Source organism: Streptomyces rhizoryzae, assembly GCF_023155275.1.
Classification (GTDB): Bacteria; Actinomycetota; Actinomycetes; order Streptomycetales; family Streptomycetaceae; genus Streptomyces; species Streptomyces rhizoryzae.
In genome coordinates this window covers 1-55,529 of record NZ_JALMUV010000023.1, presented here as the reverse complement: position 1 = coordinate 55,529, position 55,529 = coordinate 1, and the positions used below count along the sequence as shown (strand labels likewise).

The 55,529-nt window shown below is 74.9% G+C and carries 51 protein-coding genes and 2 pseudogenes; 30 read left to right on the top strand and 23 right to left on the bottom strand.

From position 1 onward, the window contains the following. Positions 1-82: 82 nt before the first annotated feature. The 4 genes from MUU72_RS19450 to MUU72_RS19435 all read left to right on the top strand — a co-directional run bounded on the left by MUU72_RS19450 (position 83) and on the right by MUU72_RS19435 (position 5,418). Positions 83-1,219 carry a DUF4185 domain-containing protein gene (locus MUU72_RS19450; protein WP_248014584.1) on the top strand — a complete coding sequence of 379 codons (1,137 nt, stop codon included), beginning with the start codon at positions 83-85 and terminating at the stop codon, positions 1,217-1,219. Between the two features lie 483 nt (positions 1,220-1,702). Next, positions 1,703-2,413 carry an alpha/beta fold hydrolase gene (locus MUU72_RS19445; protein WP_248014583.1) on the top strand — a complete coding sequence of 237 codons (711 nt, stop codon included), beginning with the start codon at positions 1,703-1,705 and terminating at the stop codon, positions 2,411-2,413. A gap of 322 nt (positions 2,414-2,735) precedes the next feature. Next, a complete protein-coding gene (locus tag MUU72_RS19440) occupies positions 2,736-4,757 on the top strand; it encodes a heavy metal translocating P-type ATPase (RefSeq protein WP_248014582.1) in 2,022 nt (673 codons plus the stop codon). Between the two features lie 40 nt (positions 4,758-4,797). Continuing rightward, positions 4,798-5,418 (top strand): class I SAM-dependent methyltransferase, encoded by a 621-nt coding sequence (locus MUU72_RS19435; protein ID WP_248014581.1) that lies wholly within the window; start codon positions 4,798-4,800, stop codon positions 5,416-5,418. A gap of 46 nt (positions 5,419-5,464) precedes the next feature. Here the strand turns inward: MUU72_RS19435 and MUU72_RS19430 are convergent, their stop codons facing one another. The 5 genes from MUU72_RS19430 to MUU72_RS19410 all read right to left on the bottom strand — a co-directional run bounded on the left by MUU72_RS19430 (position 5,465) and on the right by MUU72_RS19410 (position 12,575). Then, on the bottom strand, positions 5,465-6,649 hold the full coding sequence (locus MUU72_RS19430) for an aromatic ring-hydroxylating oxygenase subunit alpha (protein WP_248014580.1): 1,185 nt from the start codon (positions 6,647-6,649) through the stop codon (positions 5,465-5,467). Continuing rightward, on the bottom strand, positions 6,646-7,821 hold the full coding sequence (gene solA, locus MUU72_RS19425) for an N-methyl-L-tryptophan oxidase (RefSeq protein ID WP_248014579.1): 1,176 nt from the start codon (positions 7,819-7,821) through the stop codon (positions 6,646-6,648). Before solA ends, MUU72_RS19430 begins: the two co-directional genes overlap by 4 nt. 80 nt (positions 7,822-7,901) lie before the next feature. Further along, a complete protein-coding gene (locus tag MUU72_RS19420; RefSeq protein ID WP_248014578.1) occupies positions 7,902-10,415 on the bottom strand; it encodes a GcvT family protein in 2,514 nt (837 codons plus the stop codon). Further along, the gene (locus tag MUU72_RS19415; RefSeq protein WP_248014577.1) at positions 10,412-11,497 is read right to left on the bottom strand and encodes an S-(hydroxymethyl)mycothiol dehydrogenase; all 1,086 of its coding nucleotides are present in this window, start codon (positions 11,495-11,497) and stop codon (positions 10,412-10,414) included. The genes MUU72_RS19420 and MUU72_RS19415 overlap by 4 nt, the downstream gene beginning before the upstream one ends. 223 nt (positions 11,498-11,720) lie before the next feature. Then, positions 11,721-12,575, bottom strand: coding sequence for an IclR family transcriptional regulator (locus MUU72_RS19410; protein WP_248014576.1), 855 nt, complete (start codon positions 12,573-12,575; stop codon positions 11,721-11,723). Between the two features lie 169 nt (positions 12,576-12,744). On the opposite strand from MUU72_RS19410, the gene MUU72_RS19405 reads away from it, so the two are divergent. Further along, positions 12,745-13,065 (top strand): bifunctional 3-phenylpropionate/cinnamic acid dioxygenase ferredoxin subunit, encoded by a 321-nt coding sequence (locus MUU72_RS19405; protein ID WP_248014575.1) that lies wholly within the window; start codon positions 12,745-12,747, stop codon positions 13,063-13,065. Next, positions 13,062-13,751 (top strand): annotated as a pseudogene (locus MUU72_RS19400) (NAD(P)/FAD-dependent oxidoreductase); the annotation flags it as partial. The gene MUU72_RS19405 and the pseudogene MUU72_RS19400, both read left to right, overlap by 4 nt. Positions 13,752-13,867: 116 nt before the next feature. On the opposite strand, the gene MUU72_RS35335 reads toward MUU72_RS19400, so the two are convergent. Further along, positions 13,868-14,245, bottom strand: coding sequence for a PH domain-containing protein (locus tag MUU72_RS35335; RefSeq protein ID WP_282504308.1), 378 nt, complete (start codon positions 14,243-14,245; stop codon positions 13,868-13,870). 248 nt (positions 14,246-14,493) lie between these two features. Here MUU72_RS35335 and MUU72_RS19385 point away from each other — a divergent pair, with 248 nt between their 5' ends. After that, entirely contained in the window at positions 14,494-15,015 is a 522-nt protein-coding gene (locus MUU72_RS19385; protein WP_248014644.1) for a P-loop nucleotide/nucleoside kinase family protein, read from the top strand. Between the two features lie 90 nt (positions 15,016-15,105). Beyond that, entirely contained in the window at positions 15,106-15,516 is a 411-nt protein-coding gene (locus MUU72_RS19380; RefSeq protein ID WP_248014573.1) for a RidA family protein, read from the top strand. Positions 15,517-15,745: 229 nt separating this feature from the next. Here the strand turns inward: MUU72_RS19380 and MUU72_RS19375 are convergent, their stop codons facing one another. From MUU72_RS19375 to MUU72_RS19355, 5 genes are all read right to left on the bottom strand, one after another. Further along, positions 15,746-15,922 (bottom strand): hypothetical protein, encoded by a 177-nt coding sequence (locus MUU72_RS19375; protein ID WP_248014572.1) that lies wholly within the window; start codon positions 15,920-15,922, stop codon positions 15,746-15,748. 276 nt (positions 15,923-16,198) lie between these two features. Next, the gene (locus MUU72_RS35330) at positions 16,199-18,643 is read right to left on the bottom strand and encodes an ATP-binding cassette domain-containing protein (RefSeq protein WP_282504307.1); all 2,445 of its coding nucleotides are present in this window, start codon (positions 18,641-18,643) and stop codon (positions 16,199-16,201) included. 324 nt (positions 18,644-18,967) lie between these two features. Beyond that, the gene (locus MUU72_RS19365) at positions 18,968-19,486 is read right to left on the bottom strand and encodes a sigma-70 region 4 domain-containing protein (RefSeq protein ID WP_248014571.1); all 519 of its coding nucleotides are present in this window, start codon (positions 19,484-19,486) and stop codon (positions 18,968-18,970) included. Then, positions 19,483-20,730, bottom strand: a complete 1,248-nt coding sequence (locus MUU72_RS19360; protein ID WP_248014570.1) for a helix-turn-helix domain-containing protein — start codon at positions 20,728-20,730, stop codon at positions 19,483-19,485. The genes MUU72_RS19365 and MUU72_RS19360 overlap by 4 nt, the downstream gene beginning before the upstream one ends. A 234-nt stretch (positions 20,731-20,964) precedes the next feature. Further along, positions 20,965-21,144, bottom strand: a complete 180-nt coding sequence (locus MUU72_RS19355) for a hypothetical protein (protein WP_248014569.1) — start codon at positions 21,142-21,144, stop codon at positions 20,965-20,967. A gap of 427 nt (positions 21,145-21,571) precedes the next feature. On the opposite strand from MUU72_RS19355, the gene MUU72_RS19350 reads away from it, so the two are divergent. Further along, positions 21,572-22,018, top strand: a complete 447-nt coding sequence (locus tag MUU72_RS19350) for a phosphatase domain-containing protein (protein ID WP_248014568.1) — start codon at positions 21,572-21,574, stop codon at positions 22,016-22,018. Next, positions 22,015-22,443 (top strand): DUF4345 domain-containing protein, encoded by a 429-nt coding sequence (locus MUU72_RS19345; RefSeq protein WP_308403838.1) that lies wholly within the window; start codon positions 22,015-22,017, stop codon positions 22,441-22,443. Before MUU72_RS19350 ends, MUU72_RS19345 begins: the two co-directional genes overlap by 4 nt. A 281-nt stretch (positions 22,444-22,724) precedes the next feature. Here the strand turns inward: MUU72_RS19345 and MUU72_RS19340 are convergent, their stop codons facing one another. The 3 genes from MUU72_RS19340 to MUU72_RS19330 form a co-directional block, all read right to left on the bottom strand. Beyond that, a complete protein-coding gene (locus MUU72_RS19340) occupies positions 22,725-22,952 on the bottom strand; it encodes a hypothetical protein (protein WP_248014641.1) in 228 nt (75 codons plus the stop codon). Positions 22,953-23,008: 56 nt separating this feature from the next. Further along, on the bottom strand, positions 23,009-23,725 hold the full coding sequence (locus MUU72_RS19335; protein ID WP_282504316.1) for an HNH endonuclease family protein: 717 nt from the start codon (positions 23,723-23,725) through the stop codon (positions 23,009-23,011). Positions 23,726-23,864: 139 nt separating this feature from the next. Then, entirely contained in the window at positions 23,865-24,215 is a 351-nt protein-coding gene (locus MUU72_RS19330; protein WP_248014566.1) for a hypothetical protein, read from the bottom strand. Between the two features lie 207 nt (positions 24,216-24,422). Between MUU72_RS19330 and MUU72_RS19325 the strand changes: the two genes are divergently transcribed. Together MUU72_RS19325 and MUU72_RS19320 are read left to right on the top strand one after the other, a co-directional pair. Continuing rightward, positions 24,423-24,929, top strand: coding sequence for a GNAT family N-acetyltransferase (locus MUU72_RS19325; RefSeq protein WP_248014565.1), 507 nt, complete (start codon positions 24,423-24,425; stop codon positions 24,927-24,929). Between the two features lie 178 nt (positions 24,930-25,107). Next, positions 25,108-25,698, top strand: coding sequence for a nucleotide triphosphate diphosphatase NUDT15 (locus tag MUU72_RS19320; RefSeq protein WP_308403837.1), 591 nt, complete (start codon positions 25,108-25,110; stop codon positions 25,696-25,698). A gap of 34 nt (positions 25,699-25,732) precedes the next feature. On the opposite strand, the gene pdxR is transcribed toward MUU72_RS19320, so the two are convergent. Continuing rightward, on the bottom strand, positions 25,733-27,214 hold the full coding sequence (gene pdxR, locus MUU72_RS19315; protein ID WP_248014564.1) for a MocR-like pyridoxine biosynthesis transcription factor PdxR: 1,482 nt from the start codon (positions 27,212-27,214) through the stop codon (positions 25,733-25,735). Positions 27,215-27,369: 155 nt separating this feature from the next. Here pdxR and MUU72_RS19310 point away from each other — a divergent pair, with 155 nt between their 5' ends. Then, positions 27,370-27,795, top strand: coding sequence for a carboxymuconolactone decarboxylase family protein (locus MUU72_RS19310; protein ID WP_248014639.1), 426 nt, complete (start codon positions 27,370-27,372; stop codon positions 27,793-27,795). 198 nt (positions 27,796-27,993) lie between these two features. After that, positions 27,994-28,713 carry an MBL fold metallo-hydrolase gene (locus MUU72_RS19305; protein ID WP_248014563.1) on the top strand — a complete coding sequence of 240 codons (720 nt, stop codon included), beginning with the start codon at positions 27,994-27,996 and terminating at the stop codon, positions 28,711-28,713. Here MUU72_RS19305 and MUU72_RS19300 read toward each other — a convergent pair. After that, positions 28,706-29,482 (bottom strand): maleylpyruvate isomerase family mycothiol-dependent enzyme, encoded by a 777-nt coding sequence (locus MUU72_RS19300; RefSeq protein ID WP_248014562.1) that lies wholly within the window; start codon positions 29,480-29,482, stop codon positions 28,706-28,708. The genes MUU72_RS19305 and MUU72_RS19300 overlap by 8 nt on opposite strands. On the opposite strand from MUU72_RS19300, the gene MUU72_RS19295 reads away from it, so the two are divergent. From MUU72_RS19295 to rodA, 5 genes are all read left to right on the top strand, one after another. Further along, on the top strand, positions 29,481-30,140 hold the full coding sequence (locus tag MUU72_RS19295; RefSeq protein WP_248014561.1) for a C39 family peptidase: 660 nt from the start codon (positions 29,481-29,483) through the stop codon (positions 30,138-30,140). The genes MUU72_RS19300 and MUU72_RS19295 overlap by 2 nt on opposite strands. 30 nt (positions 30,141-30,170) lie before the next feature. Further along, entirely contained in the window at positions 30,171-31,076 is a 906-nt protein-coding gene (locus tag MUU72_RS19290; protein WP_248014560.1) for a class I SAM-dependent methyltransferase, read from the top strand. Between the two features lie 200 nt (positions 31,077-31,276). Beyond that, positions 31,277-32,926 carry an APC family permease gene (locus MUU72_RS19285; RefSeq protein WP_248014559.1) on the top strand — a complete coding sequence of 550 codons (1,650 nt, stop codon included), beginning with the start codon at positions 31,277-31,279 and terminating at the stop codon, positions 32,924-32,926. A gap of 308 nt (positions 32,927-33,234) precedes the next feature. After that, complete coding sequence (locus tag MUU72_RS19280; RefSeq protein ID WP_248014638.1) at positions 33,235-33,999, top strand: class I SAM-dependent methyltransferase; 765 nt, start codon at positions 33,235-33,237, stop codon at positions 33,997-33,999. Positions 34,000-34,072: 73 nt separating this feature from the next. After that, on the top strand, positions 34,073-35,269 hold the full coding sequence (gene rodA, locus MUU72_RS19275) for a rod shape-determining protein RodA (protein ID WP_248014558.1): 1,197 nt from the start codon (positions 34,073-34,075) through the stop codon (positions 35,267-35,269). 10 nt (positions 35,270-35,279) lie between these two features. Here the strand turns inward: rodA and MUU72_RS19270 are convergent, their stop codons facing one another. Then, positions 35,280-35,723, bottom strand: a complete 444-nt coding sequence (locus MUU72_RS19270; protein WP_248014557.1) for a hypothetical protein — start codon at positions 35,721-35,723, stop codon at positions 35,280-35,282. Positions 35,724-36,052: 329 nt separating this feature from the next. On the opposite strand from MUU72_RS19270, the gene MUU72_RS19265 reads away from it, so the two are divergent. Continuing rightward, entirely contained in the window at positions 36,053-36,880 is an 828-nt protein-coding gene (locus MUU72_RS19265; protein ID WP_248014556.1) for an alpha/beta fold hydrolase, read from the top strand. A gap of 16 nt (positions 36,881-36,896) precedes the next feature. Here the strand turns inward: MUU72_RS19265 and MUU72_RS19260 are convergent, their stop codons facing one another. Then, positions 36,897-37,499: a TetR/AcrR family transcriptional regulator gene (locus MUU72_RS19260; RefSeq protein WP_248014555.1), complete on the bottom strand. Its 603-nt coding sequence runs from the start codon at positions 37,497-37,499 to the stop codon at positions 36,897-36,899. 163 nt (positions 37,500-37,662) lie between these two features. On the opposite strand from MUU72_RS19260, the gene MUU72_RS19255 reads away from it, so the two are divergent. From MUU72_RS19255 to MUU72_RS19240, 4 genes are all read left to right on the top strand, one after another. Continuing rightward, the gene (locus MUU72_RS19255; protein WP_248014554.1) at positions 37,663-38,862 is read left to right on the top strand and encodes an FAD-dependent oxidoreductase; all 1,200 of its coding nucleotides are present in this window, start codon (positions 37,663-37,665) and stop codon (positions 38,860-38,862) included. Positions 38,863-39,004: 142 nt separating this feature from the next. Then, on the top strand, positions 39,005-39,457 hold the full coding sequence (locus MUU72_RS19250; RefSeq protein WP_248014553.1) for a hypothetical protein: 453 nt from the start codon (positions 39,005-39,007) through the stop codon (positions 39,455-39,457). A 57-nt stretch (positions 39,458-39,514) separates the two neighbouring features. Further along, positions 39,515-43,876, top strand: coding sequence for a type VII secretion protein EccCb (gene eccCb / locus MUU72_RS19245; RefSeq protein WP_248014552.1), 4,362 nt, complete (start codon positions 39,515-39,517; stop codon positions 43,874-43,876). Positions 43,877-44,107: 231 nt separating this feature from the next. After that, positions 44,108-44,869, top strand: coding sequence for a GNAT family N-acetyltransferase (locus MUU72_RS19240; protein ID WP_248014551.1), 762 nt, complete (start codon positions 44,108-44,110; stop codon positions 44,867-44,869). On the opposite strand, the gene MUU72_RS19235 is transcribed toward MUU72_RS19240, so the two are convergent. Both MUU72_RS19235 and gad read right to left on the bottom strand, forming a co-directional pair. Next, complete coding sequence (locus MUU72_RS19235) at positions 44,856-45,596, bottom strand: DUF4389 domain-containing protein (RefSeq protein ID WP_248014550.1); 741 nt, start codon at positions 45,594-45,596, stop codon at positions 44,856-44,858. The two genes, MUU72_RS19240 and MUU72_RS19235, sit on opposite strands and share 14 nt — an antisense overlap. A gap of 128 nt (positions 45,597-45,724) precedes the next feature. Next, positions 45,725-47,173 carry a glutamate decarboxylase gene (gene gad, locus MUU72_RS19230; RefSeq protein ID WP_248014549.1) on the bottom strand — a complete coding sequence of 483 codons (1,449 nt, stop codon included), beginning with the start codon at positions 47,171-47,173 and terminating at the stop codon, positions 45,725-45,727. Between the two features lie 321 nt (positions 47,174-47,494). On the opposite strand from gad, the gene MUU72_RS19225 reads away from it, so the two are divergent. The 4 genes and pseudogenes from MUU72_RS19225 (at position 47,495) to MUU72_RS19210 (ending at position 50,380) form a co-directional block, all read left to right on the top strand. Further along, on the top strand, positions 47,495-47,722 hold the full coding sequence (locus tag MUU72_RS19225) for a hypothetical protein (protein ID WP_248014548.1): 228 nt from the start codon (positions 47,495-47,497) through the stop codon (positions 47,720-47,722). Between the two features lie 121 nt (positions 47,723-47,843). Further along, complete coding sequence (locus MUU72_RS19220) at positions 47,844-48,671, top strand: DUF6309 family protein (protein ID WP_248014547.1); 828 nt, start codon at positions 47,844-47,846, stop codon at positions 48,669-48,671. An 18-nt stretch (positions 48,672-48,689) separates the two neighbouring features. Then, positions 48,690-49,166: pseudogene (locus tag MUU72_RS19215) on the top strand (aminotransferase class III-fold pyridoxal phosphate-dependent enzyme); the annotation flags it as partial. Positions 49,167-49,339: 173 nt separating this feature from the next. After that, positions 49,340-50,380 carry an alcohol dehydrogenase catalytic domain-containing protein gene (locus tag MUU72_RS19210; RefSeq protein WP_248014546.1) on the top strand — a complete coding sequence of 347 codons (1,041 nt, stop codon included), beginning with the start codon at positions 49,340-49,342 and terminating at the stop codon, positions 50,378-50,380. Positions 50,381-50,421: 41 nt separating this feature from the next. Here the strand turns inward: MUU72_RS19210 and MUU72_RS19205 are convergent, their stop codons facing one another. Together MUU72_RS19205 and MUU72_RS19200 are read right to left on the bottom strand one after the other, a co-directional pair. Next, on the bottom strand, positions 50,422-51,432 hold the full coding sequence (locus tag MUU72_RS19205; RefSeq protein WP_248014545.1) for a hypothetical protein: 1,011 nt from the start codon (positions 51,430-51,432) through the stop codon (positions 50,422-50,424). Positions 51,433-51,675: 243 nt separating this feature from the next. After that, complete coding sequence (locus tag MUU72_RS19200; protein ID WP_248014544.1) at positions 51,676-52,635, bottom strand: helix-turn-helix domain-containing protein; 960 nt, start codon at positions 52,633-52,635, stop codon at positions 51,676-51,678. 70 nt (positions 52,636-52,705) lie between these two features. On the opposite strand from MUU72_RS19200, the gene MUU72_RS35325 reads away from it, so the two are divergent. Continuing rightward, positions 52,706-53,104 carry a cupin domain-containing protein gene (locus MUU72_RS35325; protein ID WP_282504303.1) on the top strand — a complete coding sequence of 133 codons (399 nt, stop codon included), beginning with the start codon at positions 52,706-52,708 and terminating at the stop codon, positions 53,102-53,104. A gap of 266 nt (positions 53,105-53,370) precedes the next feature. Beyond that, the gene (locus tag MUU72_RS19190) at positions 53,371-54,615 is read left to right on the top strand and encodes a cytochrome P450 (protein WP_248014543.1); all 1,245 of its coding nucleotides are present in this window, start codon (positions 53,371-53,373) and stop codon (positions 54,613-54,615) included. A 363-nt stretch (positions 54,616-54,978) separates the two neighbouring features. Here MUU72_RS19190 and MUU72_RS19185 read toward each other — a convergent pair whose 3' ends face one another. Next, positions 54,979-55,491 carry a GNAT family N-acetyltransferase gene (locus tag MUU72_RS19185; RefSeq protein ID WP_248014635.1) on the bottom strand — a complete coding sequence of 171 codons (513 nt, stop codon included), beginning with the start codon at positions 55,489-55,491 and terminating at the stop codon, positions 54,979-54,981. Positions 55,492-55,529 lie beyond the last annotated feature (38 nt).

Below are 55,529 nucleotides of genomic sequence, written 5' to 3'. Positions count from 1 at the left end.
GTGCTCGGGTGCCCCGCCCTGGCTACCGGCACCGAGGGCGTCACCTCGTACCACTGGGTCGGCTCGGAAAGGCATCGACACAATGACACGTCCAGCGGACGAGCAGGACTCGTCGGCCGGCGGGCACACCCGCCGCAAGCTCCTCACCATGGGTATCGGCGCCGCCGTAGGGGCGGGAGTCATCGGTTCGACCGCGGGGATCGCGAGGGCAGGCGGGCCGAACGACCCGTCCAGCCCGACGATCGCGTACAAGGTGAAGAACCTGAGCGGCCCGGCCGAGACCGGCCCGTTCGCCTCGCCGTGGACCGATCTCGGCATCCCCGTGCGGTGTCCGAACGGCACCATGCTGTTCGTCGGCGGCGACACCTTCAACGGCGACCACGTACCGCGGCCCGGCGAACCCGCCGACGACTGGCGTGCCCCGGTCGGGCTGCGCTCCAGCAGCGCGGACCTGGGCAACCTGCGCATCGACGGCAGCGTCGGCGGGGGCCACGCCAACAGCCTGGTCGACGAACCGCACACGCCGGTCGGCGAGAAGGCGACCACGGCGATCCCCTCGGACGTGTTCGTCGTCGACGGCGTGATGTACATGCACCTCATGCGCGGTGTCATCTACGACACGCACCACACGGACTTCTGGCGGTCCACCGACAACGGCGAGACCTGGGAATACCTGTGCCAGTGGCCGGGCGACCTGCACGGCGGCCAGTTCCAGCAGAAGACCTACGCGGTGGCCGACGACGGCTACTGCTACGTCCTGTCCTCGGTCTTCAACCGCGAGGTGGAGTCGGGGATGCTGCTGCACCGGGTGCGGAAGGACAGCCTCGGCAATCCGGACGCCTACGAGCCGTGGGGCTACGCCGACGGTGGCTGGCGGTGGGGCGCGCCTCCGACAACCGTCTTCGGCACCCGCAAGTGGGGCGAGATCTGCTTCCGGGCCATGGACGGCAAGTACGTGCTCACCTGGTTGAACATGAACCCGCTGTCGGTCCGGGCGATGGTCTTCCCGCTCCCGACGTCGGACCTGACCAGGACGCTGGAGCAGACCATGATCGTGCCTGGCGCACCGGGCCAGGAGGTGGGCAACCTCGTCGCCAGTCCGTACGGCGGCTTCGTCGTCCCCGGTTCGACGTTCGGCAACTTCCACATCGTCGTCAGCCAGTGGTACGACCCCTGGAACTACCGCTTCATGCAGTACAAGGTCCATATGCTGTCGTGATCCGGCAGCCGCTGCCTCCCGTACCGGCGCGGTCCGAGAACTGCGCCGGCACGGCCGCACCCTGACACGACCCGAGCAGCCCCCGCACGCAGTGCTCGATGCACTCGACACCGCTCCCGAGCCGGCCACCGAGGGCGGCCCAAGACGGAGGAGCGAACGTCTGAGAGGGCACTCAGCGCCCCTGCCCGGGCCAGTGGCTGGGACAGCCGGCCGAAGCGCACTCGTACCACCACATGACGCCCTTCACGAGTCCGGTACCGTCCCGCCGTCGTCCTCGTGCGGGTCGAGCGCGTCCGGGACGCACGCGTCCGAGGTGTCGATATGCGCCATCCACACGCGGCCTCCTGTCGAAACGCGGCAGGACCAACTCCCTGGCTCACACCCCGCATCCTCACCTCGGTTGCCTAGCGCCCGTACGGAAATCCGTCCGCGACAGCGCCGGTTGACGGCGCTGCTCGCGAGTGGGGAAACACGGAGGCGGCAATGGCGAACGTCGTGCTGGTGCACGGGGCTTGGAGTGACGGGTCGGTCTGGCAGGCGGTGATTGCCACCCTCCAGGACGAGGGGCACCGTGTGCTGGCCATCCAGCTGCCACTGACCTCGCTGGAAGAGGACATCGCCTGGACACGGCGGCAGATCGCGACATTCGACGGGCCGGTGACGCTGGTCGGGCATTCCTACGGCGGCATGGTGATATCCGGGGCCGCACATCACAACGCCCGGGTCACCGCGCTGGTGTTCGTCGCGGCCTACGCCCCCGACGAGTCCGAGACGCTCCGGATGCTGAGCGGCCGCGGCACGGCGACCCGCGGCCGCGACGCGATCCGGTTCAGCAACGACGGCTGGTCGACCCTCGACCCCGACCTCTTCAGGGATGCGCTCGGAGCCGATGTTCCGGCGACGACCACCCGGGTCCTGGCCGCACTCCAGAAGCCGACGCACAGCGCGTGCTTCTCGACCCCCTCAGGGCGCGGTGCCTGGCGTGACCTGCCCTGCGCCTACGTCCTCTCCACGGACGACCAGATCCTCGACCCCGGGCTCCAGCGGTGGTTCGCCGAACGGACGAATGCCACGGTCACCGCCCTGCGCTCCAGCCACCTCTCACCGGTCTCCCATCCCCAAGAGGTGGCCGCCGCCATCAGCGGATGCTGCACAGCGAACGTTGCCCCCCGGGCTCAACCGCGCCAAGGCTGACAAGAGCCCCCTCGCGTGGATGCGTCGGCCGAGGGCACACCACATGCACCCGCCCTGCGCCCGCACCTACACGTACCGGACGCGGTGCGGCCGATGCAGACCATGTCGACCACGTCGTTGCGCGAGTCGCCGCTCCAGGTCACGCTCCATTTCTGGCCCACCTGGACGTCGGCCACCCATTGCCAGGAGTCGTCCCAGTTGTACATGTGCACGACGTCGCCGGCTGCCGGGCAGTGGTCGTAATAGATGAAGAATTGTTCATCCGTTCCTGTATGGTGGGTGCGTCGCTGCCCGTCCCCCGCCCGTGGAGGGTCGTTCCGTCATGCCTGCTGCCACCACCGCGCGCCCCTCGCCCCCGGCCGCCGCCACGCCCCGGGCCACCGCGCGGCGCACCCGGGTGTTCGCGCTGACCGAGGCGCGCTGGGCGGCCTGTGCCACGCTCGCCTTCCTGGTGGCGCTGGCGCTCCAGCTCACCGGTGCGCCGGCCTGGGCGTGGGGCCCGCCGTACGCGGTGGCGTCCGCGGCGGGCGGCTGGGAGCCGGCCCGGGCCGGGCTCCAGGCGCTCCGGGAACGCACCCTCGACGTGGACCTGCTGATGATCGTGGCGGCCCTCGGGGCGGCGGCGATCGGGCAGGTCATGGACGGCGCGCTGCTGATCGTCATCTTCGCCACCTCCGGCGCCCTGGAGGCGCTGGCCACCGCCCGCACCCAGGACTCGGTGCGCGGCCTGCTCGACCTCGCACCCGCCACCGCCACCCGGCTGACCGCGGACGGCGGTGAGGAGACGGTGGCCACCGCCGCGCTGTCGGTCGGCGACACGATCCTGGTCCGCCCCGGTGAACGGATCGGTGCCGACGGCCGGGTGGTGGCCGGGACCGGCGAGGTCGACCAGGCCACCATCACCGGCGAACCACTGCCGGTGGCCAAGGAGCCCGGTGACGAGGTGTTCGCCGGCACCCTCAACGGCCTGGGCGCGCTGCGGGTCGCCGTCGAACGGGACCCCGCGGACTCCGTGCTGGCCCGGATCGTGGCCATGGTCGCCGAGGCGTCCGAGACCAAGGCGCCCACCCAGCTGTTCATCGAGAAGGTCGAACAGCGGTACTCGGTCGGCGTGGTGGCCGTCACGCTGGCGGTGTTCGGGGGGCCGCTGCTGCTGGGCGCGGACCTGACCGGGGCGCTGCTGCGGGCCATGACCTTCATGATCGTCGCCTCGCCGTGCGCGGTGGTGCTGGCCACCATGCCGCCGCTGCTGTCGGCCATCGCCAACGCCGGGCGGCACGGCGTACTGGTCAAGTCGGCCGTGGTGATGGAGCGGCTCGGCCAGGTGGACGCGGCCGCGCTCGACAAGACCGGGACGCTGACCGAGGGCACGCCCCGGGTGACCGCGGTCCGGCCGCTGCCCGGCACCGGGCTCTCCGAGGACGCACTGCTGACCCTGGCGGCCGCCGCCGAGCACCCCAGTGAGCACCCGCTGGCCCGTGCCGTCGTCGGCGCCGCCCGGGCCCGCGACGGCGCGCTGCCCGCCGCCGAGGACTTCGCCGCCACCCCCGGCACCGGCGTACGGGCCCGCGTCGGCGGCGCCCTGATCGAGGTCGGCGCCCCGGCCCGCCTGCTGCCGGCGTCCCGGTCGGCGCAGCCCGCTGCGGACACCCCCGGCGCGGCGCCCCGATGCGCCGACGTGCACGCCGTGGTCGCCGAGTTGGAGGAGACCGGCCACACCGCCGTAGTGGTACGGCGGGACGGCGCCCCGGTCGGCGTCCTCGGCATCGCGGACCGGCTGCGCCCGGACGCGGCACCGGCGGTGGCCGCGCTGCGCGCCCTGACCGGCCGGGCGCCCGCGCTGCTCACCGGTGACAACCCGCGCGCCGCCGCCCGGCTGGCCGCCGAGGCCGGTATCACCGAGGTCCGGGCCGGGCTGCTCCCGCAGGACAAGGTCGCCGCCGTCCGGGAGCAGGAGGCGGCCGGGCGGCGGGTGCTGGTCGTCGGGGACGGGGTGAACGACGCCCCGGCACTGGCCGCCGCGCACACCGGCCTGGCGATGGGCCGGGCCGGCTCCGACCTGGCGCTGGAGACCGCCGACGCGGTGATCGTCCGGGACGAACTCGCCACCGTCCCGGCCGTCGTGCGCCTCTCCCGCGCCGCCCGCAGGCTGGTCGTGCAGAACCTCGTGATCGCCTCGGTGTGCATCTCCGGCCTGGTGGTGTGGGACCTGGTCGGCCAACTCCCGCTGCCGCTCGGCGTCCTGGGCCACGAGGGCTCCACGGTGATCGTGGGCCTCAACGGGCTGCGGCTGCTGCGCGAGGCCGCCTGGCGCCGGGCCGCCGGGCCGGACCGGACCCCGTAGCCCGATCCCGTGGCCGGGCCGCCGGTGCCATGATGGGCCGGTGCCGTTCAACCACAACGATCACTACCACGCCCTGCTGCTGCGCGAGCTGCCGGCGGACTGCCGGCGCGCCCTCGATGTCGGCTGCGGCACCGGGGCGTTCGCCCGCGCGGTGGCGTCCCGGGGCATCGAGGTGGACGCGATCGACACCGACGGCGAGGTCATCGCCGCCGCACGGCGCCCGGCCGACCGGCCGGCACCCGCCGCGGAACCCCGCTTCCGGCAGCTGGACATCGCGCGGGTGTCCCTGCCGCCCGGCAGCTACGACTACATCTCCTGCCTGGCCAGCCTCCACCACGTCCCGTTCGAGACGGTGCGCAAGCTGCGCGAGGCACTGACCGACGGCGGGGTGCTGGTGGTCCTGGGCTGCTACCGCGAGACCACACCCGCGGACTTCCTCGTCGGCCTGGCGGCCGCGCCGGTGAACGCCGCCTACCGGAGCGCGGCGTTCGTCCGGGAACGGCTCACCGGCGCCGGCGAGGGGCCCCCGCCCGCGCCGGTCGCCGACCCGGTCATGCCGCTGGCCGCCATCAGGAAGCGCGCCGCGGCCGAACTCCCCCGGTGCCGGGTCCGCCGGCTCCTCTTCTGGCGCTACCTCCTGGTCTACCGCAACGGCGGCTGAGACCGGCGCCCGCGGCCCCGGCCGAGCCCCACATCGGGGCCGCGGATCACCGTTCCGCTCCGCAGGCCGGTTCGGCGTCCGGTTCGGCGTCCGCCAGCTGTGCGGTGACCCAGGTGTGGAAGGCGCCGAGGTGGTGTTCGCTGGGGACCAGGACGCCGCCGTCGCGGTAGGCGCGGGAGTCCATGGCCGGCTGGGTGCGTTCGCAGGCGTCGAAGTCCTGGGTGTTGACGCGGTGGAAGAGCTCGACGGACTTGGCGGTGTCGGCGCCCGAGGCGACGACCTCGGGGAGGTACAGCCAGTCGCACTCGACCCGGGTGCGGTCGGCGGCGAGCGGGAACATCCGGTGCACGATGACGTGGTCGGGGACGAGGTTGAGGAAGACCTGCGGGCGGATGGTGACCGCGTAGTAGCGGCGGTCCTGGCTGTCGTCGATCCCGGGCAGCCGGCCGAAGCCGGCGCTGCCGTCCACGGTGAAGCCCGCCGCCTCGTCGGCGAAGGCGGCGCCGTGGCCGACGTAGTACTGGGCCGCGAAGCCCTCCGCGAACTCCGGGAGCACATCGGTGAGTTCGGGGTGGATGGTGGCGCAGTGGTAGCACTCCATGAAGTTCTCGACGATCAGCTTCCAGTTGGCCCGTACGTCGTAGCCGATGCGGCGGCCGACGGCCAGGGTCTCGGTGCGGTAGCGGTCCAGCGCGGCGGCGTCGCCCAGCCGCTCGACGGCCGCGCCGACCACGGTGTCCTCGAAGGACGGCGGGTCCGGCGCCAGGCAGACCCAGGCGTAACCGAGCCATTCCCGCAACGGGACGGTGACCAGGCCGCGTTCGGCGCGGTCCAGGCCGGGCACGCTCCGGAGGTTGGGGGCGGCGACCAGCCGGCCGTCGAGGTCGTAGGTCCAGGCGTGGTACGGGCACTGGAGGCCGCGGCGGACCGCACCGGACTCCTCGGTGCACAGCTGGGCGCCGCGGTGCCGGCAGACGTTGAGGAAGGCGCGGAGCCGGCCGCCGCGGTTGCGGGTGATCAGGACGCTCTCCCGGCCGATGCGGACGGTGCGGAAGGCGCCGGGCCGGGGCAGATCGGCGCCGCGGACCGCGCAGATCCACAACCGTTCGAAGATCAGCTCCTGTTCGCGCCGGAAGATGTCCGGGTCGGTGTAGCTGCGGCCGGGGAGGGTGCGGATCAGGCCGGTGCCGGCCGGGGCGGGCGGCGGGTGCCCGGCGGGGGTGGTGGTCATGGCTGCTCTCCTCGGACGGCCGCGGCGGCGGGGCGGCGGGGGTCGAACAGGTCGATGGGGTGCGCGGTGGTGCCGGTGAGCGCGAGGTCGGCGAGGATCTCGCCGACGACGGGGACGAACTTGAAGCCGTGGCCGGAGAACCCGCAGGCGACGGTGGTGGTGTCCGGGTGCGCCGGGTGGCGGGTGATCACGAAGTGCTCGTCGGGGGTGTTGGCGTACATGCAGGTGGCGGCCTTCAGGAAGCGGCCGGGGAGGGTGGGCAGGCGCGGGGCGAGCTGGTCGGCCATGGCGCGCACCTCGTGGTCGTGGACGGTGCGGTCGATGGTGTCGGGGGTGCAGGCGGTGCCCTTGCGGAAGAAGGCGACCTTCGCACCGCCGCGGGGGCCGTCGAGGGCGGGGAAGCCGTAGATCTGGACGCCCCGGTCGTCCTCCCAGATGTAGATCGGGTGGCGGTCGGCGAGGTAGGGGGTGGTGCCGCCGTCCGGGGCGAACCAGAACATCACGTGCCGTTCGATGCTGACCGGGACGCCGAGATCGGTGAGGAGCCGCGGCGCCCAGGCACCGGGGCAGATCACCAACTGGCCCGCGGTGTAGGTGTTCTCGTGGGTGTGGACGCGGACGCCGGTGCCGCCGGGCAGCTCCTCCCAGCGGGTGGCGGGCTCCTCGAAGTGCAGGTCGGCGCCGCCCTTGACGGCGAGCTGGACGTGCGCGGCGACGGTGTTCTCGGGGCGGACCAGGCCGGCCCGCGCCTCGTGGAGGGCGACCTCGTCGTCGGCGGGGGTGAGGGTGGGGAAGCGGCGGCGGATCTCCCGGGCGTCGAGCATCTCGTGCGGGAGGTCCCACTGGCGGGCGGAGGCCAGGCTGCCGCGGACGGTGCGGCTGTCCGGGCGACCGATCATCACGCCGCCGCAGAGCGTGGCGATGCTGCGGCCGGTGTCGCGCTCCAGCTTGTCGTAGAGCTCGTACGCGCGCAGCAGCAGCGGGACGTAGGCGGGGTCCTCGAAGTAGGACTGGCGGGTGATGCGGGAGCCGCCGTGGCTGGAGCCGCGGTGGTGGACGGGCCCGTACTTCTCCAGTCCCAGGACCCGGGCGCCGCGGGCGGCGAGGTGGTGGGCGGCGGCGCTGCCCATCCCGCCGAGGCCGAGGACGATGACGTCGTAGGTGGGGGCCATGCTTCGCGCTCCTTCGTCGTACGGGTGGGTGCGGCGGGTCCGGACCGGGCCTCCCCGGCAGACGGGACTTTGCGGACCCCCTAGCGGCGGATGCGGGTCATCCCCGGGTCCAGGAGGGGTTCCTCGGCGACGGTGGCGGGGAGCGGGTGGCCGAAGTACTCGATGTGCACGGCGGTGCCGGGGACCGCGGCGGCGGCCGGCAGCCAGGCGTAGGCGATGCAGCGGCCGACGGTGTAGCCGTAGGCGGCGGAGGTGACGTAACCGGCCGGGGCGCCGTCGACGAGGACCGGTTCGCTGCCGAGGACCTGATGGGCGGGGTCGTCGAGGGTGAGGCAGGTGAGCTTGCGGGCGAGGGTCGCCGGGTCGAGGCCGCGCAGGGCGGCGCGGCCGGTGAAGTCGCCCTTGCCGGGGCGGACGGCGAAGCCGAGGCCGGCTTCGTAGGGGTGGTGTTCGGTGGTCATGTCCAGGCCCCAGGAGCGGTAGCCCTTCTCCAGGCGGAGGCTGGTGAAGGCGCTGCGGCCGGCGGCGACCGCGCCGTGCTCCCGGCCGGCCTCCCAGAGCGTGTCCCAGAGGCGGAGCCCGAGGTCGGCGGTGGTGTAGAGCTCCCAGCCCAGTTCGCCGACGTAGCTCAGGCGCAGGGCGGTGACCGGGACGTGGCCGACGTACGTCTGCTTGGCCCGGAAGTAGCCGAACCCCTCGTGCGAGAAGTCGTCGCGGGTCAGCGGCTGGACGAGGTCGCGGGCCAGCGGGCCCCACACGCCGATGCAGCAGGTGCCGGAGGTGGTGTCCCGGACGCTGACGTCCTCGGGGGCGTGCCGCAGCAGCCAGTCGAGGTCGGCGGGGCTGTTGGCGCCGATCTGGAAGCGGTCGGGGGCGAGCCGGGCCACGGTGAGGTCGGAGCGGATCCCGCCGGCCTGGTCCAGGAGCAGGGTGTAGGTCACCGTACCGGGCTTCTTGCGCAGTTGATTGGTCGTCATGCGCTGGAGGAAGTCCAGCGCGCCGGGGCCGGTGACCTCCAGGCGGCGCAGCGGAGTCATGTCGTAGAGGGCGACCCGTTCGCGGGTGGCGGCGGCCTCGGCGGCGGCGATCGGGGACCAGTGGCGGGCGGACCAGGCGTCCCGCTCGGGGAGCCGGATGTCCTCGGCGAGCGGGGCGTTGGCCTCGTACCAGTGGGGGCGTTCCCAGCCGCCGGCCTCCAGGAAGTACGCGCCGAGCTCCTGCTGGCGCGGGTAGAAGGGGCTGGTGCGCAGCGGGCGGGGCTGCTCCATGGGCTGGAGGGGGTGGATGACGTCGTAGACCTCGATGAAGTTCTGGGCGCCGCGCTGCTCGGTGTACGCGGGTGAGCGCTGGGCGTCCTCGAAGCGGGTGAGGTCGCAGGCGTGCACGTCGGTGCGGGGGCGGCCGTCGGTCATCCACTCGGCGACGGCGCGGGCGACGCCGGCGGAGTGGGTGACCCAGACCGCTTCGGCGAGCCAGAAGCCGCGCAGGGTGCGGGACTCGCCGAGGACCGGCATGCCGTCGGGGGTGAAGGAGAAGACGCCGTTGAAGCCGTCGGCGATCCTGGAGCGGCCGAGGGCCGGCAGCAGTGCGGCGCTGTCCCGCCAGCTGGGGGCGAAGTCCTCGGGGGTGAAGGGCAGCGAGGACGGCATGGCGGGGGCGTCGTCGTAGGCGGGGACGGTGAACGGGTCGACGGGCAGCGGGCGGTGGGCGTAGGAGCCGATGCCGAGCCGGCCGCCGGTGGCGTCGAGGTGTTCGCGGAAGTAGAGGTCGCGGTCCTGGAAGCGGAGGACGGGGCGGGCGGCCTCGTGGCCGGGGCTGCCCTCCTCCAGGGAGGGCAGGAGGCCACCGTCGGGGCTGTGGGGGGCGGCGAGTTCGGGCAGCGGCTCGGTGGTCGCGTACTGGTGGGCCAGCGGCAGCAGCGGCACGTCCACGCCGGCCAGGGCGCCGATCACCGGCCCCCAGAAGCCCGCGGCCGAGACGACGTGGTCGGCGGGGAAGGTGCCGCGGTCGGTGGTGACCCCGGTGACCCGGCCGCCGGCGCGCTCGATGCCGGTGACGGTGTGCCGCTCCAGGAAGCGGGCGCCGCGGCGGCCGGCCCGGGCCATCTGGGCGCGGCAGGCGGGTACCGCGCGGGCCAGCCCGTCGTCGGGGGTGTGGAAGCCGCCCAGGATCCGGGTCTCGTCGAGCAGCGGCCAGAGTTTCCGGCACTGCTGGGGGTCGAGCAGCCGGCCGCGGACGCCCCAGGAGGCGGCGAGGCCGGCCTTGCGGTGCAGATCGGCCCAGCGGGCCTCGGTGGTGGCGACCTCCAGGCCGCCGACCGGCAGGAAGCAGGGCGCGCCGTCGGTCCGCAGGGCGCTGAACTTCCGGACGGTGTACGCGGCGAACTCGGTCAGGGTCTTGGACGGGTTGGTCTGGAAGACCAGGCCGGGGGCGTGCGAGGTGGAGCCGCCGGGGGCCGGCAGCGGGCCCTGGTCGAGGACGGTGACCCGGCGCCAGCCGCGGGCGGTGAGTTCGTCGGCGAGCGAGCAGCCGACGATGCCGGCGCCGATGATGACCACGCGGGCCTCGCGCGGGTCGGGCAGCGGGGCGTTCACAGGACCACCACCGAGCGCAGGACCGTGCCGCCGCGCATCCGCTCGAAGGCCGCCTCGACCTCGTCCAGCGCGATGGTCTCGGAGACGAAGCCGCCGAGGTCGAGTCGCCGGCTGAGGTAGCGGTCGATCAGGACGGGGAAGTCGCGGCTGGGCAGGCAGTCGCCGTACCAGGACGGCTTCAGGGCGCCGCCGCGGGAGAAGAGGTCGGTCAGCGCCAGTTCGACGGTCGTGCCCGGTTCGGGGACGCCGGCCTGGACGAGGGTGCCGGCGAGGTCGCGCATGGAGAAGCCCTGGCGGTAGGTCTCGGGGCGGCCGACCGCGTCGATGACGACGTCCGCGCCGTGGCCGCCGGTCAGTTCCCGGACGGCCGCGACGGGGTCGGTGCGGCGGGAGTTGACGGTGTGGGTGGCGCCGAAGCGGATGGCGCCGTCGAGGGGGCGCTCGTCGATGTCGACGGCGATGATCCGGCGGGCGCCGGCGAACGCGGCGCCCGCGACGGCGGCGCTGCCGACCCCGCCGCAGCCGATGACGGCGACGGTGTCGCCGCTGCCGACCGCCCCGGTGTGCACGGCCGCGCCGTAACCGGCCATCACCCCGCAGCCGAGCAGCCCGGCCGCCTCCGGCCGGGCCGAGGGATCGACCTTGACCGCCTGGCCGGCGGCGACCAGCGTCTTCTCGGCGAACGCCCCGATGCCGAGGGCGGGGGTGAGCGGGGTGCCGTCCAGGAGGGTCATCGGCTGGGTGGCGGTGCGCGAGTCGAAGCAGTACCAGGGGCGGCCGCGGCGGCAGGAGCGGCAGTCGCCGCAGGGGGCGCGCCAGGCGAGGACCACGTAGTCGCCGGGGGCCAGGCCGGTGACGTCCGCGCCGACCGCCTCGACGGTCCCGGCCGCCTCGTGGCCGAGCAGGAAGGGGAACGCGTCGCTCACCGCGCCCTCGCGGTAGTGCAGATCGGTGCGGCAGACACCGCACGCCTGGAGGGCGACGAGCACTTCCCCGGGGCCGGGATCCGGGACCACGATCGGCTGCGGACCGACGGGTGCGCCCTTCTTCGCCGCGACGACGGCATGGACTTCGTGTGGCATGCCCTACCCCTCAGTGTTGCGCAGTGCACGACTGGTTGCGCGATGAGGGACATACTGGGAACGGCGCCTCGGCAGCGTCAAGAGGTGCGCGCCGGCCGCCGTGACCGACCGGCGACATCCGCGGGCGCACGGCCGCGCACGGCCCGCGCACCCGGCGGCGGGGCCGGATCCGAGACCCGGGACCCGCCGCGGACGCGCGCGCCGGCCGGCCGGCGCGCCCTCCTCAACAGGCGTACCCCATCCGCCGGGAGAGCTCCTCCCCGGCGGCCACGGTGCGCTCGACCACCTCCGGCAGCCGCTCCTCGTCCAGCCGGTACGCGGGCACCGACACGCTGATCGCACCGATCACCGAGCCGTCGTGCGCCCGCACCGGCGCGGCGACCGCGCGCAGCCCCAGCTCCAGTTCCTCCACCGCGACCGCGAAGCCCCGCTCGACGACCTCGGCGAGCTGGTCGCGGAGTTCGCCCGGCGAGGTGACGGTCCGTTCGGTCAGCCGGGGCAGCTTGCGGGCCAGCACGGCTTCCCGGACCGGCCGCGGCTGGTAGGCGAGCAGCGCCTTGCCGCTGGAGGTGGCGTGCAGCGGCGTCCGGCGGCCGAGCCAGTTCTGCGCGGTGACCGACGCGGGGCCGCGGGCCTGCATGATGTTGACCGCGGCATCGCTCTCCAGCACCGCGATGTTGACCGTCTCGCCCAGTTCGTCGGCGAGCGTCCGGCAGACCGCCGCGCCCTCCTGGGAGATGTCCAGCCGTACGGCCGCGGCCCCGGCCAGCCGCAACACCCCCGCGCCGAGGTAGTACTTGCCGCGCTCCTGCTCCTGGGCGACCAGCCCGCGGTGCTCCAGCACGCCCAGCAGCCGGAACGCCGTCGACTTGTGCACCCCCAGCTCGTCGGCGATCTCGGTCACCCCGGCCTCGCCGAGCCTGGCCAGGATCTCCAGTACGGTGACCGCCCGGTCCACCGACTGCACCGCGCTCGCGGCCCCTCTCGGCGGTCTCCCGCCGGTGCCGGGCACCCTCCGGTCCGCTCCGTTCGCCGGCTGTTTCCGCGCGGGCGCCTGTGCCTTGGCGGTATCCGTCATGGTCCGTTGTCACCACCCAGCTCGCTGCCACCGTCCAGCGGCCCGATCGGGCCGTCGTCCCCGGGGACCGCTTGACGCGTCCGGCCCCCGGCTGGATTCTGTTGCGCATAACGCTCAGTCGTGCGGATTGCGAAACTCAAGAGTACCCAACAGTAACCGTGGGGGCCCAGTGATTCCCGTCTGCCAGCTCGCTGATCTGCCCGCCGGCGAGGCCGTGCGCCTCGACACCACCCCTCCGATCGCGGTCTTCAACGCCGACGGAGAGCTGTACGCCATCGACGACACCTGCACCCATCAGGACGCCGCGCTCTCCGACGGCTGGCTGGAGGGGTGTCTGGTGGAATGCCCGCTGCACGCCGCTTCATTCGATCTCCGCACCGGCGCCCCGACCTGCCTGCCCGCGCGCCGCCCCGTCCGCACTCACCCCGTGACGGTCCAGGACGGCACGGTCTACGTCCACCTCACCGCCGGGGAAGGCACCGCCGCATGAAGGCGGTCACCGTCGTCGGAGCCTCCCTGGCCGGGCTGTACGCCGCCCGGGCCCTGCGCGCGCAGGGGTTCGACGGCCGCCTCACGGTCGTCGGCGACGAGACCCGCCTCCCCTACGACCGCCCGCCGCTGTCCAAGGAGTTCCTCACCGCCCCGGCTCCCGAGGACGCCGGGGCCGCCGAGGACGCCGGGGCCGCCGAGGACCGGCTCGCCCTCACCGACCCCGGGGAACTGGCCGCGCTCGACGCCGACTGGCTGCTCGGCACCCGCGCCACGGCCCTCGACCCCCGGCACCGCACCGTCCGCCTGGACACCGGGCGCACCCTCACCACCGACGGCGTCGTGCTCGCCACCGGCGCCGCCCCGCGCCGCCTCCCGGGCCCCGCACCGGCCGGCTCGTACACCCTGCGCACGCTGGACGACGCCCGGGCGCTGCGCGCGGAGCTGACCGGCGGCCCGGGCCGGGTCGTGGTGATCGGCGGCGGCTTCCTCGGCGCCGAGGCCGCCTCCTCGTGCGCGGCGCTCGGCCACCGGGTCACCGTCGTCGAGGCCGCACCCGTCCCGCTCGCCCGCCAACTCGGCCCGGATATGGCCGCGTTGTGCGCCGGGCTGCCCGCCGACCACGGCGTCACCCTGCTCACCGGCACCGGCGTCCGCGGAGTGCGCGCCACCAGAGGCCGGGTCACCGCCGCGAACTGGCCCGCACCACCCACCCCTCCCCCGCCACCTGACCCCGGGCAACCACCCCGCCGCCACCCACGATCAACGGCCAAGGGCCGCCCGCGGGACGCGAGTTCAGAGTGTCAGCGGATGCCGCCGACCTGCCCCGGGCCCCGGCCCTCCTCGGCCGCCGCCAGTCCGGCCCGCGCCCGGATCACCGCCTCCACCGCGTCCGGATCGTCCGGGGTGAGGAAGGGCCGGACGTAGCGGCCCAGGTCGAGGACGAGCGCGGTGGACTTGCGCATCCGCCGCGGGTCCAGGCTCGCCCAGTACCGCGGGTGCCCGGTGCCCCAGATCCGCCCCTGCCCGGTCAGCGCCCCCATCTCCACCCGCCGCACCGCCCGGATCGCGGTGTACGGGATGGTCTTGGTGCCCCAGGGGAAGTAGTAGCCGCGGATCCGCACCGCGTCCGGGGTGCAGCTGATCCAGCGGTCCCGGTAGCAAGGGGTCGTGGTCGCCATGAGCTGCCGTCCTCTCCGCGCAGGTTCCGGCCGGCCGGAACCGGTACGGCGAGCATACGGAGGCCGCGGGCGCCGGGCGCGGCCAGGGGCCGTGCGGGCGGGGACGGCGGGCGCCGGGCGCTCGGGAAAACGACGGGCAACGGTGCGGCACCGGCACCATAATCGGGGCCATGACCGCGCACCCCGACGCTGCCCCCTCTCCCCGGGGCATCACCCCGCAAGGCCCCTGGCTGACACCCGGAGTTGTGATGATCACCGGCATCCAGGCCGCCGGCAAGTCCACCGTGGCGCAGGCGCTCGCCGAGCGGCTGCCCCGGGCCGTGCACCTGCGCGGCGACGGCTTCCGGCGGAACATCGTCCGCGGCCGGGTCGGGATGACCCCGGACCCGGCCCCGGAGGCCGTCGCCCAACTCCGGCTGCGGCACCGGCTGACCGCCGTCTGCGCCGACGCGTACGCCCGCGCCGGGTTCACCGTCATCGTCCAGGACATCCTGCTCGGCGAGCACCTGGTCCGGATGACCACCGACCTGGCCACCCGGCCGCTCGCCGTGGTGGTCCTGCGGCCCGACCAGGAGACCGTCGCCGCCCGCGAGGCCGGCCGGTCCAAGACCGCGTACGGCCCGGACTGGAGCGTGGCGGACCTGGACGCCCTGCTACAGGCGGAGACGCCCCGCGACCTCGGCCTGTGGCTGGACACCTCGCGGCAGACCGTCGCCGAGACGGTGGACACGATCCTGGACCGGGCGTGGACGGAGGGGGCGGTGGCCTGAGCTTGCCCTTCCCCCTCGCGCCGGGTCGGACGGCCGCGCGGTGGGACATATTGCGGTGCGCATCCGGCGAAGGTTGGCCAGACTCGCGGCATGACAGCGAAGATCAGCCGCATCAACCCCGATCAGTTGCACAACACGCCGGGCTACCACCACATCACCGTCGTGGAGACCGGCCGAACGGCCTATCTGGCGGGGCAGTGCCCCCTCGACCAGGACGGCTCTCTCGTCGGCGCGGGATCCCTCGACGCACAGGTCGATCAGGTCGTCGCGAACGCACTCGCCGCCCTCGCGGCGGTGGATGCCCAGCCGCAGCACGTGGTGCGTTCGGTGATCTACGTGCGGAGCGACGACAGGAAGGACCTGGGTCTCGCCTGGCACCGGCTTACCGTTTCCCCCCTCGGTCCGGCCTTCACGTCCGCCAGTACGCTCCTGGGGGTCGCCCAACTGGGCTTCACCGGGCAGCTGATCGAGGTGGACCTCACCGTCGCGCTGCCCGACTGAGCGGTCCGCACGCCCGGAGCGGCCTCTCGAACGGCTTCGCTCCCACGGCCATGCGGGCGGCAGACCCACCGGGCGGGACCTGGACGACCGGTCGGCTCCGGGAACACCCGCCGGGCACCCCGCCGGCTGTGCGGAAGCAACGACCTGTCCGGCCCGTACGGCCGTGCCGCGGGAGCGGACGGTGGCCGCGGGCGGCCTGGGGGTGGTGCCGCCCGCGGCCACCGGAACGTCAGCGCATGGCCACGACGTTGGTGGCCTTGGCGCCGTGCACGTCGAAGATGACCTGCTGACCGACGTCGGTGGTCTGCGTCTCCATGCCCGAGAAGGGGAGCTTGGCCCCGTGCTCATCGGCGATGATGCCCACGCAGTCGCTCTTGTTGAACAGCACGATGGTTCCCTGTGGCATCGGTTCCTCCGGACGGACGGATCTCCGCGGCGGGCGGCTCCCGCCGACTGCGCCGGGTGGGTAACCTATTACGGAACGTGCACCCCGGGGGAAGGGTCCAACGGCCTGTCGGCCACGGGTTGACCGAAAGTCAGCTCCTGTGCCGTTTCGCGTTCGCTACCTTGCAAAGGCCGTACGCGGCCACCCCATCGTCACGGACCGCCCCAACCCCCCGGCGGCCAGGCCGGGTTGGGGCCCGGATCGCGTCCGTGCGGTCCGGGCCCGGCCTCCTCCCGCTCAGCCGCTGGCGGCCCCGCACAGCTCGTCCTGGTGCCGGCGCAGGGCCTCCGCCGCGCACGCGGACAGCGTCAGCCGGGGCAGCGTCCCGGCGTCGAACCAGTGCAGCAGCACCCCGTCGGTGAGCGGCAGCGCCGCCGCGTCACCGTTCCAGCGCCCGAGGAACACCTGGAGGCACCCCCGCCCGGTGCCGTCCGCCCCGGTCCGCGGCAGCAGGGCGAACGGCGCCAGCTCCGGCACCGCCAGCCCGGCCCGCTCGCGCAGTTCCCGGGTGAGCGCCGCGTGCCCGGTCTCGCCCGGGGCGGTGGGGCCGCCCGGCAGCGACCAGGTGCCGGGGTCGTCGCACTCCCGGCGCGCGTCGCGCAGGTGCAGGAGGTACTGCCCGCGGTCGTTGACCAGCAGCGCCGCGGCGCCGGTCACCACGGGCCCGGTTGCGGCGCCCGCGCCGCCGGGGTCCGGGGGGACCGGCTCGGTACCGGCCGTTCCCGCCGGACCCGCCGCATCCGCCGCGTCCGGCCGGTGCGCCTCCCGGGTGTGCTGGTAGGCCCACAGGTCCCGGAACAGGCCGGGGCGGGCGACCAGTTCGGAGAACGTGCCGTGCTGGACGACCCGGCCCTTGTCCAGGACCAGGATGCGGTCGGCCACCGCCACGTTCGTCAGCCGGTGGGTGATCAGGACCACCGCCCGGGTGGCCGCGACCTCCCGCAGACCGGCGAAGATCCGGTGCTCGCCGAGCGGGTCGAGCGCGGAGGTCGGTTCGTCCAGCACCAGCAGCCCGGCCGGCCGGTGGAACGCCCGGGTCAGGGCGATCCGCTGCCACTGCCCGCCGGACAGTTCCTGGCCGCCGAGCCAGTCGCGGGCCAGCACCGTGTCGAGTCCGGACCGGAGTTCGGCGACCACCTCGTCGGCGCCGGACCGCGCACAGGCGTCGCGGATGTCGGCGTCGCCGCCCTCGGTGGGCCGGCCCAGGGTGATGTTCTCCCGGGCGGTCAGCGGCCAGCGCGCGTAGTCCTGCGGCACCAGGGCCACCTGCGCCCACATGGCCTGCGGATCGAGGTCGCCGGTGGGGACGCCGTCCCAGGTGACCTCCCCGGTGGTGGGCAGGTACAGCCCGCTCAGCAGCTTCGCCAGCGTGGACTTCCCGCTGCCGTTGTAGCCGACCAGCGCGACGACCTCGCCGCGCCGCAGGGTGAACGAGACGCCCCGCAGCGCGTCCCGGTCCGCCTCCTCGTACCGGAAGACCAGGTCCGTCACGCGGATCTCGCGCGGGGCCGCCGGGACGAGGGTGCCGCGCCGCATCCGGAACCCGCCGGCCTCCTCCAGGAACTGCGACCAGTCGTCCATGTAGAGGCCGGTGCGCATGATCCGGGCGCCCCCGGCGACCAGGCCGCGCAGCGCCGTCCCGGCCGCTTGCAGCGCGAAGACCGCGGTACCGGCGTGCCCGACGCTCATCCGGCCGGTGGCCAGCAGCCACACCACCGCGGCCCAGACCACCGCCGAGGCCAGTCCGCCGCAGACCGCGCCCAGGACGGACATCCGCGCCCCGGTGTTCGCCGCCTGCCGGTCGGCGCGGTTGATCCGCTCGGTGATCTGCCGGTAGCGCCCGGCCAGGAAGCCGGCCATCGTGCCGGCCCGGATCTGGTCGGCGGCGTACCGGTCGCAGACGTGCCAGCGCAGGACCGACAGCAGCCGGTAGTCGCCGCCGGCCCGCAACCGGGCCAGATAGCGCACCCGGGCGGCGCCGATCTGGGCCACCGCCTGCGGCACGCTGGCCAGCGCCAGCAGCGGCAGCAGGGCCGGGTGCAGCGCCGTCAGCACGCCCGCGCCGGCCACCAGCGAGGCGGCCGAAGCGATCAGGTCCTGCCCCTCCCCCACCAGGTCCTGGACGATCTCCGCCCCCCGGTCGGCCGCCTCCTTGCGGTGGGTGAACCCCGGCGCGTCGTACGCGGCCAGCTCCACCTCGGTGACCGCCCGCAGCAGCCGGAGTTCGGCCTCCCGGGACATCTGCGGCCCCAGCCGGGACGACAGCCACACCACCACGATCCCGAGCAGCGCCCGCACCCCGGCGGCGGCCGCCAGCAGGGCCACCGACGGCCAGGCCCCGAGCAGCCGGCCGTAGAGGTCCCCGCCGGACAGCAGCGCGGTGATCGTCCCGCTCACCGCGAGCAGGCCCAGCGCCTGCATCGCGCCCGAGGCGGCCTGGCAGACCAGCAGCCCCAGGGCCGCCCACGGGTCGATCCGCCAGGCCAGCGCCACCGACCGCCGCACCAGGCGCGGCAGCCGCCGGGCCATGTCGACCAGCCGGATCTGCCGTCCGGCCCGCTCCCGGCTGCCGGTCGGGTCGACGTACTGCAACTCCTCCGCACCGGCCGGCACCGGCTCCGCCGCCGGCCCGGGTTTCCCCTTCCGGGCCCGGCGCTCGCCCGCAACACGCCTGAGTTTCATGGCACTCGCTCCCCTTCCACGGTCGTCGCCCGCCGTCCGCGGCGGTCCGGCCGCACCCGGGCCGCGCCGGCCCGCCGGTGTCAACCGCACGCCGCACCGGGACCGGCCGTCGCGGTGCCGTTCGAACGGCACCGCGACACGGTCCACCACGCACAGCGCTCCGCCGCCGAGGCGGGCAATGGGTACAGGTGCCCTACAAAACGGCCCGCCCCCGCCCCCGTAACGGGTGACGCGGGGGCAGGTCCTGGACAGACGTTCCCCTGCGCGCCGCAGGCCGTGGCGCGTCTGCCCGCCGGGCGCCGACGGCCACTCGAACAGCGCGGGTCACTCGGCCGGGGTATTGCGGGCGGTCCCGGCGGCCCGGCCCGGCAGCGCGGTTCCCCCCGCCCCCGGCCGGGCCCGGTGCCGCCCCGCGGCCAGCGCGTACCGGACCCGGCTGGCCTCCTCGCCCATCACCTCCGCGGTCTCCGCCACCGAGTGGCCGAGCACGTCGTGCAGTACGAACGCGTCGTATTCCAGGGCGGGTTGGCGTAACGCCTCCGGCCGGCGGCGGGCCGCCAGGTCGCCGGCGCCGGGGCGCGGGCCACCGCCGCGCTGCCGGATGCGGGCGCTGACCAGCGCCCAGGCACAGGCGGCCGGATTGGGCCGGCGGACCAGGTCGGCCCAGTGGACGGCGACCTCGCCCATCGCCTCGCCCAGGACCCGGGAGGCGTCCGGCTCCGGCAGGTGGGCCAGCGCGTAGCCGAAGTAGCGCTCGCAGTACAGGGCGCAGAACGCCTCGAAGGCGGGCGGCAGGGTGATGGCCGGCCTGCGGGCGGGCGTACGGGCGGGAGCCGGGCTCATCCGAACGCCTCGGCGCGCGGGGTCCGCCGCTCGGGCACCAACCCGCAGGTGGCCCGGGCGAGTTGGGTGAGCCGGGCGTGGTCCCAGAGCGGACGGATGTCGTCCGGGCGGCCGTGCAGCACCCCGACGACGGCACCGACGGTCTCCCAGTCCGGCACCAGGGAGCCGTGCAGCAGCCCGGTGAACTCCCGCTCGGTCAGGGCGTGTCCGCTGGAGCGGCAGATCTGCTCGGGGGCCGGGCAGGCCGCCGAGAGGTACAGCCCGCGCAGGGCGGCGTGCAGGCTCCCGGCCCGGGCCGGGCGGCGGCCGTGGGCGGCGTCCCACAGCGGGCGGACCGCCTCCGGGTCGCCGCCGCAGGCGTGCACCATCCGCCGGGTGACCTTCCAGGAGGGGCTGCGTTCACCGGAGAGGATCCGGGAGATGTAGGAGGCGCTCACCCGGGCCTCGGCCGCCAGCCCGCGGAGCGTCTTGTGGCCGGCGCGCTGGAGGTGGGAGAGCGCCGCGGCGAGTGCGGTGCCGGGGTCCTGGCCCGGTGGTCCGCTCTCCGTTCCGGCCCGGCCGCCGGTCTCGTCCCCGCGGCCGCCCCGGCCCCCGCCGGCGTCGGCCGCACCCTCCGGGTGCCCGCGGCGCGGCGGGGCGGTGCGGCCCGCACCGGCCCGGCGCCGTTCGCCGTCCGTGCGGGCGGCGCGCGGGAAGGGGTCCGGCCGGCCCGGGCCGGCCGGCTGCTCGGGGCGGGCGGCCGGCAGCGGCGGAGCGGGCCGGGGCATCGCCCCCGGAGCGAGGGCGGGCCCCGCCGGCCGCCGCTCCTGCCGCTGGGTCATCTTCCGGATGATGCGGTCCTCGGTGTAGTCCCGGCCGAGCTTGTCCACGCTGATGTGCAGGGCGGCGGCGATGGCCGGCCCCTTGAGGCCGCGGTCGCGGGCCTGCCGCACCACGGCGAGGGTGGCGCACTCCAGGTCGCCGCTGAGCTCGACGACCTGGCGGAGTCCGGCGAGCGCGTCGCCGGCGCGTATGTGGGTGCGCAGCACGTCCAGCCGGCCGGCCATGTCATCGACGACCCGGAGCGCGTCCTCGTCGTGGGCCTTGGTCTCCGGGGTCCGCTGCGAACTGCGGAGTTTGCGGACGGCCCGGCCGCAGGCTTCGCTGCAGTACATCCGGCGCCGCCCGGGGCCGGTCCCGCTCGCGACCTCGTTGGGGCAGCCGGGCCGGGGGCAGGGTACCGGGCCGGGGTCCTTGGGAGTCATCAGTCGTCATCCTTCCGGGGGTATATGCCACCGTGAACTCGCCGCAGAAATGGGCGATTTGCGGTTGCCGGGGGCGGCGCCCTCCGGGCCGCGGGGCGGCGGGGGCGGCCCCGGCACCGTGCCGGGTGGCCCGCGGCGGCGCCGGACGGCAATCCGGCGCCGCGGCGGGCCCGGGCCCCGCGCCCTCTGCCGGCCGGGCCCGGTACGGCCCGGCCGGGCGCGCCCGACGCGGCGTCAGACGGCGCGTCGGCGCTGGTGGCGGGGGCGGGGACGACAGACCGCGGCCAGCAGGGCCAGCGCCGCGGCGGCCGCCCAGCGGCCCTCGGCGCCCTGCACCAGGACGTTCCCCAGGTACGGGATCGCCAGGAACGCGACCGGCGGGGCGGCGAACCGGACGTCGCACCGGAAGCCCATCCGGGCCCCGCTCCGGGCGTCCGCCCGGTCGTTGACCGGCAAGTCACGGCGGGCCCCGGTTTCAACCGGGCCCCCGCGAGGGATGTTAGCTTCGTACCGCTTCAACTGGGCCTCCTCGGAGTGCCGGTGAAGTGATCGGTCGGGGGACAGCTGTCCCTCCACGATCGAGTGGGATGCGAATGAGCGGCCCTGGCACTTGGTTCCTACGCCTCGCCAGGGCCCTCTCGTGTCCCGGGACGGTACATCGTCACGGAAGCGACCACCAACGCTACCGTCGGTTAATGGCACGATTGCGATTGCCGTTGCCTTCCCAGTTGCGAATCCCGCGCATGCCGCCGCCTCCGTCCACTTCCCCGGCCCGCCCACCGGCCGCCCCGCACCCCCGGCTTCCGGCCCAACTCCCCACCGGCCGCACTAGGGTGAACGGATGACCGACACCTGGCGCCCCACCGCACCCGGGGTCCTGCGGCTGCCCTCCGGCCGCCTGGTCCGGGGCCGCGGTCTGCGCCACCCGCTGCCCGACGGCCCGGCACCCCACTACGGGGTCTACCTCCTGGGCAAGCCGCCGCCCGACGTCGCCTGGGAGGCGCGGTGGGTGCGCTGGCCGGACTTCCGGCTGCCGAGCGAGCCCGGGCAGGCGCGCACCGTGCTGCGCGAGGCGTGGCACCGCGCCGCGGCCGAACGCGTCGAGCTGGCCTGCGGCGGCGGCCGCGGCCGGACCGGTACGGCACTGGCCTGCCTGGCCGTCCTGGACGGCGTGGCGGCCGACCGGGCGGTGGATTTCGTCCGCCGGAACTACGACCGGCACGCGGTGGAGACCCCCTGGCAGAAGCGGTACGTCCGCCGCTTCGGAACGGCGAGGACGGTGCGGTGAGCGGCAGGGCGACGGCACTCAGGTGGCTGGCGCCGGCCATGGGCGCCGCCTGCGCCGCGATCGGCGCCTACCACTTCGCGCTCGGCATCGTGTCGGTGCCGGGCGAGGGCGCGGCCGGCGCCACCGTGGACAGCCGGGAGCGCTTCTACAACGCGATCTTCCTCGGCTACGGGCTCGCCTGGATCTGGGCGGCCCGCCGGACACCGATCCCCGCGGCGGCGGTGCGCGCGCTGACCGCGGTGTTCCTGCTCGGCGGGCTCGGCCGGGTACTGTCCGGGCTGGTCCACGACTGGCCGCACTGGTTCCAGATTCCGCTGGCGGTGCTCGAACTCGCCCTGCCGCCGGTGTACTTCTGGCTGGCGGACGCCGACGAGAAGGCGGCCCGGCCGGCGGCGGCGGGGGCACCGGCGGCGGCGCCCGACTGAGGGCGCTTCGCGGCTGCGAAGAGGGCGGGCCGGTGGGGCGGCGCACCGGGGGCGCGGCCGGTCGGCCGCGCCCCCGCCGCTCACCGGAGCGCTCCGGGCCGGGTCAGCCCCGGACGCCGTTCACCCACTTCTCAGGCGTCGCTGCCGTCCGCCGGGTCCTTGACGCACGTCGGCGCGTCGGCCGGGAGGGTCTTGGTGTCGAGCTGCTTGAGCAGCTTCGGCAGCTTGCTGTAGTCGCCGGCGCTCGCCGGGTCGTCGCAGCCCCAGCCGATCTCCCGGACTCAGCCGGTCGGGCCGGGTACCCGGGCGGCGCCACCGGCCCGTACCGCGTCGAGCACGGCCCGGTGCAGCGCGTCGAGGCCGCCCGGCGGGATGCGCGCCGGACTGCCTTCGAGGAGGTAGCGGTCCTCCGCGCCGGTGTACTGGACGCTGACACCGGCCGTGCCGTCGCCCCGGTCGGTGGTGATGACGGTCAGCTCGCCGGTGATGACACCGACCTCGACCGTCATCGCCCCACCGGGGCCGGCGGTGACCCGGCCGGTGCGCGTGCCGGAGTGCGGGGTGGTCACGAGGCGCAGGTGTCCAGCATCTCGGAGAGCTTGGCCTTCTCGGGTGCGGTGACGTTCAGGTGGTAGAGGTGCTTGACGTCGGTCCAGGCCCGGGCGTAGGTGCACCAGTAGGCGTGCCGGGGCGGGGACCACTGGTCCGGGGACTGGTCGCCCTTCTGCCGGTTGCTCGCGGCCGAGACCGCGATGAGCTGGGAGTGCTCCAGATCGTTGGCGAACGCCCGGCGCTCGGGCGTGGTCCACTCATCGGCGCCGGAGCGCCAGGCGTTGGCCAGCGGCACGATGTGGTCGATGTCGAGCTGACCGGAGACGTGGAACACCTTGGCGTCGTACTCGCTGAACCACGTCCCGGAGACGGCCCGGCATTTCTCGTCCTGCTCGACGCCGTCCCCGTCCCGGGCGAGGACGACCTCGCGGGTGTCGCACTCGCCGTGCTGCTTGATCCAGTGCGGGAACTTGGCGCGGCTGTAGCCGTTCATGGAATGCGGCGCCGCGACGTGCAGCCCGGCGAGTTCGGTACGAGCGACTTCGGCGGACGGCGGCTCCGGGAGCCGCAGCGGAACGGCGTCGTCCACCGTCCCGACGGGCCCGCTCCCGGACACCGGCACCGGCTCCGGTGCGGGGGCGGCTGCGGCGGTGGTGGAGGCGAAGGGCAGAACGGCGGCGGCGATCAGGGCTGTTGTCGTGGCGGCGCGACGCCACCATGCGCGAATCAACACCCGTGGAGCATCACCCGACGAAACGATTCCGCATCCCTGCGTTCACTCCATGGAGGGCACTTCCCGACGTTCCGCCCGCACGATGGGCGACGGGCGGCTATGGCCGGCCTCGGACCCGGCCCCGGCCCCGGCGCGTTCACAACCAGCGTCGGGCCGCCTCGACGCTGTCCCCGCCGCTGGTGTTGAACGCGATGGCGGCCTGCGGCGCATGGCGGCGGATCAGGTTCAGGAGCAGCTCGAACAGCGGAAGCAAGGGTTCGGCCTTGCGGATCCCGCCACCGACGACCACGACGTCCCACGGGTGCCCGGCCAGCGACTCGACGAGGGTGGCCTCGGCCGCTTCGTCGAACACGACCAGCGTCATGGCCGCGTCGATGCCGTGCTCGCCGAACCGGGCCAACTCCGCGTCGAGAGCGGCGCGGAGCGCCGGACCGCCGTCACCGGGTATCGCGTGCGGGTCGTAACCCACCACAAGTACGGAAGGCATACGGGCAACCTACCGGTCCCGGCCCGAGCGTGTGCGCCGAAGAGGGTGGCGAGCGCGTCCCGGCGCGAACGCCCCCACCCGCCGCCCGCCGTCGTCCGTTCGCCGCCGGTGCGGTGTACTGCCGTCCGCCAGCCGCGTTTCCCCTGCTGCCGACTGCTTTCGCCGGTCTGCCCGCTGCCGTCGTCCGCCGCCTGCCAGACTGTCCCGGTGATCATCAGACGTGCGGCGCACCAGGACTTGCCGGGCTTCCTCCGCCTCGCCGGGCAGGTCGAGCAGTGGTTCGGGCCGATGGTCGGGGAGCCCGGCTTCCGGGACGCGGTGGCGGGGCACATCAAGCGCGCCGAGGCGCTGGTCGCCGCCTCGGACACGCCCCCGGCGGCGCCTGACCTCCTCGGCGGCCTGCTGTTCGGGCCGCACCCCGCCGGCTCGCCGGGACCGGCCCGCCACCGGGTCAACTGGCTGGTGGTGGCGGAGGGATGCCGGGGCCGGGGCGTGGGCCGGGCGCTGCTGGCGGACGCGGTCCGGCGGTTCGTGACCCGGCCGGGCACCCTGGAGGTGGTGACCTTCGGGAGCGACCACCCGGGGGCCGACGCCAGCGGGGCGCGCCGCTTCTACGAGGCCCTCGGCTTCACCCCCGCCGAGGCCGCCCCGCCGGGCCCGGAGGGCGGGTCGCGCCAGAGGTACCGGAAGGTCTGCCGGCCGGACGCGGCCTGAACCGCCCGGACGGCGCGGCCCGGACGCACGCGGGGACGGCGGGCGCGGGAGCCGCCGAGGCCCGGTGCCCGGCCGCCCCGGGCGGAGTGCGATGTGCGGGAGGGGGTCGCCGCCGGGTATGGGCGAAGGTGGGGGACAGCGGTGCCGGCCCGGAGCCGGCCGGGACAGGTCAGACGGAGTGGAGAGGGCGCAGGAGATGGGCGAGGCGACGGACATGGCGGGCGGCATCCGGCCGGATGCGGTACCGGGCGCGGCGGCGGGCACGCTGCCGGGGGCGACCGGCGGGCAGGTGACGAGCCGTCAGCGCGGGGACCGGCCGCCGCACCCCCAGGCCGTGTTCGGGGTCGGCGTCCTCGTGCTGGACGCGGACGGCCGGGTGCTGCTCGGCCGGCACCGCGCGGGGACGTGGGAGCTGCCCGGCGGCAAGGTCGATCCGGGGGAGAGCGTGCGCGCCGCGGCGGCCCGGGAGCTGCGCGAGGAGACCGGGCTGGTCACCGAGCCGGACGAGGTGCGGGTCTTCGCGATGCTGCACGACGAGCTGCGCGGGCTGAACCGCATCACGATGGCGGCCCTGGTCACCCGCCACCGGGGGACGCCGTACGTGGCGGAACCACAGCACGTCGACCGTTGGGAATGGCACTCCCCCGGTGCGCTGCCCGGCCCGCTGTTCACCCCGTCCGCGCAGGTCCTCGCGGTGTGGCGCCCGGAGCTGCCGATCAGCGCACCCGCGGCCCACCGACTGGACGTGCTGTGCGTGGGGAGGACGTGAGGGACGGGTGGCGGGACGCCGGGTGAAGGAGCGGCTACGCGGCTGACGAGACGTCAGGTTCTTGTGGTGTGCGGGCTCCCGTCCCGTCCCCTTCTTCCGGCGCCGGTGGCAGGGCCAGGCACAGGGCCTCCAGCGCTCCGGTGAAGGCGTGCTCGGGCGGGGTGCCGTAGCCCAGGACCAACCCGTCGCGGGCGGGTACGGGGCTGCCGGGGTGGCGGTACGGGGACAGGCCGTTGACGGCCAGGCCGAGGCGGGCGGCGGCGCGGAGGGTCTGCGGTTCGGTGCCGGGCGGCAGGTCGAGGACGGCGTGCAGCCCGGCGGCGATACCGGAGACGGTGACGTGCGGGGCGTGCGCGGCGAGGGTGGCCACCAGCTGGTCGCGGCGGCGCCGGTAGATCCGGCGGGTGCGGCGCAGGTGGCGGTCGTAGGAGCCGGTGGCGAGGAAGTCGGCGAAGGTGAGCTGGTCGATCGCGCCGACCCACAGTTCGCGGGTGCCCTTGGCGGCGCCCAGGGCGTCGGCGAGGTGGTCGGGGACCGCCATCCAGCCGAGGCGGAGGGCGGGCGAGAGGCTCTTGCTGAGGGAGCCGAGGTAGACCACGCGGTCGGGGTCGAGGCCCTGGAGGGCGCCGACCGGTTCCCGGTCGTAGCGGAACTCGCCGTCGTAGTCGTCCTCCAGGACCAGTCCGCCGGTGGTGCGCGCCCAGTCGATGACGGCGGCGCGGCGCTCGGCGTGCAGCGGGCCGCCGGTGGGGAACTGGTGGGCCGGGGTGAGCAGGACGGCGCCCGCGCCGGTGCCGGGCAGTGCGGCGACGTCGGCGCCGTGCGCGTCCACCCGGAGCGGGACGAGGGCGCGGCCGCCGGCGGCGAGCAGCGAGCGGTGGAAGTCCAGGCCGTAGGACTCGACGGCGATGGGGCCGGGCAGCACCGTGGCGAGCAGGGACAGTGCCTGGGCGACTCCGGTGACGATGATGATCCGGTGGGGGGCGGTGCGGACGCCGCGGGCGCGGGCGAGGTACTCGGCGAGCTGGGTGCGCAGTTCGGTCCGGCCGCGCGGATCGCCCACACCGAAGGCGTCGTTGGGGGCGGTGGCCAGGGCGCGGCGGGTGGCGGCCAGCCAGGCGGTGCGGGGGAAGGCGGCCGCGTCCGGGGAGGTGGGCAGCAGGTCGTGGACCGGACGGCGGGGCGGCGGGGTGGTGCGGTGGGTGCGCTGCCGCGGGAGGGGGGTGCCGCGCCGGGCGACCCGGGTACCGGAGCCCTGACGGGCGGTCAGCCAGCCTTCGGCGACCAGTTCCCCGTAGGCGGCCCCCGCGGTGTTGGGGGCGATCCCGAGGTCCCTGGCGAGGCTGCGGTACGGGGGCAGCCGGGTGCCGGGGGTCAGCCGGCCGCTGCTGATGGCCTCGCGCAGGGCGCGCATCAGCCGGTCGCGCTTGGAGCCGGGGCCGGTCAGCTCCAGATGGAGGTCGGCCCCCGGCGCCGGCTCGCCGCCGACCGGTGAATTGACCCAACGATCCGTCATGGAAATGCACCATACCGTGGGGCTAATCACGGCCTAGTGTTCCTGGCATGACAGCGATAAAGACACCTGAGGCAGTTGAAGCGAACGAGGCGGCGGGGGCGGCCGGTTCCCCCGGGTCGGCCGGGAGCGGCGGGCCGGTGCGCATCCCGCAGCGGATGGACTTCCCGCGCGTCGCCCCCAAGGTCTTCCGGGCCGTACTCGCCCTGGACACCGCGGCCCGCGAGGGTCTGGACCCGCTCCTCCTCGAACTCGTCCAGATCCGGGCCTCGCAGGTCAACGGGTGTGCGTACTGCGTCGATTACCACCTCGGTGACGCCCGCGCGGCGGGCGAGCGCACGGAGCGCCTGGACCAGCTCGCCACCTGGGAGGAGTCCAGCCTCTACACCGCGAAGGAGCGCGCGGCGCTGGCCCTCGCCGAGGCGGTCACCCGGCTCCCGGAGGGCGTGCCGGACGCCGTGTACGACGAGGCCGCGCGGCACTTCGGGGAGCAGGAGCTGGCCCAGCTGATCGCGCTGATCTTCACCGTGAACACCTGGAACCGGATGAACGTCACCACCCGCCGGACGCCCGGCGCCCGCTGACCACCCCCGCCGGGCACCCGGTCCCGCCGAGCAGAACGGAGCATCGCCGTGGCCACCGGCACCGCACCGGCGGGCCGGCGGCCGCGCTGGGCACGGTCGCGGTGGCGGCGTACGGCGGGCGGCGGGCCGGGGGGCGGAAGCCGCGGGCCCTGCCGGAAACCGCTGCGGACGCCCGGCCCGCCCGGTGACCATGGGGCCATGCAGACGACCTCAGCACCTCCTGTGGTGCACCGCCTCGACCTCGGTTACTTCATCCGGCCCGCCGCCGAGACCGGCGGCCCGGAGCCCCGGGTGGAGCCGGCCCTCGGCTATCTGGTGGAGCACGAGCGGGGGCTGCTCCTCTTCGACACCGGCATCGGCGCCGCCGACCCGGAGACCGAGGCCCACTACCGGCCCCGGCGCCGCCCGCTGCCGGCCGCACTGGCCGCCGCCGGTGCCGCCCCGGGCGACATCTCCCTCGTCGTCAACTGCCATCTGCACTTCGACCACTGCGGCGGCAACCCGCTGTTCGCCGGCACCCCGGTCGTCGTCCAGGACGTGGAGCTGGCCACCGCGCGCCGCGGCGGCTACACCGTCGACGCCCTCGTGGACTTCCCCGGGGCGGTCTACGAGGAGCTGTCCGGCGAGGCCGAGATCTGGCCGGGGGTGCTGGTCGTCCCGACGCCCGGCCACACCGACGGCCACCAGTCGCTGGTCGTCCGGCGCGGCGACGGCGGCACGGTCGTGCTGGCCGGCCAGGCCCACGACACCGCCTCCGCCTACGCGGCCGACGGCCTGGCCCGCCGGGCCGCCCGCGACGGCGCCGCCCCGCCGCTCCCGGCCTACCGCGGCTGGCTCGACCGGCTCGCCGCCCTCGACCCCCGCCGGGTGTACTTCGCCCACGACGCGTCGGTCTGGGAACCGCCCGCGCTCAGCTGACCCCGGCGGCGCTGCCGCCCCAGCCGGGCACCGGCGGCAGCGGCCACGGGGGCGGCACCGGCAGGCCGCGGCCACCCGCCGCCACCGGGGCGCCGGGCGCGCGGCCGGTCAGCCAGCCCAGCAGGGCGTGCCCGGGTCCGGCCGCCACCCGCCCGGCCCCCGGGGTGACGGTCCAGGCCCGGCCGAGGTCCACCGCCTCGATCCGGGCCAGCGGGAACTCCCGTACGGCCAGCGTCGGTACGGTGCTCTCCAGCGCCCGGAGCACATACCCGGCGGGCCGGTCCGCCGTTCCGTACCCGGCGTCCAGGTCGACGTGGTGGGTCTCCAGCTCCCGCAGGCAGCGGAACAGCGTGAACCACGCCGGGTGCGCCCACCCCGCCAGCGCGGTGACCCGGGTGGACCACGCCCCGGCGGGCAGGGCGCGGGCCTGCGCGGTCATCCGCCGCAGCGCCGTCCGCACGTCCCCCGCCAGCTCCGCCGCCGGCCGCGCCGCCCCCTCGGCCACCGCCCGGGCCGACTCCGCCGCTCCGGCCCGGGGCCCGGGCTGAACTCCCGTACGGGCCAGGCCCAGCAGCCAGGTGTACGCGTCGAGACCGCGCGCCACATGGGCCAGGACGTGGCCGCGGGTCCAGCCGGGGAGCCGGGAGGGGGCGCGCACCCCGGAGTCGGTGAGGCCGTCGGCGGTCGCGCCGAACCGTGCGCCGGACCGCGCGATCTCCGCGAGGAGCGCGGGCACGTCCCCGGCGGCGCCGTTACCCTGCACCCCCATGACCTCCGACTCCCCCGCCGCACCCGCCGCCCCTGCCGCCTCCACCGTCATCCACCCCGTCCCCTACCACGCCCAGTGGGCCTCGCCCGATCTCGTACCGGCGATCCTCGACGGGAGCCTGCCGGCCGCCGAGGACCCGCGCTGGCCCGAGTACGGCGCCGACGACCCCGAAGAGTACGCCTGGTGGTCCTGGCGCCTGTGCGGGGTGGCGTGCCTGCGGATGGCGCTCGGCCACTGGCGGGGCGCCGCACCCACCGCCATGGAGCTGGCCGCGGAGTGCCTGGCGGCCGGTGCCTACGTACGCCACGCCGACGGGCTGCACGGCCTGGTCTACGCCCCGTTCGCCTCCTACGTGGAGCGCCGCTGGGGCCTGGCCGCCCGGTCCCGGCCCGACCTCCCCCGGACCGAACTGCCCGCCCTGCTGCACGAGGGGCAGCTGGTGCTGCTCTCCGTCCACCCGTCCATCCGGGACGCCGACCCCGCCCCGCCGCACCGGGGCGGCCACCTGGTCCTGGCCGTCGGCGTCACCCCCGGCCACGTCGTGGTCCACAATCCCTCCGGACTGCCCGGCCACTCCCAGGAGTTCGCCCCCGTCCCGTGGGCGAAGCTGGACCGGGTCTACGCGGGCCGCGGCGTCGTCCTGGGCCCCGGGAACTGACCAACTGGCCACTTCTCCCCCGTCGTCGCGGTGGACACCAGCGACCGGCTGCCGGCCGAGCTGACCGCGGCGCACACCCGGGCCGGCGGCGCCCCGGACGCGGTCCGCCCGCTGCGCCGGGACCTGCGCCACGCCCTCCCCGAGGCGGCCCCCGCGGGATCGGTGAGCGCCATCGCGTGCCTGGGCGACACGCTGCCCCACCTGCCCGCCGAGGCGGACGTCACGCGCCTGCCGCACGAGGTGGCCCGCGCGCTGCGCCCCGGCGGCCACTTCGTCGCCACCTACCGCGACCTCACCCCGGAACTCCGCGGCGCCGACCGCTTCCTCCCCGTCCGGAGCACCGACGACCGGGGGCTGACCTGCTTCCTGGAGTACACCGACGAGGACACCGTGCAGGTCCACGACCTGCTGCACACCCGGACGGAGACGGTCTGGGAGCTGCGCGCCGGCAGCTGTCCGAAGCTGCGCATCGCGGCGCCGTGGCTGGCCGAGCGGTGCGCGGACGCCGGGCTCTGGAGGTCCGGCAGGACCGGACCGGGCCGCGGGGCCTGCGCGTCCTGCACGCCGTCCGGCCCTGACCCGGCCGGGCCGCCGCCGCTACCCCGACGGGTGATGGCCAACTCCCGTCGCGCCACGGGAAGATGGTGCGCACGCCGAGTGGCGGGCGGTCCACGGGAGGGCGGGCGGGGTATGCGGGAGAGCGGCAGCGCGGGCGGGCGGCAGCGGCGCGTCCCGTACGGGGCCATCGGCCTGTGTCTGGCGCTCGCGCTCAGCATCGCCGGTATCGCGTGGACGGCCGGTCTGGACGAGTCCGGGGTGGAGGTCGCCCCGCCCGGCGGCGCGGGCACCTTCCCCCCGGCCACCACGCCCGCCCCCGCGCCGTCCCCGCACCCCGCGGGCCTCCCGGGCCCGAGCCCGCGGTCGCGGCCGCAGTGACCGGGCGGGCCGGGCGGGCGGTCCGGCGCGGCGCCCCCACTCCCTCCGGCCCCGCTTCCTAGAGTGGTGCGACAAAAGGGACACCTGCCCGGAATGTTCCGCCGGGCGCGGCGCCCCGCCCCTCCCCCGCACCCGCACCCGCACCCGCACCCGCCACACCCGTCGCACCGCTCGCGGCCGAACGAACGAGGGCCCGCCCCATGGAGATGTACCGACCGCCCGCCCCGGCAGCGCCCCGGAATCCCGGCCTGAAACGGCACATCGGGCTGGTGGGGCTGATCTGGACCTCCGAGGGGTCCATCATCGGTTCCGGATGGCTGTTCGGCGCGCTGTTCGCGGCGCAGGCGGCCGGTACGGCGGCGCTGGTCTCCTGGGGCATCGGGGCCGTCGCCATCGTCATCCTGGCCTTCGTGCACGCCGAACTGGGCGCGATGTACCCGGTCGCGGGCGGTACGGCGCGCTTCCCGCACTACGCGTTCGGCAGCGCGGCCGGCGCGTCGTTCGGCTGGTTCTCCTGGCTCCAGGCGGTGACCGTGGCGCCGATCGAGGTACTGGCGTCCCTCAACTACCTGAGCGTGCACGTCCCCTGGGTGCAGACCGGCAAGAACCACCTCACCCCGGCCGGCTACGGCCTGGCGGTCGCCTTCATGGCGTTCTTCGTGGTGGTGAACTTCTTCGGCATCCGGTGGCTGGCGCACACCAACAGCGTGGCGACCTGGTGGAAGGTGGCCGTCCCGGTCCTGACCATCGTGGTGATGGGCGCCGCCGTCTTCCACCCCGGCAACTTCGGCTACCAGGGCTTCTCGCCGTTCGGCGCCAAGGGCGTGCTCTCCGCGATCAGCACCAGCGGCATCATCTTCGCCCTGCTGGGCTTCGAGCAGGCGGACCAGCTGGCGGGCGAGAGCCGCGACCCGGCGCGGGACATCCCGCGGGCGGTCATCGGCTCGATCGTCATCGGCGTGCTGGTGTACGTGGCGCTCCAGGTGGTGTTCATCGGGGCGCTGCCGCACAGCGCGTTCGCGCACGGCGGGTGGGCGGACCTGTCGTTCAGCGGCAAGGCGGGCCCGTTCGCCGGTCTGGCCGGCACCATCGGGCTCGGCTGGCTGGCGACCCTCCTCTACATCGACGCGGTGATCTCGCCGTCCGGGACGGGCCTGATCTACGTGACCGCCACTTCCCGGGTGGCGTACGGGCTGTCCCGGAACGGCTATGTGCCGGCGGCGTTCGAGCGCACCACCCGGCGCGGGGTGCCGTGGCTCGGGCTGCTGACCGCGTTCGCCATCGGGCTGGTCGTCTTCCTGCCGTTCCCCACCTGGCAGAAGCTGGTGGGGTTCGTGACCTCGGCGAGCGTGCTGATGTACGCCGGGGCCCCGCTCGCCTTCGGCTGCCTGCGGAAGCAGGATCCGCACCGACCGCGCCCGTACCGGCTGCCCGGCGGGCTGTTCTGGGCGCCGGTGGCCTTCATCGTCGCCAACTTCATCATCTACTGGGCGGGGTGGGACACGCTGTGGCGGCTGGGCGTGGCGATCGTCCTGGGCTACCTGCTGCTCGGCGCCTCGGCGCTGCTGCACCTCAACCCGAAGGTGCCGCACCTGGACTGGCGGAGCGCGCAGTGGCTGCCGGTCTACCTGCTCGGGATGGGCGTGATCTCCTGGCAGGGCGGTTTCTGCAGCACCGGCCCGGCGTCCCGGGTGCACTGCGGGGCGACGGACGCCCTTCCGCTGTGGTGGGACATGGCGCTGATCGCGGCGTTCAGCCTCGTCATCTACTTCTGGGCGCAGGCGGTACGGCTGCCGGCCGCGGAGACGCAGGAGTACATCGGGTCGGTGGAAGTGGTGCCCGGGGGCTGAGCGCCGGCCGGCCGGTACGGAAAGCGGCCCCGGCTCGGCCGGGAGAAGCCCCGTGGCGGGGCCGGGCGGGGTGTGCGCCGGTGGTTCCGGCGGTGGTGCGGGGGATCGGCCGTCGGCCGCCCCGGCAGGGCGCCAGGCGGCCGGAGGGAGCATCGGCGCAGCACTGCTGACCTGGGCAGATGCCCCGTTCCGTCCTACCCTCGCAGGGACGGCGGCGCCGGTCGGCGGCGCCGGAGACCGGACGAGGGGGCGGGATGCGCACGGAGGACGGGACCACGGAGCCGGAGCGGACCGGTGGCAGGGTGCGGGTGGAACGGGACATCCGGACGGTGGAGGACGTACTCCGGCTGCTGGACGGCCTGTTCGCGCCGGAGGCGGACCGCTGGACGGCGGGGGCGGCCGGCTGGTGGGACGGTTTCTACGCCGACCGCGGCCGGCCGGTGCCGTTCTTCGCGGCCGCACCGGACGAGAACCTCGTCTCGTACGTGGCCCGCGGGCTGGTGCCCGCCGGCCGGGCGCTGGACCTGGGCTGCGGTCCGGGCCGCAATGCCCTGCACCTGGCCGCGCTGGGCTTCACGGTGGACGCCGTGGACCTCTCCCCGGCCGCCGTCGCCTGGGCCGGGGACCGGGCGCGGGCGGCGGGGGCCACCGGGGTCCGCTTCCACCGGGGGGACGCCTTCGGGGGCCTCACCGGCCCGGGCGGTCCGCTGAGCGGCCCGTACGACCTGGTCTACGACTCGGGGTGCTTCCACCACCTGCCGCCGCACCGCCGGATCAGCTACCTGGCCCTGCTCGACCGGGTGCTGGCCCCCGGCGGCCACTTCGGCCTCACCTGTTTCGCGGCCGGGGAGATGGGGTCCGAGCTGCCCGACGCCGCCTTCTACCGGCGGTCCCGGCTGGAGGGGGGCCTGGCGTACACCCCGGAGGCGCTGCGCGGCATCTTCGCCGGCCTGACCGAGGTGGAGCTGCGCCGGATGCGCGACGAGCCGCCGGAGTCGGAGTGGTTCGGCGAACCGTTCCTGTGGACGGCGCTGTTCCGGCGGCCTCCCGCACCGACACACCGCATGCTTTAGCAGTTGCGCAAGTCTTGGGAGTACTGTCGGGCTGTCGTCGACCGTCACGGGTCGGTCCGTACAGGAGGCCAGGATGACCGCGGTCAGCTTCCCCGTGCGCGGGACCACGCGCGCCAAATCGGCCTGGGGCCGGATGCTCGGGCGCGGGTCGCTGGTCCGCCGGCTCGACTGGATACTGCTCGGCGCGGCCTTCGCGCTCTCCGGGATCGGCGCACTGCTGGTCTTCTCCGCGACCCGCGGCCGGATGGAACTCAACCAGGGCGACCCGTACTTCTTCGTGGTGCGGCACGTCGTCAACACCGGGATCGGCCTTGCGCTGGGCGCGCTGACCCTCTGGTACGGGCACCGGCGCCTGCGCGACACCGTCGCCGTCCTGTACGCGGTGACGGTGCTGCTGGTGGCGCTGGTGCTGACACCGGTCGGCGCGACCATCAACGGCTCCCGGCGGTGGATCGTGATCGGCGGCGGGATGTCGGTGCAGCCCGCCGAGTTCGTCAAGGTCGCCATCGTGCTCGCCATGGCGGTGGCCCTCACCACCCGGGTGGACGCCGGCGACCTGACCGCGCCGGACCGGCGGGGCATCGTCCGGGCGCTGGCCCTGGGCGGCCTGCCGGCGGTGCTGATCCTGCTCACCCCCGACCTGGGGCAGGTCCTGGGGATCGCGGCGATCGTGCTGTGCATGCTGGCCGCGGCGGGGGCGCCGAAGCGGTGGATCCTGGGCCTGCTGGGGGCCGGACTGGCCGGCTGCCTGGCGGTCTGGCAGTTCCACCTGCTGGACCAGTACCAGATCAACCGGTTCGCGGCGTTCGCCGACCCCCAGCTCGATCCGGCGGGCGTCGGCTACAACACCAGTCAGGCCCGGATCGCCATCGGCGCCGGCGGGCTGACCGGCTCCGGACTCTTCCACGGCGCCCAGACCAACGGGCAGTTCGTGCCCGAGCAGCAGACCGACTTCGTCTTCTCGGTCGCCGGCGAGGAGCTGGGCTTCCTCGGCGCGGGCCTGATCATCGTCCTCATCGGGGTGGTGCTCTGGCGGGCCTGCCGCATCGCGCGGCAGTGCCCGGACCTGTACGGCACGGTCGTCGCCGCCGGGATCGTCGGCTGGCTGGCCTTCCAGGCGTTCGAGAACATCGGGATGAACCTCGGCATCATGCCGGTCACCGGGCTGCCGCTGCCGTTCGTCAGCTACGGCGGTTCGTCGATGTTCGCCGGCTGGGCCGCCGTCGGCCTGCTCCAGTCGATAAAGGCGCAGCGGGTGATGTCGGCCTGACGGCCGGCGCCTACCGCGCGGCGAACACCCCGCGCAGATGGCGGCCGTTGGCGAGGACCAGCACGCCCAGCAGCGCGAGCCCGCAGACCCCCTGCTCGATCTTCAGCCACAGCGGGAACGGCCCGGGGACCGCGATGATCACGGCGATGGCCGCCGTCATCACCGCGGCGACGATCCGCAGCCGCCGGTAGGCGCCCCGCGAGCCGCGGGCCGCCCGGACGGCGAAGACGAAGGTCAGCAGGGCGCTGACGGCGACGATACCGGCGCGCACCCACACCGCGTCGTTCACGGCGGCGGCGTCACCCCGGAGCAGGTAGATCGCCACGAGGGTGAGCACGCTGAGGGCGAGGTAGCCGCCGACCAGCAGCCGGACGCCGCGCAGGGCGGTGACGCTGCGCGGGTGCCGCACCGCTTCGACGGGAACCGCGGTGGGGTGCGCGCTCCGGGCGTTCATGGTCGTCATCCTTACGTCGTGGGCGGGTTGGCTGCCGGAGGAGCGGCGCGCCTCCGGCCGGACGCTTCCAGGATCGGGCCGCCGGACGGCCCGGTCCTCGCCCCCGCGGACGACTTTCCGCGGCGCTCCGCGTCAGGGGCGGATCGGGGCCGACCCGTACGGGCTCCGGGACCGGGCCTCGGGGTCGGGCCCGCCCGGCGCCGGCCGGAGCGGGCCGCCTCACCCGTCCGGCGGCCCGGTGCGCCCGGTCGCCCGGCCCGCGTTGCGGGGCGTCCGCGGGGCCGCAGGATGGCTCTGGGACCAGACCGTGAGGGAAGAGAGGCCGCGCCATGCCCACCGTGACCACGCGGGACGGAGTCCGGCTCCACTACAAGGACTGGGGCACCGGCCGCCCGGTCGTCTTCCTGCACGGCTGGCCGCTGAACGCGGATGCCTGGGACGACCAGATGGCGTGCGTGGCCGGCCACGGCTACCGCGGCATCGCCCACGACCGCCGCGGGCACGGCCGCTCCGAACAGCCATGGGACGGCTACGACTTCGACACCTTCGCGGACGACCTGGCCGACCTGATCACCGCGCTCGACCTGCGCGAGGTGACCCTGGTCGCGCACTCCATGGGCGGCGGCGAACTCGCCCGCTACATCGGGCGGCACGGCACCGCCCGGCTCCGCGGTGCGGTGCTGCTCTCGGCGATCCCGCCACTGATGCTCCGTACGGACACCAACCCCGAGGGCGTACCGCCGGAGGTCTTCGAACAGCTCAGGAACGGCATCCGCGCCGAGCGGTCGCAGTTCTGGCGGGACACCGCCGAGGGGTTCTTCGGCGCGAACCGGCCGGGCACCAGGGCCACCCAGGGCAACAAGGACGCGTTCTGGTTCATGGCGATGCACCAGAGCGCCAAGGCGGGCGTGGACTGCGTGACGGCGTTCGCGGAGACCGACTTCACCGAGGACCTGAGGGCGTTCGACATCCCCACGCTCGTGGTGCACGGGGACGACGACCAGATCGTGCCGCTCGACGCCACCGGCCGGAAGACGGCGCGGATCGTCCCGGACGCCACCCTCAGGGTCTACGAGGGCGGCTCCCACGGCATCGCGCTGGTGCCCGGGGACAAGGAGCGCTTCAACCGGGACCTGCTGGACTTCCTGGACGGATGACGCCGCCGGGGGCGCGTCAGGCCCGCCGGTCCGGCGGCGCCTGTCCGCCGCCGTCCCAACCCCGTTCCAGCAGGCCGAAGATCTCGCGCATGGCGGCCTCGGGGTCCTCGGCGCCGCGGACCAGCTGCGGCGCCTCCAGGGCGAAGCGGGCCAGCGCCACGGACCGCAGGTCGCCCTCCGGGGCGCCGGCGGCCTCGGCGAGCACGGCGGCCAGCGCGGTCTCGTGCCGCAGCCACATCCGGTCCTGGTACTCCCGCAGCGCCGGGGTCGCCTCGACCATCGCGTAGAAGGCGCGGACGTCCGGTTCGCCGCTGTGCAGGCACAGCCGGGTGCGCACCAGGTGCGCGCACAGGGCGTCCAGGACGGAGCAGTCGGGCGCCCGGTCGCGGACCGCGGCGACCATCCCCGCCTCCAGGTCCTCGTCGAGGTCGAAGACCAGCGCCTCCTTGCTGGGGAAGTGCTTGAACAGCGTGGTCACCGACACATCGGCCGCCTCGGCCACCTCCCGGACACCGACGGCGTCGTAGCCGCGCTCCAGGAACAGTTCCAGCGCCGCGTCCGCCAGGGCCTGGCGGGTGCGGGCCTTCTTGCGCGCGCGGCGCCCCATCGTCTCGTCCATGGGGCCATCCTACCCGCCATGGTTGAGCCGCTAAGAAAGTTTAGCCGTTGCACTTTTACGGTGCGGTGTGTTTCTCTGAGTGCGGGCCGCCGCGCCGCTCCGGCGCCGTCCGTTGTCCGGCCCTTCCCAGACCGCTTTTTGCTTCCCCACGGGGTGATTCCTCATGTCCAACACGTCCGCACACCCGCCCGCCGACCGCTCCGGCCACCTGCCCGGTCCCGGGGACGGCCGGCCGCCCAGGATCGCGATCGCCGGGGGCGGCCTCGGCGGCCTGGTCTGCGCCCGCGTCCTGGAGCGGCACGGGCTGCCCGTCACCGTCCTGGAGCGCGAGTCCTCGCCCACCGCCCGCACGCAGGGCGGCAGCCTCGACATCCACCCCGAAAGCGGCCAGGAGGCGCTGCGCGCCTGCGGACTCTTCGAGCAGTTCAGCGCGCTGGCCCGGCCCGAGGGACAGGAGTACCGCCTGCTGGACCGCACCGGCGCGATGGTGCAGCACCTGGTGCCCGAGGACGGCGCGGAGCCCCGGCCGGAGATCGACCGCGGCCGGCTCCGCGACCTGCTGCTGGGCTCCCTCGCCGCGGGCACCGTGCGCTGGGGTGCCGCCGTGGAGACCGTCACCCCGCTGGGCGGCGGCACCTCCCGGGTGACCCTCGCCGACGGCCGCACCGAGGACTTCGACCTGGTCATCGGGGCCGACGGGGCCTGGTCGCGGGTCCGCGCCGCGGTCACCGGCGTGCAGCCCTGGTACACCGGCGTCACCTTCGTCGAGTCGTACGTCGAGGACTGCGACCGCCGCCACCCCGACCTGGCCCGCCTCGTGGGCCCGGGCTCCCTGATGGCCAAGGAGGGCGGCCAGGCGCTGTTCGCCCAGCGGAACGGCGACGGCCGCATCCGGGTCTACGCCGCCTTCCGCGCCCCCGAGGACTGGCACGCCGGTCTCGACCTGACCGATCCCGGAGCGGTCCGGGAGTATCTGCTGGCGCGCTACGCGGACTGGGACGAGAGCCTGCTCGCGCTGGTGCGGAGCGGGGACGGCGGTTACATCAGCCGTCCGCTGCACGCGCTGCCCGTACCGCACACCTGGGAGTCCGTGCCCGGCCTGACGCTGCTCGGCGACGCCGCCCATCTGATGCCGCCGCTCGGCGTCGGCGCCAACCTCGCCATGCAGGACGGCCTCGAACTCGCCCGGGCGCTGGTCACCGAGGCGTCCCTGGAGGACGCGGTGCGCGCCTACGAGAGGGTGATGCTGCCGCGTGCGGCCGAGACCGCCGCCGCGTGCGCGGAGGGCCTGGCCCACCTGCTGCCGCCGACCGGCGAGACCGCGCTGCACTTCCCGGAGATGCCGGGCATGCGCACCGTCTGACACCGGGCCGGCGACCGCCCGCCGGCCGCCGCCCGCCCCGGACGCCCAACTGTCCCGCGTCCGCAGCAGTGTTGAGACATTTCCACAGCCCGCTCCGGGCCGGGATGGCTCTAGTATCCTGCGAGGACGCGAAAGGTGGGCCATGACGATCACGGGGGACGTCACCGTCGTCGTGCACGACGACGCCGACGACGAGGAACTGGACGCACTCACCCGCCAGTTGGCGGACGAGCTGCGGCAGCTGGAGGTGCCGGAGGTCGCCCGGCCCCGGCAGGCCGGTGCGGCCGGCGGCAAGAGCGGACTGCTGGAGTCGGTCGGCACGCTGGTGCTCGGCGGCGGCTTCTCGGTCGCCGTCCTGCGGTCGGTGACGCGCGTCGTACAGGACGTGATCCGGCGCACCGGTGCCCGCAAGGCCGTGCTGGTGAGCGGCGAGCACCGGCTGGAGCTCCAGGGGGCGTCGAAGCGGACCACCGACGCGGCGGTGGACGCCTGGATCCAGGCGGTGGCCGCCGGCGCGGACCCGTCGGCGGGCGACGCACCGCGCCCGGCGGCGGTGCGGCCCGCGGCGCTGGAGGGCCCCGCGGGAGACTCCTGATGCGGCGGCCGGACCGCGCACGGCCCGGCCGGGCGCCGCGCACCCCGGGAGGCCCCCGTGGGTGATCGCCGCGCCCTGCTGATCGCCACCGAGCGCTATCTCGACGACTCCCTGCCCCAGCTCCGCTCACCGGTCCAGGACGCCCGCAAGCTCGCGGCGCTCCTGGAGGACCCGGACATCGGCCAGTTCGACTCCGTGCAGGTGCTGGTCGACGAGTCCAAGGAGGTCATCGAGGCGGCCGTCGAGCGGCTCTTCCAGGACCGCGGGGTGGATCTCGCCCTGGTCTACCTCTCCTGCCACGGGCTGAAGGACGGCCGGGGGCGGCTGCACTTCGCGACCGTGCGGACGGTGCGGGAGACGGTGCGGTCCAGCGCGGTCTCCGCGGAGTTCATCAAGGAGTCGATGGAGTACAGCCGGGCCCGGCAGAAGATCGCGCTGCTGGACTGCTGCTTCTCGGGCGCGTTCGGCAAGTCCAAGGGCGGCGCGGACGCGGACGACATCCCGCGGCAGTTCGTGGACCACCGCGGCAGCTATGTGATCACCGCCGCCGACTCCGTCCAGGAGGCCCTGGAGGACGAGATACCGGGCGGCGGCCCGGCCGAGTGGAGTTCGGTCTTCACCCGCGCCGTGATCGAGGGGCTGAGCACCGGCCGCGCCGATCTCGACGAGGACGGCTGGGTCACCGCGCAGGAGCTCTACCAGTACGTGGCCGACACCGTCGCGCGCACCCACGAGCAGAAGCCCACCTTCTTCGGCAGCGACATCCAGGGCGGCACCCGGCTGCGGCTGTCCAAGGCGTCCCCGCACGCGCACCGGCCCTTCCACGGCCTCACCGAGTCCGGCGGCCCGTCCGCACCGGCCACGGTCGACCAGCTGCTGCCGCCGCTGGCGGTGACCCCCGACCGCGGTCTGGCGGCCGTGGAGTGGCGGGAGAACGGCCGGCTGATCGCCCCGGTGGGCCGCTCGCACCGCACCGAGGGCCGCCGGGTCCAGACCCACTACGTGGACCTCTCCGGCGGCGCCGGGCACGTGGCGGTGGCCGGCGGGCCGCGCAGCGGCAAGACCCTGCTGCTCCAGACCCTGGTGACCTCCCTCGCGCTCACCCACACCCCGCACGAGGTCGAGTTCCACTGCATCGACTTCGGCGGCGGCGGACTGCACCGGCTCAAGCACCTGCCGCACGTCCGCGGCCTGGCCCGGCGCCAGGACCCGGACGGGGTCCACCGGATGGTCGCGCAGGCGGTGGCACTCAACACCCGCCGGGAGAACGACTTCCAGCGGCTGCCGGCGATCGACTCCATCGAGGCGTACCGCGGTGCGCGGGCCCGCGGCCGGCTCACCGACCAGCCGGTGGCCGACCTCTTCCTGCTCGTCGACGGCTGGCCGGAGTTCGCCGAGAACTTCCAGGACCTCGCGGTGGCGCTGCGCGGTGTCGCCGCCACCGGCCTGCGGCACGGCGTCCACCTGATGGTCAGCACCTCCCGCTGGTCGGCCCTGCCCCGGCCGCTGCTGGACGTCATGCTGACCCGCTTCGAGCTGGCCCTCAGCTCCCCCGACGAGTCGCTGGTCCACCCGGAGCTGGCCGCCCAGCTGACACCGGCCACGCCCGGGGTGGCGCTCTGCAGCGACCGGGCCGAGAAGCGGTACGTGCACATCGCGCTGCCGCGGACCGACGGTGCCGCCACCGTGCACGACCTGGCGTCGGCCGCGGCCGAGCTGGGCGCGCGGGTGCGCGGCGGCTGGGCGCCGCACGCCACCGACGCACCGGCCGCGGCCGCCGCCGCCCCGTGGGAGGAGCTGTCCTTCGCGGACCTGCTGGAGATCGGGGACCCCGGCGCGTTCACGGCCTCGCGGTTCTGGGGCCGGCGCGCGCCCGGCGACCGGCTGCGGGTGCCGATCGGGATCGGCCAGGACGGCCGGCCGGCCTTCCTGGACCTCAAGGAGGCCGCGCTGGGCGGGATGGGCCCGCACGGCCTGTGCGTGGGCGCGACCGGCTCCGGCAAGTCCGAGCTGCTGCGCACCCTGGTCCTGGCGCTGGCGGCCACCCACTCCTCCGAGCAGCTCAACTTCGTCCTCGCGGACTTCAAGGGCGGCGCCACGTTCGCGGGGATGGCCGAGCTGCCGCACGTCGCGGCGGTGATCACCAACCTCGCCGACGACCGCACGCTGATCGGCCGGATGCGGGACGCGCTCAGCGGCGAGCTCCAGCGCCGCCAGGAGGTGCTGCGCGCCGCGGGCAACTACCCCAACGTTTACGAGTACGAGCGGGCCCGGGCCACCGGGCTGCCGCTGGAGCCGCTGCCCTCGCTGGTCGTCATCGTCGACGAGTTCAGCGAACTGCTGTCGTACGAGCCGGACTTCATCGAGATGTTCATCCAGATCGGCCGGATCGGCCGCTCGCTGGGCGTCCACATGCTGCTCGCCTCGCAGCGCCTGGAGGAGGGCAGGCTCCGCGGTCTGGAGACCTACCTCTCCTACCGGATCGGGCTGCGGACGTTCTCCGCGGCCGAGTCGCGCGCCGCGATGGGGGTGCCGGACGCCTACCACCTGCCGAGCACCCCGGGCGCGGCCCTGCTCCGGTACGACGGGGACGCCGTCCTCCGGTTCAAGAGCGCCTACGTCTCGGCCCCCTACCGCCCGCCGACGGCGCGCCGGGGCGCCGGGGACGCCGCCGACGACCCGCTGGCCGACACCGTGCTGGACGTCCTCGTCGGGCGGATGGCGGGCCAGGGGCCGCCGGCCCACCAGGTGTGGCTGCCGCCGCTGGACGAGCCGCCGACCCTGGACCAGCTGCTGCCGGCCGCCTCCTCCGAGCGCGGGCTCCAGGCGGCCCCGTCCTCCTGGGCAGGCCGGCTGGCGGTGCCGGTGGCGCTGTGCGACAAGCCGTTCGAGCAGCGTCGGGAGCTGATGCCCCTGGACTTCTCCGGCGCGGCCGGGCACGGGCTGGTCGTGGGCGGCCCGCAGAGCGGCAAGTCGACCGCGCTGCGCACGCTGATCGCCGCGTTCGCGCTCACCCACACCCCGCGCGAGGTGCAGTTCTACGCGGTGGACCTCGGCGGGGGCGGACTGGCCGACCTCGCGGGGCTGCCGCACGTCGGCGGGGTCGCCTCCCGCCTGGATCCCGACCGGGTGCGCCGTACGGTCGCGGAGGTCGGCGGGCTGCTGGACCACCGCGAGGAGTTCTTCCGCGCCCACGCGCTCGACTCCATCGCCACCTACCGGCAGCGCCGGGCCGCCGGGGAGTTCGCCGAGGAGCCGTGGGGCGATGTCTTCCTGGTGATCGACGGGCTCGCCTCGTTCCGCGCGGACTTCGACCCCCTGGAGCCGGCCCTGCTGGACATCGCCGGGCGCGGTCTGGCCTTCGGCGTGCACCTGGTGGTCAGCGCCAACCGCTACGGCGAGGTCCGCCCGGCGCTGCGCGACCTGCTGCTCAACCGCGTCGAGCTGCGGCTGGGCGATCCGATCGAGTCGGAGATCGACCGCCGGCAGGCGCACAACGTGCCGGCCGACCGCCCGGGCCGGGGCCTGTCGCCGGACCGGACGCACTTCCTGACCGCACTGCCGCGGATCGACGGCGTCAGCGAGAGCGACAACCTCGGCCCCGCGCTGGGTGCGCTGGTCGCGTCGGTGCGTGAGCACTGGGCGGGACCGGCGGCACCGCCGGTCCGGATGCTGCCGGCGGTGTTCCCGGCCGGCGATCTGCCGGCCCCGGCCGCCGAGCGCCGGGCCGCCGTCCCGTTCGCGATCGACGAGGCGACCCTCAGCCCGCTGCGGATCGACTTCGAGACGGACCCGCTGCTGGTGGTCTACGGCGAGGCGGAATCCGGCAAGTCGTCGCTGCTGCGGCTGCTGGCCCGGCAGATCACCGAGCGGTCCACCCCACAGGAGGCGGTGCTGCTGGTCGGCGACTACCGACGGGCGCTGCTGGGGGCCGTCCCGGAGGGCCATCTGGTGGCCCACTGCTCCAGCGGCCCGCAGCTCGCGGAGTCCGTCCGCTCGCTCACGGAGGTGCTCGGCGAGCGGATGCCGGGGCCGGACGTCACCGCCGAGCAGCTGCGCAACCGCAGCTGGTACGACCAGCCGGACGTGTTCGTGCTCGTCGACGACTACGACCTGGTGACGGCCGCCGCCGGCAATCCGCTCCTGCCGCTGGTGGAGTACCTGCCGTTCGCCCGGGATCTGGGGCTGCGGCTGGTCCTGGCGCGCAGTACGTCCGGGGCCGGCCGGGCGCTCTTCGAGCCGGTGTTGCAGCGCGTCCTGGAGATGGGGGCGCAGGCGCTGCTGTTCTCCGGCGAGCCCGCGGAGGGGCCGCTGGCCGGTCCGCACCGGCCGATGCGGCTGCCGCCGGGCCGGGCGCGGTTCGTCACCCGCAGACGGGACGCCCAGCTGGTGCAAACGGCCTGGTTGCCGGAGGTCTAGCGGCTGGCGACGGCGGTGCTGCGGCGCGGATTTGCGCGGGGCCGGGGGCGGTGTGCGACAGTGGGCAGCCGGGCCGGTCGGGCCCGCCGCGGGTGCGGCGGCGACCACCGGATCCCCCGACAACCCCCATCCTCCGGACGACGGTTCCACCGTGCCCCCGCGCGCGGAACCGGGCCGTCCACCTGCCCGTCCGTCCTCCCCTCCCCGTGAGCGATTCCTTCCCAGAGAGCGATGCAGGCGACGACTCTTCTCCCCCGGACCGCGGACCTGTTCACCCAGGGCCTGGAGCGGCAGGCCGGCTCGGCGCTGCTGCGCTTCGGAGCCGCGCGGCGGCGCCCGGCCGACCGGATCAGCTGGTCCGGCGACGGCGCGGTGGCCTGGCTGGACGCACCGCGCGGCCATGTCTGGAGCGTCGGCGAGCCGACCGCGGCGGCCGGTCTCGTCCTCCGCGCCACCCACCAACTCCCGGACGTGGTGCGGGAGTTCACCGGACCGCGGGGCACCGAGACGCTGCTCGGCCGCCATCTGGTGGTGTCCGATCCGGTGGAATGGGTGTTCCGCTGGACGCTCGCCGAGCCGCCGGCCCACCCGGCGGAGGACCGGGTGGTGGCGCTGGAGGCGGCGCACCACGGCGAGCTGCTCGCCTTCCTCACCGAGCACAGCCCGGCGCACTCGACCGGGCCCGGTTCGGCGGACGTGAGTCTGTGGGCGGGGATCCGCGGCGCGGACGGGCAGCTGGTGGCCTGCGGGGCGCTGAGCAGCCTGCGGGACAGCGGGGCGCCGCTGATGGCGTCGGTGGCGACCGACGCGGCGCTGCGCGGCCAGGGCCTGGGGGCGGCGCTGACGTCGTGGCTGACCCGGTACGCGGTGCGCCGGTACGGCTTCTGCACGCTGTGGCAGCTCGCCGACAACGCCCCGGCCGAGCGGCTCTACACCCGCCTCGGCTACCGCAACGAGGACCCGTGCGTGGCGGCGCGGATCAGCGGGCGCTGAGCGGTCCGGCGCCCGCCGGGGCGCGGTGCCGGGGTGGCCGGTGGCGCAGGCGGTTCCGCAGCCGCCGGCGGCCGGCGCCCTCCGGGCGGAGCGGCGGGCAGGCGTCCGTCAGGAAGAACGTGTAGGCGACGACCTGGATGAGCCAGCGGTCGAAGGCGACGACGGGGCCGAACTGGCGCCGGGGGTAGCGCCCGGTGCGCAGCAGTCCGGCGGCGGGCGAGGTGACGATCACGACCACCAGGACGACCAGCGCGAGGAAGGCGGAGAGCCCGCCGAGCCACCACACGAGCCGGAACGCCAGGCAGAACAGCACCAGGAGCGCGAGCTGCGGGAGGGCGCGCAGCCGGGACACCGGCAGCAGCACCCCGCGCGGCAGCCGCTCGGGCCGGTCGATGAGGAGCCGGGCGGGGTAGCCGGGCGCCGCGCCGAGGCTGAACGGCGGATAGCGGTCGGTGGCCAGCGCCCCGTACGAGTAGTAGGCCACCCGCCAGGCCCAGCGGAGCACGCCGGTGGTGAAGAAGAACAGCGGGCGGGGGTAGCGGCCGGTGCACAGGACCACGGGGAACGCCAGCACGGTGGCGAGCAGGAAGCCGAAGGTCAGCGCGGTGAGCAGGACGTGGTGCGGCACGAGGAGCAGCCATTTGACCGCCCACAGCCAGCGGGACAGCGGCTCGTCCAGCTCCGCCTCGACCCGGACCGGCTGGTACTCCTCGGCGATGGTCGCCATGGCCGTCAGCTCCTTCCGGGGAGCCCCTTCCTGCGAGCGTGCCCGGTGCCGGACGGGCCTGGGCAGGGCCGTCCGGCACCGGTGCCCGGGTCGGGCGGCCCAGCTGTCCGGCCCGGCCGCCTGCGGGGTCAGCCGCGGACGGCCTGCTCGGGGATGGCCGCGCGGGCGGACTGCTTGGTCTCCGCGCCGTGGGCGAACGCTCCGTCGTCGGCGGAGTCGCGGTGCGGGCGCTGCTGGGCCTGGAGGCGCGGGAGGACGCGGCGGAGGTCGTCGAGGAACAGGTCGCCGAGGTCGTGGCCGAAGCCGTTGCGGATGACCACGCGGAGGGCGGCGAGGTCGGTGCGGTTGGCGGGGAAGGTGTAGGCGGGCACCTGCCAGCCGCGTTCGCGGAGGGCGGCGGAGACGTCGAAGACCGTGAAGTTGGTGATCTCCTCCTTGACCCGGAAGGCGAAGACCGGCAGCTGGCTGCCGTCGGTGAGCAGGTCGAACGGCCCCAGGCCGGCGATCTCGGCGGCGATGCGGGTGGCGACGTCCCGGCTGGTGCGCTGGACGGCCCGGTAGCCGTCGAAGCCCAGCCGCAGGAAGTTGTAGTACTGGGCGATGACCTGGGCGCCGGGGCGGGAGAAGTTCAGCGCGAAGGTGGGCATGTCGCCGCCGAGGTAGTTGACGTGGAAGACCAGGTCGTCGGGGAGGGCCTCGGCGTCCCGCCACAGCGCCCAGCCGACACCGGGCATGACCAGGCCGTACTTGTGGCCGGAGGTGTTGATGGAGGCGACCCGCGGGAGCCGGAAGTCCCAGACCAGCTCGGGGTCGAGGAAGGGGGCGATCATCGCGCCGGAGGCACCGTCCACGTGGAGCGGTACGTCGATGCCGGTGCGCTCCTGGAGGGCGTCGAGGGCCGCGGAGATCTCGGCGACCGGCTCGTAGGCGCCGTCGAAGGTGGAGCCGAGGACGGCTACCACGCCGATGGTGTTCTCGTCGCAGAGTGCGACGGCCTCCTCCGGGGAGAGGGTGAAGCGGTCGCCCTCCATGGGAACGTAGCGCGGTTCGACCTCGAAGTAGTTGGCGAACTTCTCCCAGCAGATCTGGACGTTGATGCCCATGACCATGTTGGGGCGGTCGGTGGACTTGCCCTCGGCGCGCCGGCGGTGCTGCCAGCGCCGCTTGAGGGCGAGGCCGGCGAGCATCGCCGCCTCGCTCGACCCGGTGGTCGAACAGCCCACCGCGGTGTGGGGGTCGGGGGCGTTCCAGAGGTCGGCGAGCATGTGCACGCAGCGCGCCTCGATCTCGGCGGTCTGCGGGTACTCGTCCTTGTCGATCATGTTCTTCTCGGCGCACTCCGCCATCAGCCGCTGGGCCTGCGGTTCGGCCCAGGTGCTGACGAAGGTGGCGAGGTTGAGCCGGGCGTTGCCGTCCAGCATCAGTTCGTCGTGGACGATCTGGTAGGCGGTGTCCGGGTCCATGCCGCCGGCCGGCAGCTCGTACCGGGGGACGTGGACCGGTTGCCGGCTGAAGACCGGGTTGACGTTGAGGTGGCGGCTGCTGTCGCGGTGCTGGTGCGGGCGCTTCAGGGGCATGGTGAACGTGCTCCTTCTCGGTACGTGCCGGTCCGTGCGGCGAGCGGTCCGGTCGGCCTCCCGCCCGGCCGGGCCGGTTCGCGCGCGGCGGCCAGGGTAACGGCTGCGGCTGTGCGGCGGTGGTGGGGTCGCGCCGCGCTGGTGCGGCTGGCGGGAAACCACCGCCGCAGCGGCTGTTTCGCGCCAGCCAGCCCGGAATTGGGCGTTCCGTAAAGGCGGCCGTTTCGCCGCCTTACCGGTGTGGAAAGTCCCGGTGACGCGCAATCCGGTGAAGGGGAAGAAATTCCGCGCAACGGAAGCTTTCCACGGGAGGGGCACCCGGTGAGAACCGAGCGAGAAAGCACCGCGGACGCGATACCCGGGGCCACGGCCCCGGACGGATCCGCGATCGGCCGATTCTCCGAGCGGGGCCACCTCGTCCTTCCCGCTTTTCTTCCCGACGCACTGGTGGAGCGCCTCATCGCGGAGACCCACCACTGGGTGGACAGCGGCCTCAAGGAACATTCCATAGCGGCCTGCCACACCCCCGGAATCCGCTGGCGCCGGTGAAACCGTACTGGCGCCCCATGCTGCGCCGGGCGAGGGAACTGGGCCTGGCGCACGGCCGGTGGCCGGAACTTCTCACGGAACATCACTTCACCGAATACCGCGACCGATCCGAGTGGGCACGATGAGAATCCTGGAAACCGTCAGCTTCGCGTCCGTCCTGCGGGACTTCCGCGCCGATCACCCGCTGCGGCGGGCCCACGAGGGGAACACCAACGACGAGGCGGAGGGCCACGTCCGCAACGCCGAGCGCCTGCTCGGCCGGTGGGCCCGGGTCCTGCTCAGCCGGCAGGACGTCCTCGGTGTGATGCTGCCCTGGCACCTGGGCGAGGGCGGCGGCCGGGAGCTGGTCCCGCCGACCGGGCTGACCGTCGCCGACGCCGCCGCCCGGCTCCGCGCCCAGCAGGACGACTACGCCCGCACCAACCCGGTCTGCTGGGCCAAACTGCTGCACCAGCGCACCGCGCCGCCCACCCCGCTCTTCCTCAGCTCCCGGGCGGTCACCGGGGAGGACTACGCGGGTCTGCGGGTCAAGGACGGCATCACCCACCTCGACGGCCTGCACCGCATGCTCGCCTGGGCCGCCTGGCACCTCCTCCCCGAGGAGGAACGCATCCCCGCTTACGTGGCCGGTCCAGCCCCGGCCGACGTAGGGCATGGCGCTCGGCATGACCAGCACCGACTGGACGTTCACCCCGACCGGCAGACCGGCCGTCGCGACCACCATGTCGACGACGTGGCGCACGTCCATGGTGGGCTCGACCCGCGTGCTCCCGTCGGGCTGCCGGACGGCGGGCTGCTCCCGGCCGACCGGGGTGATGTTGCCGACGTCGATCTGGCCGCAGGCGATGTCGTACCGGCGGCCGTCGAGCGAGAGCGAGCGGGTGAGCCCGGCGCCGGCGTGCTCGGCGGCGGTGAAGGCGATCGAATCCGGCCGGGGGACCTGCGCTGACGGTTCCTCCTCTCGTACGGCAGCGCGATCCTCGGCCACGCCCATCCGCTGCTCACCGAGGCCCTGACGGGTGTCCTGGCGACCGGCACCATGTTCGGCACCTGCAATGTCCCCGAGGTCGAACTGGCCGAAAAGATCTGCGCGTTGGTGCCGTGCGCCGATCTCGTTCAGTACGCGAACTCCGGCTCCGAGGCCGTCCAGGGCGCGGTCCGGGCCGCCCGGGGCTTCACCGGCCGCACCAAGATCCTCAAGTTCGAGGGCCACGACCACGGGTGGGCCGACACCCTCGCGGTCTCCAGCAAGCCCTCCGCGGCCGAGGTCGGCCCCTACGACGCACCGGCCCGGCTGCCCCACTCGCACGGGATCCCGCCCGGCGTGGTCGAGGAGGTCGTGGTCTGCCCGTGGAACGACCCGGCGGCCCCGCGCACCGCCCTGGATGCCCACCGCACCGAGCTCGCCGCGGTGATCGCCGAGGCGTTCCCCGCCCTGCGCTGAGCGGCGGACCCGGCCCCGCGCCCCGGTGGCGCCCCGGGGGTGCGGCCCCACCGCGCGCCGGCGCGCCCGCCCCGCCCCCGCCTCGGCGCGCGTGATCGGCCCGGAACTGCTGTCCTGGGGGGAGGAGGCCGTTGCACCGGCAGCGCACGAGCCGGCACAGGGGAGAGAGCCAGATGAGCAGCTACCGAGTCGCGCAGGTCGGCGCCGCCGGGGCGCCCTTCGAGATCGTCGAGCGGACGACGCCGCAGCCGGGTCCGCACCAGGTCCGGATCGCCGTGGACGCCTGCGGGATCTGCCACAGCGATGCCATGTTCGTCGACGGCGCCCTGCCGGACATCGAGTTCCCGCTGGTCACCGGGCATGAGATCGCCGGGCGCATCGCGGAGGTCGGGGACGGCACGGACAGCCGCTGGCAGGTCGGGGACCGGGTGGCGGTGGGCTGGTTCGGCGGCAGCTGCCGGCACTGCGCGGCCTGCCGGCAGGGCGACTTCATCGTCTGCGAGGAGCTGAAGGTGCCGGGCTGGGCGTACGACGGCGGCTTCGGCGCGGAGGTGCTCGCACCGGCCGACGCGCTGGCGCGGATCCCCACCGGGCTGTCCGCGGCGGACGCGGCTCCGATGGCCTGCGCGGGCGTGACCACGTACAACGGGCTGCGGCGCAGCGCGGCCCGGCCGGGGGACCTGGTCGCGGTGCTGGGCCTGGGCGGCCTGGGCCACCTGGGCGTGCGGTTCGCGGCCGCGATGGGCTTCGAGACGGTGGCGATCGCACGCGGCGCCGACAAGGCGGACTTCGCCAAGGAGCTGGGCGCCCACCACTACGTCGACAGCACCGCCGGCACCCCCGTCGCGGAGGCCCTGCAATCCCTCGGGGGCGCCAAGGTGGTGCTGGCCACCGCCGCCAACTCCGCCGCCATCACGGCCACCGTGGACGGACTGGCCCACCGCGGCGAACTGGTCGTCATCGGCGCCGACACCGAGCCGCTGCGTATCAGCCCGACGCAGCTGCTGATGCGGGCCCGGGTGGTCCGCGGCCATCCGTCGGGCACCGCCCAGGACATCGAGGACACCATGGCGTTCAGCGTCCGGCAGGGCATCCGCCCGATGGTCGAGACGATGCCGCTGGAGCAGGTCAACGAGGCGTACGGCAAGATGCTCGCCGGCACCGCGCGCTTCCGGATGGTGCTCGCCCACACGGAGGCGGGACGCACGCGCTGACGGCCCGGCGCCCCCTTTTCCGCTCCGCCCCCGTCAACCCGTCACCGCGCGGCGCAGGCGGCGCAGCAGGTGGCCCGGTCCGGGTCGTAGCGGCGCCGCCGGCAGGCGCACCACGGCCAGTCGAGGCAGGCCGGGCACCGAGGGTAGGGGTCGGCGACCGGTACGCCGCAGGTCCCGTCCTTGCCGGGGCACTCGCGCATCGGCGGCCGGTACGCCACGGCCTCGGCGGTGGTCCGGTCCGCGGCCGTGGCGGGCTCGCGCTCCTCGTCCTCCTCCGCGGCGCGCCGCGCGGTCGGGACCCGGCCGCCCCGGCACACCGGGCAGGGCACGTCGTCCGGACCGGTCCGCCCGGCGGGCCGCCAGCCGTCCTCGCAGCCCCCGGCGCACGGGGTGGGGGCCAGCAGCCACAGGGCGACGTCGTCGGGGCGGTAGCCCTCCCGGTCTGCGGTCTCCGGGCGGCTGAGCGGGCGCGCGGCCCAGCCGGACCACCAGCGGCGCTCGATCCGGGCGGCCAGCTGGCGGGCGGTCCGGTGCCACAGCTCGCTGCGCACGGTCTCGACGACGGCGGGCGGCACCGCGCCGCCGCAGGCCCGGACCACCTTGTCCGGCAGCGCGGACAGCACCGTGCGCACCGGGTCGGACCCGGTCGGCGCCTCCTGGCAGGCATCGCACCGGTCCCGGTCCCAGGTGCGCGCGAAGTAGGTCCGGTCCCACCGGTGGCGGTGGTCCTTGCGGCGTTCCGGAGCGACGTGCACGACCGCGTCCGCGACGGGACCGCGGTCCGGCAGCGGCGCCGAGCAGGTCCGGCACAGGCCCCGGCAGGCTCGGCAGCGCCCGCCGTCGGGGGTCAGCGCCTGGCAGTCGGGGCACTCCCGGCGGCACACCCGGCACAGGTGGTCCTCGGGGTGCGGCTGCGGCAGCCAGCGGTGCTCGCCCTGGCAGCGGACGCAGCGGCGGGGGTCGGTCTCCTCCCGGTGGGTGGGCAGTACCGGCCGCCCCGGGCACTGGTCGCAGCGGACCACGGCCCGCTCCCCCGAGTACCGCACACTCATCCGGAACCTCAACCTCCCGTCGTTCCCACCACACGGCGCACAAGCCAGGCCACGTCGTGCGCCCTGCCCCGGCTCGCCACCCGGCGGCCCCGTGCGTCCCTGGGCGAGGCCCGTCCCCACCCGACTCCGTCGCCGTCGCCGTCGCCGCCTCCGTCCGACGGCCCGCGCCGACTCCACCGCTCCATCACACCACAGCCGCACAGCCGCTCCCCGTCCCCGCCGGCTCGCCCCCGGCGGCCCGGCTCACTCCCCGGCGGCCCGGAACGCCCTCCGGTAGGCGCCCGGTGTCGTCCCCAGGGCCCGCAGGAAGCGGCGGCGGAGGTTGGTGGCCGAGGACAGGCCGACGCGGCGGGCGATGGCCTCCAGGGGCAGGTCGGTGGACTCCAGCAGCTCGCGGGAGGCGGCGATGCGCCGGGCGAGCAGCCACTGCCCGGGGCTCTCGCCGAGCTGGTCGGCGAACCGGCGGGCCAGCGTACGGGCCGACAACCCTTCCCTGGCGGCCAGTTCCTCGACGGTGAGCGGTTCGCCGAGCCGGGTGGTCATCCACTCCAGGAGCGGCGCCAGCGAACCGTCCATCTGGACCGGGTGCGGCGGGGCGGTGTACTGGAGCTGCCCGCCCTCGCGGTGCGGCGGCATGACCATGCTGCGGGCGACCTGAGCGGCGTAACCGGCGCCGTGGTCGGCGCGCACCAGGTGCAGGCACAGGTCGATACCGGCCCCGGAACCGGCGCTGGTGGCCAGGTCGCCGTGGTCCACGTACAGCACGTCCGGGTCCACCCGGACGGCCGGGAAGAGCTCGGCCAGCTGGCCGGCGCGCGCCCAGTGGGTGGTGGCCCGCCGCCCGTCCAGCAGCCCGGTGTGCGCCAGCGCGAAGGCGCCCGAGCAGATGCTGACCAGCCGCGCGCCGCGCCCGTGCGCGCGCCGCAGGGCCTGGACGACGGCGGGTGAGGGCGGGTCCTCCGGGGGCAGCCACCCGGGGATGACGACGGTGTCGGCGCGGTCGAGGGCGGCCAGTCCGTCCGCCACGAGCATGTCGTACCCGGCGAGGGTGGCCACCGGGCCGGGCCGTTCCGTGCACACCCCGAAGGCGTAGCGGACCGGCACTCCCCCGCGCTCGATCCCGAACACCTCGGCCGCACAGCCCAGTTCGAAGGTCGACTGCGGTGGGCGCACGAGGGCGACCACACGGTGGACGGCATTCATGGCAGAAAAGTACCGCAGGATGTCTTTCCTGACACTCGGCTGCTCGCCGCCGCCCCGCAAAGCTGACCCCATGACAACGCACCAGCACATACCGGCCAACCAAAACACTCCGGACAACCCGAACGACCCGAACGACCCGAACCCGGCGCAGAATCCGCCTGGTTACGCCTGGTCCGCCGTGGCGGACGCACCGGTCCGCGAACTGTTCCCCGGCATCCGGCTGCGACCGCTGTGGACCGGGGAGAACGGCGCCGCGGCCCAGGTCCTGGAGATGGACGCGGGCAGCCACTGGGAGGGCATCGACGTCCACGAACCCGGCCCCGAGGAGGTGTTCGTGGTCTCGGGCGTCTTCAACGACGGCGAACGGGACTATCCGGCCGGCTCGTTCCTCCACGCCCCCGCCGGCTCCTGGCACGTACCGCAGACGACGACGGGGTGCACCTTGTTCGTCTTCTATCCGGAGGGCTGACGGCAGGACGCGACCGAACGCCTGCGCCCGAACCTCACAAACCCTCCATGGCACCACCAGGCGCCACTGGGCGCCACCGGGCGCCACCGGACGCCACAGCAAAACCCCACCTGGCACCACAAGAACGGTGGCGCAATGACCGCGCAGCGCCAGACGCGCTGCCGGTCGACCCTCAGCCCGGCCGAAAGCCGCTCCACCCTTCACCTCACCCACCCGACGCCACCACGACACTCGCCATGGCGCCAAAAGTGTGCCATCATGACGCCATGGAGAACACACCATCGCACGCATCGTCCGCACAGTCCCCCTCGCCCGCACCGCTCGACGGGTTACCGTTCGCACGACCCGCCGGGTGCCCGTTCGGTCCGCCCGCCGAGCTGGCGGCGCTGCGCGCGGAGCAGCCGCTCCGCCGGATGCGCTACCCCGACGGGCACCTCGGCTGGCTCGCCACCGGCTACTCCGTCGTCCGTGCGGTGACCGCCGACGCGCGCTTCAGTTCGCGCTACGAGCTGATGCACATCCCCTTCCCCCTCCCTGGCGCCGAGAGCGCCACGATCCCGCCGGCCCCGGTCGGAGACCTCACCGGCATCGACCCGCCCGAGCACACCCGCTACCGCCGACTGCTCACGGGCAAGTTCACGGTCCGCCGGATGCGCGAACTGACCTCCCGCGTCGGGGAGATCACCGCCGAGCATCTGGACGCCATGGCGCGCCGGGGCCCGGGGGTGGACCTGGTGGCGGCGTACGCCCACCCCGTCCCCGCCCTGATGATCTGCGAACTGCTCGGCGTCCCCTACGCCGACCGCGATCGCTTCCAGCACCACGCGCTGGCGGCGAGCAGCACGGACGGGACGCTGGAGGACCAGTACGCCGCCCTGGCCGCGCTCCAGGAGTACGTCCGGGAACTGGTCGTCGCCAAGCGGGCGCGGCCCACCGACGATCTGCTGAGCGATCTGACCGGCAGCGATCTCACCGATGAGGAACTGGCCGGCATAGGCAGCTTCCTGTTGGGGGCGGGACTGGACACCACCTCGAACATGCTCGCGCTCGGCACCTTCGCCCTGCTCACCCACCCCGAGCAGGCCGACGCGCTGCGCGCCGACCCTGGTCTCGCCGACCAGGCGGTGGAAGAGCTGATGCGGTATTTGTCCATCGCGCACACCGGCGTCCGGACGGCGCTGGAGGACGTCGAGCTCGCCGGGCAGCTGATCCGGGCCGGCGAGTCGGTCACCCTCTCGGTGCAGGCCGCCAACCGCGATCCGCTGCGCTTCCCCGAACCCGACCGGCTGGACCTGCGCCGCAAGGCGACCGGCCATCTGTCCTTCGGCCACGGCATCCACCAGTGCCTGGGCCAGCAGCTGGCCCGGGTCGAGATGCGGGTCGCCTTCCCGGCGCTCCTGACCCGCTTCCCGACCCTGCGGCTGGCCATACCTGTGGAGGAGGTGCCCCCGCGCACGGACCTGACGCTCCATGGCGTGCAACGCCTCCCCGTCACCTGGGACGCCGACTGACGCCCGGCGGCCGGGCACGTCCGCAAGCCGGGCACGGCCGCCCGCGAGGTGGGGGCGCGAGCCAGGTGCGGGCGCCATGACCCGGACGCGGCAGCGAGCCGGGGACGTCCGTCAGCCAGGCACGACCGCATGCCATGCGCGGGCGCGAGCCGGCACGGCCACCGGGAGCCGGGCACGGCCGTAAGTCAGACACGGCAGCCAACCGGGTACGGCCACCGCAACCCGGACGCGGCACCGAGCCGGGCACGACCGCCGCAAGCCGGATGCGCCGCAAGCCGGCTACAGCGAGCGCAAGCCGCCTGCGGCCGCGCACCGGATGCGCCGGGGCCCGCCGGGGCACCGCGTGGCGAGGCCCGGAGGCGGTCACACGCCGAATGCCGCCGGGTAGCGGATCACGCCGGACGGTACGGGACGGGAGGTGTCCAGGGTGAGGGCCATCAGCGCCTCGTCGGGGACGTCGAACGGGGCGCGGATGCCGAAGCGGGAGGCAGGGGCGAAGCCGAACCGGGGGTAGTAGCCGGGATGGCCGAGGACCACCACGAGGCTCTCGCCCTTGGCGCGGGCGGCGTCGAGTGCGGCGCGGACGGCGGCCGTCCCGGCGCCCTGGCGCTGATGGTCCGGCAGCACGGCGCACGGGGCCAGGGCCAGGGCGGGCCGGCCGCCGATGTGGCAGCGGGTGAGCAGGGCGTGCCCGGCGACGGTACCGTCCGGCGCCGCGGAGACCAGGGAGAGGCCGTCGATCCAGGCGTCCGGGTCGGCGCGCAGGGCGTCTACCAGGTCGGCTTCGGCCGCGGCCGGGAAGGCGGCGAGGTTGACCGCACGGATGGCGGTGGCGTCCTCGGGAGTCTCGGGACGGGTGGTCCAGGTGGTGGCCATGGGAGTTCCGTTCTCGGAGGTGGGGGCGGAGGTGGAGG

Coding starts and splice junctions, on each gene's coding strand:
- MUU72_RS19450 (WP_248014584.1), top strand. CDS start 83: ATGACACGTCCAGCGGACGAGCAGGACTCGTCGGCCGGCGGGCACACC.
- MUU72_RS19445 (WP_248014583.1), top strand. CDS start 1,703: ATGGCGAACGTCGTGCTGGTGCACGGGGCTTGGAGTGACGGGTCGGTC.
- MUU72_RS19440 (WP_248014582.1), top strand. CDS start 2,736: ATGCCTGCTGCCACCACCGCGCGCCCCTCGCCCCCGGCCGCCGCCACG.
- MUU72_RS19430 (WP_248014580.1), bottom strand. CDS start 6,649: ATGACCACCACCCCCGCCGGGCACCCGCCGCCCGCCCCGGCCGGCACC.
- solA (WP_248014579.1), bottom strand. CDS start 7,821: ATGGCCCCCACCTACGACGTCATCGTCCTCGGCCTCGGCGGGATGGGC.
- MUU72_RS19415 (WP_248014577.1), bottom strand. CDS start 11,497: ATGCCACACGAAGTCCATGCCGTCGTCGCGGCGAAGAAGGGCGCACCC.
- MUU72_RS19410 (WP_248014576.1), bottom strand. CDS start 12,575: ATGACGGATACCGCCAAGGCACAGGCGCCCGCGCGGAAACAGCCGGCG.
- MUU72_RS35335 (WP_282504308.1), bottom strand. CDS start 14,245: ATGGCGACCACGACCCCTTGCTACCGGGACCGCTGGATCAGCTGCACC.
- MUU72_RS19385 (WP_248014644.1), top strand. CDS start 14,494: ATGATCACCGGCATCCAGGCCGCCGGCAAGTCCACCGTGGCGCAGGCG.
- MUU72_RS19380 (WP_248014573.1), top strand. CDS start 15,106: ATGACAGCGAAGATCAGCCGCATCAACCCCGATCAGTTGCACAACACG.
- MUU72_RS19375 (WP_248014572.1), bottom strand. CDS start 15,922: ATGCCACAGGGAACCATCGTGCTGTTCAACAAGAGCGACTGCGTGGGC.
- MUU72_RS35330 (WP_282504307.1), bottom strand. CDS start 18,643: ATGAAACTCAGGCGTGTTGCGGGCGAGCGCCGGGCCCGGAAGGGGAAA.
- MUU72_RS19365 (WP_248014571.1), bottom strand. CDS start 19,486: ATGAGCCCGGCTCCCGCCCGTACGCCCGCCCGCAGGCCGGCCATCACC.
- MUU72_RS19360 (WP_248014570.1), bottom strand. CDS start 20,730: ATGACTCCCAAGGACCCCGGCCCGGTACCCTGCCCCCGGCCCGGCTGC.
- MUU72_RS19355 (WP_248014569.1), bottom strand. CDS start 21,144: ATGGGCTTCCGGTGCGACGTCCGGTTCGCCGCCCCGCCGGTCGCGTTC.
- MUU72_RS19350 (WP_248014568.1), top strand. CDS start 21,572: ATGACCGACACCTGGCGCCCCACCGCACCCGGGGTCCTGCGGCTGCCC.
- MUU72_RS19340 (WP_248014641.1), bottom strand. CDS start 22,952: ATGACGGTCGAGGTCGGTGTCATCACCGGCGAGCTGACCGTCATCACC.
- MUU72_RS19330 (WP_248014566.1), bottom strand. CDS start 24,215: ATGCCTTCCGTACTTGTGGTGGGTTACGACCCGCACGCGATACCCGGT.
- pdxR (WP_248014564.1), bottom strand. CDS start 27,214: ATGACGGATCGTTGGGTCAATTCACCGGTCGGCGGCGAGCCGGCGCCG.
- MUU72_RS19310 (WP_248014639.1), top strand. CDS start 27,370: ATGGACTTCCCGCGCGTCGCCCCCAAGGTCTTCCGGGCCGTACTCGCC.
- MUU72_RS19305 (WP_248014563.1), top strand. CDS start 27,994: ATGCAGACGACCTCAGCACCTCCTGTGGTGCACCGCCTCGACCTCGGT.
- MUU72_RS19295 (WP_248014561.1), top strand. CDS start 29,481: ATGACCTCCGACTCCCCCGCCGCACCCGCCGCCCCTGCCGCCTCCACC.
- MUU72_RS19300 (WP_248014562.1), bottom strand. CDS start 29,482: ATGGGGGTGCAGGGTAACGGCGCCGCCGGGGACGTGCCCGCGCTCCTC.
- MUU72_RS19285 (WP_248014559.1), top strand. CDS start 31,277: ATGGAGATGTACCGACCGCCCGCCCCGGCAGCGCCCCGGAATCCCGGC.
- rodA (WP_248014558.1), top strand. CDS start 34,073: ATGACCGCGGTCAGCTTCCCCGTGCGCGGGACCACGCGCGCCAAATCG.
- MUU72_RS19270 (WP_248014557.1), bottom strand. CDS start 35,723: ATGAACGCCCGGAGCGCGCACCCCACCGCGGTTCCCGTCGAAGCGGTG.
- MUU72_RS19265 (WP_248014556.1), top strand. CDS start 36,053: ATGCCCACCGTGACCACGCGGGACGGAGTCCGGCTCCACTACAAGGAC.
- MUU72_RS19260 (WP_248014555.1), bottom strand. CDS start 37,499: ATGGACGAGACGATGGGGCGCCGCGCGCGCAAGAAGGCCCGCACCCGC.
- MUU72_RS19255 (WP_248014554.1), top strand. CDS start 37,663: ATGTCCAACACGTCCGCACACCCGCCCGCCGACCGCTCCGGCCACCTG.
- MUU72_RS19250 (WP_248014553.1), top strand. CDS start 39,005: ATGACGATCACGGGGGACGTCACCGTCGTCGTGCACGACGACGCCGAC.
- MUU72_RS19240 (WP_248014551.1), top strand. CDS start 44,108: ATGCAGGCGACGACTCTTCTCCCCCGGACCGCGGACCTGTTCACCCAG.
- MUU72_RS19235 (WP_248014550.1), bottom strand. CDS start 45,596: ATGGCGACCATCGCCGAGGAGTACCAGCCGGTCCGGGTCGAGGCGGAG.
- gad (WP_248014549.1), bottom strand. CDS start 47,173: ATGCCCCTGAAGCGCCCGCACCAGCACCGCGACAGCAGCCGCCACCTC.
- MUU72_RS19220 (WP_248014547.1), top strand. CDS start 47,844: ATGAGAATCCTGGAAACCGTCAGCTTCGCGTCCGTCCTGCGGGACTTC.
- MUU72_RS19210 (WP_248014546.1), top strand. CDS start 49,340: ATGAGCAGCTACCGAGTCGCGCAGGTCGGCGCCGCCGGGGCGCCCTTC.
- MUU72_RS19205 (WP_248014545.1), bottom strand. CDS start 51,432: ATGAGTGTGCGGTACTCGGGGGAGCGGGCCGTGGTCCGCTGCGACCAG.
- MUU72_RS19200 (WP_248014544.1), bottom strand. CDS start 52,635: ATGAATGCCGTCCACCGTGTGGTCGCCCTCGTGCGCCCACCGCAGTCG.
- MUU72_RS35325 (WP_282504303.1), top strand. CDS start 52,706: ATGACAACGCACCAGCACATACCGGCCAACCAAAACACTCCGGACAAC.
- MUU72_RS19190 (WP_248014543.1), top strand. CDS start 53,371: ATGGAGAACACACCATCGCACGCATCGTCCGCACAGTCCCCCTCGCCC.
- MUU72_RS19185 (WP_248014635.1), bottom strand. CDS start 55,491: ATGGCCACCACCTGGACCACCCGTCCCGAGACTCCCGAGGACGCCACC.